The organism is Saccharothrix sp. NPDC042600 (assembly GCF_040647305.1).
In the GTDB taxonomy this organism is placed as follows: Bacteria; Actinomycetota; Actinomycetes; order Mycobacteriales; family Pseudonocardiaceae; genus Actinosynnema; species Actinosynnema mutabilis.
On the sequence record NZ_JBEZBW010000017.1, the window covers coordinates 56,512 to 101,701 of the forward strand.

The following is a 45,190-nucleotide window of genomic DNA, read 5'->3' on the forward strand; positions in this document are numbered from 1 at the left end:
AGGGCGAACAGCATGAGCGGCACGAAGCTCGGGATCGGCGCCGGACCGGACAGACCGATCCACGTCACGCCCCAACCCCACGTGAACACCGCCGTGAGGACCCCGTAGGCCGCGCCGATGGAGATCAGGTCCATCACGGCCGCTTTGAGGGCGAGCAAAGGTGCCTTGAAAGCCGGTAGCAGGATGGCGATGGACAGCAGCAGGACCACCCCGATGACCAGCGGCAGCTTGTCGGTGACGCGGTCGGCGAGGTCCACCCTGGCGGCGGTGGGGCCGCCGACGTGCACGGTCATGCCCGGCACGGACAGCTCCCTCAGGCGGTGGACGAGGTCCGCCGTCGCCGGGTCGCCGCCCGAGGTCTCGGCGGTCAGCGGGAACGTGACGACCCGCCCGTCCCCGGAGGGCGTCACCGGTCCGACGGCGGCCACCCCGGGACGGGTGCGTGCCGTCTCCACCAGCGTGGTCACCCGCGGGTCGCCGGTGCCGGTGACCGGGGTGTCGAGCCGGCCGAGCACGGTCAGCGCCGAGCCCTTCCCCGGGCCGAACGCCGCCGCGACGACGTCGTGCGCCTGGCGGGCGGCGGTGGACTCGGGGGAGTGCCCGGCGTCGAGTTGGCCGAACCGCAGGTCCACCGCCGGTGCGGCGAGCAGCGCCAGCACCACGAGCGCGGCTGCGCCGGCGGGCCACGGCCGGCGGGTGACCCGGTCGGCCTGGCGCGCCCAGGAACCGCCCGCGCCGCGGTTCAACCGGTTGTGCAGGGCCCCGCCGCGGGCGAGCCGTTTCCCGGCGAACGAGGTCAGCGCGGGCAGCAGGGTGAGCGCGGCGAGGACGGCGAACAGCACCGCGAGCCCGCACGTCCAGGCCAGCGTTCGCAGCAGCGGCACCTCGGTCAGGCCGAGACCCGCGAGCGCGACCGCGACGGTCGCCCCGGCGAACACGACCGCGGTGCCGGAGTCGGCGGTCGCGCGGTCGATGGCGTCGGGCACCGACAGCCCCGACCGCGCGAGCGTGCGGAACCGGTTGAGCAGGAACAACGCGTAGTCGATGCCCACGCCGAGCCCGACCATGAGGGCCAGGGTCGTGGCCTGGGACGGGATGGCGGTGAGGTTCCCGGCGAGCCCCACGACCTGGAGCGTCACGACGACCGCGAGCGCCGAGGCCACCAGCGGCAGCACCGCGCCCAGGAGACCGCCGAGCGCGAGGAAGAGGACGACGGCGGCCAGGGCCAGCCCGAAGTACTCGCCGCCGGTGCTGCCGGAGCCGTCGAGGACCTGGGCGAGCGCGCCGCCGGGCAGCACCCGCAGGCCGGCGTCGGCGGCGGGCCGGGCGGCGTCGGTGACGGCGCGTGCGACGGGTCCGGTCAGGTCGGCCCGACGCATGTCCAGGCCCACGGTGAACAACCCGGTGGTCCCGTCCTCCGACAGCGTCCCTTCCCGCGTCGAGGGCGGTTTCACGGCCGTGACGTGGTCGGCGGCTCGGAGGGAGGTGAGCGTCGCCGTCAGCACGCCGGAGCGGGTCTCGTCGTCCAGGCGTCCGTCGCGGGTCACCAGGATGATGGTCGCGGAGGTGAGCGGGGTTTCGGGTGACGCGGTGAGGTCCCGGACGAGTTGGGCGTCGGTGCCCGGCAGGCTCACGTCGTTGTCCGTCGGCGTGCCGATCACGCGTGCCGCGGTCACCAGGGCCAGGACCAGCAGGACCCAGGTGGCGATCACGAGGGACCGGTGGCGCACGGACGCCCTGGCCAACGCCGAGACGGCCCGTGCCGCCCGGCCGTCCGGTAACGCAGCAGTCATCGGCACTCCAGCACTGTCGGGTCCCCACCGCGGCGCGGACGGCCGCTCGTCCGGGGACATCCTCGCCGACACCTGCCGAGCACCCGCCGGTGGCCCGGCTCTCCAGTGCCACAGGGTTCGCGGGTGCGGACACCGACAGGGCGTCACCAGTGCCGCAGGCGTTCCGCCATGCGCGCGTGTGTCTCGACGTCGATCGAGCCCTCGGCAAGGCGCATGTCCAGCGCCCGGCGAGTGGCCGTCACCGGCCGGCGCAGCGACAGCACGGCCACCGACAGCGCGGCCCCGATCACCACCAGTCCCATCAGGACCAGCAGGGTCGTCGGGTCGAAGCCGGGTTCGAGGTACCGGTGCACGTCACGTCCTTCCGTCGCCGTCCATTACGCCATCCGGCCCCGCGCCGCCGCCCCGGCCGAAGGTCCCCGATCCGGCGGGCCCGACGTCCCGGGACACCTCCGCACGGGCCGACGACACCGACGGCTCAGCGGCCCGACCGCGCGGAGCGGATCACCCGGCGGTCCACGCCGCCGCGCCGCGGGCGGTCGCCTCGTACACCGCGTTGGCCAGCCTCGCGCCCCACCGGGAACGCGGCCCGCCGTACCGCTCGCCACCGCCGGGCTCCGCGCAGACCACCACCGCGTCGCTGGGCGTGCCGGTCGCGTCGAACCCGGTGTCGCGCAACGCCTGCGCCTTCGCCTCGGTCGCCGTCACCACGGCGTTGACCAGAGCCGAGTCGTCGAGCGGCGCCGGAACCCAGCAGACGGTGTTGATCGTGCCGGCGGTGAACCGCGTCGGTTCTTCCGACAGCGGCACCGGCCGCGCCGCGTTCACCGGGTGCGTCAGCCCGACGGTCGTCACGCACTCCACCCCGTCGTCGGCACCGGTGGTGTACCGCAGGACGCGCGCCGCGGTCAGCAACCCGACCCCGGGACCCTCCAGCCGCCGCTCACCGGCCAGCGAGTTCAGGTGCTCGACCGGATCACGGTGGTACTCGTCGTGCACCTCGACGTTGAGCACCCACCGACACCCGCCCAGTCCACCCCCGACCACGGCGGTGGACACCGCACGCACCTCCACCGGGAACCGCCACACCAACGCCGGACGACCCACGCCCGGCTGGGCCCACACCTCGGGCTCAAGCACCAACACGAGCCGCAACGCTACCGCCCGCGCCGGTGCGCGCTCGTCGCCCCGGGCGACCGGGACAGCCTCGGCCCGGTGTGCGTCCGTCGCGACGACCGATGAGGAAGGTGGCCGGGGCTGGTGACCTTGTGCCCTGCCGGATCGGTGGTCCGCCGGGGCAGTGTCGGCTTCGGGCGCTTCGCCGGGCCGGTGGGGCGACCCGCGTTCACCGCCATTGGAAACGGAAGCGAGACAACAATGTCCGCCATTCGGAACGGCATCGCCGTCACCTCGCTCGTCACGCTGCTCACCGCGACCCCCGCGGTCGCGGAACCCGACCATCGACCCGTCACGCTCGTGGAGCTGCTGCCGTTACCCGGTGACGCGTCGACATCCGCGCGGGACATCGCCGAGGACGGCACGGTGGTCGGGTCCTCGACCCCGCGCGGTTCCCTGTCGCCCCGGCGGGCCGTGCGCTGGGACACCTCCGGGGCACCCACCGACCTGGGCACGTTGGGTGGTGCCACCAGCACCGCGGACGCGGTGAACCGGCACGGTGTGGCCGTGGGCCACGCCCAGCGCGCGGACGGCCGCACGCACGCCGTGAGCTGGGACCGTGACGGCCGCATCCGCGACCTCGGCACCCTGCCCGGCGGCCAGAGCAGCCAGGCCTCCGGCATCGGCCCGGACGGGACGGTCGTGGGCACGTCCTCCACCGCCGACGGGTCGCGGCACGCCGTCCGCTGGGACCCGGAGGGCCGCATCACCGATCTGGGCCTGCCCGCCGGCACTGAGGGCAGTTGGGCCAACCAGGTCAACGCGGCCGGTGACGTCCTGGGCGGCGCGTCGGTCCACACGGGCGGCATCAAGGCCGTGCTGTGGGACCGCGAGGGGAGGATGACGGTTTTGGAAGGGCTCGGCGGGTCCGGCGCCTACGCCTGGGACCTCGGGGAGGACGGCACGGCCGTCGGCCAGGCCGAGACCACCGCCGCCTCCCACCCGGTCCGCTGGGACCATGCCGGACGGGTGACCAGGTTGTCCGACCTCTCCGGCTCCGCCAACGCCGTCGGCCGTGACGGCACGGTCGTCGGGCGGGCCGGTGGCCAGGCGTTGCGGTGGGACCGGCGAGGTGTGCCGACCACGCTGGACCCCGGTGCCGGCGGCGAGTCCGCGTCGGCGGCCGACATCGACCGCCGAGGTCGGGTGGTGGGCGCGGTCCAGCGGACCGACATCGCGGCGACCCGGGCGGTCCGCTGGGACCGGCGCGGCCACGTCACCGAGCTGCCCACCCCGGCGGGCGCCGTGAACGGGGGTGCGGCGAAGAGCAACCGGCGCGGGCAGGCGATCGGTGGTTTCTCGTTCGCCGGCGGGGGTTTCCGCGGCGTGTTGTGGCTGTGACGACGGACCGCGCCGACCCCGGCTGGCCCGAGCTGTCGAGGGACGCTGCCCTTGAGGCCGTCCGTCCGCGCGAGACGCCGTGAGCCCGGCTGTGGCAGCGTGACGCCATGTTCGCCTCGGCCACGCGGGAAACCACAGCGACGAGCGGACATGTGCCGCGCCCAGCCGCACCGATGCCCACCAACGCGGGGTTGCTCGCCTTGCAGCGTACGGCGGGCAACCGCGCGGTCGGCGGTGCGGTGGCCGCTCGGACCGTGGACCACGGTCGCCGCATCCTCGCCGACATCGACCGCGTTCGTGGTGTCCTGGCGGGCCTGCCGCCCCGGTGGCGTGCGGCGCTCGCGCCGGCGGCGGACATCATCGAGGCGCGCCGCCCGGCGCTGGGGCCCGCCGACGCCGCGGCGCTCGTCGCCGCGTTCGACCGCCGCCGCCTCGCCCCGGCGGCCCGGGCGGTCGAGCAGGGACTCCGACGACGGGGACCCGGGACGCCGGTGCAGCGGCTGGCCCTTCCCGCCGCGCCGCCGACGACGGTGCCGTGGGTGGCGCGGCTGGTGCAGGCCGCTGTCGCGGCTGTCGGGGCCGAGGGGTTGGTGGTGCTCGCCATCGCGGTGCTCGTGGTGCTGATCATCATCATGCTGTTCGACCTGGGGCCGGGGTACCGGCCGGACTGGCTGCCTCCGCTCGGTCCTCCCGCCGGGGAGCCCGCGCAGGAGCCCGAACGACCTCGCCCCGCCGAGCCGCCGACGGCAACCGGTCCCGGCCCGGGTCCGGGACCGACGCCGGGTCCCACGCCGGGTCCGACGTCTGTTCCGACGCCTGGTCCCGGACCGGCTCCGGCTCCTGGGCCGGCTCCTGGGCCGGGGCCGACCATCGGTCCCTCGCCGGCGCCGTTGCCCGCGCCCGGACCCTCGCCAGCGCCCGCACCTGCGCCCGCACCCGCACCTGCGCCCGGACCCGCACCGGCGCCAGGTCCGCCGAAACCGCCGCCCGGAGACCACATCAACCTCGTCCTGCCGCCCCCCAAGAGCAGCCCCGACCAGATCACCCGCTACCGCGGCATGCTGGGCAGGCTGGAGGACGACCCGGCGTACGCCCGACCCGCGACCGCGCAGGAACGGGTGTGGGACCAGGGCGTGCGGCCCGGCGGGTCCGGCGACCTCGGCCAGTCCGGGATGTCCCCGCGGACGTTCCGGCGCGGTCTCGCCGTGCTCGGTCTCACGGCCGAGTCGGAGCGCAGGCTCGTCAGCCTGCTGTTCCGGCCGAACTGGGACCGCAACGGCACCCGCCACCCACGCCGGTTCCAGGTGGACCACATCGTCGAACTCCAGGTCGTGCGGCCCGCCGATCGCGCGGTCATGGACTCGTTCTCCAACTACGAACTGCTCGACAGCACGTCGAACGGCTCGTCCGGCTCCCGCCTCGCGGCCAACATCACCGCCGAACGCGCCCGACTGGCCGCGCTCTACGGCCCGATGTGGCTGACGGCGGTCCTCCGGTTCACGCAGATCGTCCCGACGCCACCGCCGTCCGGGCAGCGGTGGACCTCGGCCGAGATCGAGGCGGGTGTGCACATCGACGTGCGCGAGCGCATGGGCCGTTGACGCGCGGCGCGTCAGTCCACCGTGGCCGCCGAGTCCCGTGGTCGTCGCTGTGCGGCCGGTGTCGTCGGCTGGACGTCGCTCCGGGCCGTTCTCGTCACGACCAAGACCCGAGGTGCTCGGCCTGGACGAGTGGCACACGCCGTTGCGCGCTCACGATCGACCCGTCCATCATCGGGTGACCGGGCCGAGTGGTCAGGGTGCGGGTGCGCGGTCGCGGCGCAGGTGTTCGCGTAGGACTTGCAGCGCTCGGTGCTGTGCCACGCGTACCGAGCCCGCGCTCATGCCCAACGCCCGCGCGGTGTCCTCCGCCGACAACCCGACGGCCACGCGCAACACCAGCAGCTCCCGCTTGGCCTCGGGCAGCAGCCGCAACAGTTCCGCCACCCTCTCGGCCTGCTCGCGCCGCAACAGGTGCTGTTCGGGTGTCGGATCGGGATCGACGACCTCGGGCGGCTCGGCGGTGAGGTCGGCGCGGTCCCGGACGGATCTGCGGATCGCGTCCACCACCTTGCGCGCCGCGACGCCGTAGACCAGGCGCACGAACGAGTTCTCGCCCCGTGCCCGGAACGAGGGCAGCACCTGGAAGACCCCGAGCAACGCCTCCTGGACCACGTCCTCCACCGACGCGGCGTCCAGCCACGGCAACCGGCCTCGGCAGTACCTCGACACCAAGGGCCGTGCCGCCGCCAACACCTGCTCCACCGCACCTCGATCCCCCGCCACCGCACGCGACACAGCGCACTCTTCGACGTCCACCAGCCCCTCCCGGCTGTGGTCGGGCAGCCCGGTGCGCCTGCACCGGGCTGCCCGCTCGGCGTCCTACTGGTTGTGGTGGACTTCGATGTCGATGGAGCCGTAGCCGGTGTTGCCGGCCTTGTCGGTCGCGCGGTAGGTGACGGTGTAGATGCGCCCGCCGCCGGTGCCGCTGCGTTCGGCCCTGACGTAGATGCGGCCGTCCTCGGTGATCTCGATGTCGTCGGCGGTGGTGCCGTCGCCTTGGCCGTCGTCGGGTTCGGTGCTGGTGACGCCGACCAGTTCGACGGTGGGGGAGGGGTCGGTGTCGTCGGTCGCGGTGACCTTGGTGTCGATGTGGACCATGCGGTGGTTGGGCGGCCAGATGCTCGTCGGTGTCGCGGTCACGGTGACGGTGGGCGCGACGACGTCGCCCGGGGCCACGGCCTCTTCGAAGATCTTGCGCAGGATCTCGGCGTAGTCGGCGGCCGACCCGTTCGGGCGGAAGAAGAACAGTCCACCGGTCTCGCGGGCGAGTTGTTCGAACACGACGCGGGCCGAGGGCGTGGCCGCCGCCGTGCCGAGGCCCGCGGTGGCCGCGACGCAGTCGCCGGAGAGCATCACGTGGACGGGAACGCCCAGGCCGCGCGCCCGCGCGATGGCGGGGCCGATGTCGCCGCTGTGCGGTGAGGCGTCGGTGACCAGGACGATCTCGCCGGCGCTGTCCTCGTCGGCGGTCAGCCGGTCCAGGGCCATGTTCAGCGCGCCGAGGGAGTCCTCGGGGCAGTCGCCGCCCCCGCCGGCGGACAGGCCGTTGACCGCGGCGATCGCGGCGGCGGTGTCCTCGGTGTTGGCCAGGCGCAGGGACGGGCTGTCCTTGAAGCTGATCAGCTCGTAGGAGACACCGCGTTGCACCTGGTCGTAGTCGGTGTTGCGGGAGCCGATGAAGCCGGCCAGCGCGCTCTTCACGCCGGCGAGCTCGTTGCCCATCGAGCCGGTGTCGTCCACGGCCAGTTCCACCCGCAGCGGCGGCCAGGTGGCGACGACGTTCTGCACCTTGACCTCGCCGCCGCACGAACCGGTGTGCGTGGTCTCCATCGCGGTGCGGTTGATCGGGTTGCGGGCGCCGCCCGCGGCTTTGAGGATCCGGAAGTCCACCTGGGCGCCGGTGGTCAGGAAGTCGTCGGCGAAGATGAACCCGTTGCGGATGCCGCCGACGGGGTCCCGGGAGACCGTGGAGGCCATGAACCCGCTGACCGCGGCGGTCTGCGCGCCGAACGGGCAGGTCACGACGGTCTTGCCCTGGCCGACGATGTCCCCGCCCGCCGCCCGGATCGTGGAGACCACGCTGCCCAGCCCGAAGAAGACGCCCGCGGCGCCGACCTCGCCGCGCGGGTCCTCGACGGTGATCTGCTTGGTGGCGCGGTCGATGCCGTAGACCTTCGCGGGGTCGAGCTGGTTGAGGTGCTGGAGGCCGAGCCCGTGCAGCAGTTCCCCGAGCAACGGCTCCTGCGCCACCGCGGCCCGGCTGTACTCCGCCGACAGCTCGGCGAACCCGGCGATCGGTGTGGTCGGATCGGTCTCGGCGGCCGCGTGCGGCGCCCAGGAACACATCCCCAGGACCAACGCGGCGACCGGTAAGAGTCTTCGTGCTGTCATGTTCCCTCTTTCGATCGGGTGATGCGTACTCCCGACGTGTCGCGGCCCCTGCACGCGCCGTTATCCCCACGGCCGGACATCACCCGTCCGGCCCCTGCCGGCCGATGCAGCAGTTGCGGAGGTCTTGGGCGGACCGGTGCTGCGGTATAGCTGGTTCGTCGGTGGTGATCGGTCCGGGATGACCTGGGGGACGGCATGTCCGATGTTCGGGGCCGGGGCGCGGTGGTGCTGCCAGTCGTGGGGCTGGCGTGGGTGGCGCTGGCCGCCGTGGGCGCTTCGGCGGGGTTGTTCGAACGTTCGGTGGGGTCGCCCCCGATCCGGGTGGCGCTGGCCGCCGGCGTGCCCGTGCTCGTGGCGGGGTTGGCGTTGGCGTTCTCGGGCCGCTTCCGGGCTTGGGCGCGGTCGCTGGACCTGACGTTGCTGGTGACGATGCAGGGCTGGCGGGTCGCGGGGTTTGTGTTCTTGGCGTACTACGCCGTGGGCCTGTTGCCGGGCGGGTTCGCGCTGCCGGCGGGCCTCGGGGACCTGGTGGTCGGCCTCACCGCGCCTTTCGTGGCCAGGCGGCTGGACCGGGGTCGCGGGTGGTTCCTGGCATGGACGGTGTTCGGGGTGCTGGACTTCGTGGTGGCGGTGACCCTGGGGGCGATGCACGACGTGGGCGCGACCGGGGTCCTGGCGGACGGCACGGTCTTGACGGCTCCCATGGCCCACTTGCCGTTGGTCCTGATCCCGACCGCGGCGGTGCCGTTCCTGACGATCGTTCACATGCTGTCGCTGGTTCGGGCACAGCACCGCTCAGCTCTCGCAACGTCCGTGAGTTCGCGGTGGTAAGCGGTCCCTGGGCTGGTGGACGATCGCGTCAGTGCCCGGACAGACGGGGAGGGTCGCACGTCGTGCGACCCTCCCCGGTCGGATGTGCAGCATGCGACGTCGCCAACTTGGCTGTGAGTCGCTGCGTGCGATCAAGTTTGTGCACAGTCGAACCCGCCTACGGTGAGGGATGTTCGACGGCATCACGAGTCGAACGGTGTTCGTTGAATGCCACCGGGCCGAGCGAGCTCGCCCTTGTCGTGCCGTTCCACGCCTCTCTCCACCCGGTCCTCCTTCTTCACCATCAGCCGCAGACTGAGGACCACTCCGACGGCTATCAGGAGCGGTGGCGCCAAGGCTTGAGCGATGATCCAGTTCCCGGTTCCCGCGGTGAACACCATGACCGTGTACGCCATGACCACCGTCGTGACTCCTGCCATTCGACGCAGGTCCCACAGGTTGAGGTGCGCATCGGCTCCCGCTGTCGGCCATCGGGGTCCGTGTTTCGCGACGACGCGTCGACACCGTCGGGACTTGGTCGCGTGGTTGGCCAATCGGAGCTCCTTGCCGGTGAGCACCCTGGGTACGGCCGTGCCGGCGGGCTGCGCCGGCGAGTCGAACCAGACGATCTGCGACTCGCTCGCCGCGCCCTCCGAGCACATCGCCGCCCAGTAGGCCTCGAAGACGCGTGAAGCCCTCGGTGCGACCAACGACACCGCGCAGCCCCGGAGGTCGGGCCGATAGCCCTCCTCTTGACCGGTGAGCAGGAACTCGTCCGGATTCGGCAGAGCACCGGACGCGAACAGGCTCGACGGCGTTCCGGGGCACAACGACGCCGCGTCGCTGACCACGATGACCTGCTTCGGCGCCCAGGCGCGCACCGCGAACCGCATCGCCCAGGCCAGTCCCTCCAGCCGGTGGAGCAGCTCCTCCTCCGACGACCTGCGCCGAGCGCGGACCGCGGTGACCACCCGACCTCGACCCGACCTCGGTCCGGCCACGCCGAGGTACCGTTCGAGCATCGTGTCGCTTTCATCCGACAGGCGAGCGGGGTGCACGACGTTCAACTCCAGTGGATCGGTCTGCTTGCCGTCCACCGTCACGAAGACCACCGTCAGGCGCTCGGAGTGCGGGTAGCCGGCGGTGAGTTGTCGCAGGAGGAGCTCGCGGACGCGGGTGAAGGCCGACAAGCGGTCGTCGGGGCGGTGGACCTCGTCGAGGATGACCATCAACGGCGGTCGCCACCCGGTGTCCGGGACGCGCGGCTCGAAGGCCGGTGGGTTGCCGGGTCCGTCGACGACCTCCTGCGGCCGCGCTGTCGGCGTCGCGACGAGGTTCGCGCTGCCCACGACCACCGGCTCGCCGGTCAGGATGGTCTTCCAGGTGCCGGTACCCCGGTGCGAGAACAACGCGTGTGCGCACCTCCTGGCCAGCGCCAACGCGTCTTCCGCTTGTTGCAGTGCTCCCTGTGCGTGCGGCGGGCGGTCCTCGGCCGGCTCCACCGCGAGCGAGATGTCGATCTGCTCGCGCAGGGCGGAGGACTCCGCTATGAGGAACGCCCCGACCGCACCCAGGATCTCGTCGATCGAACGCTCCTCCTCGTGCGTCGTCGGTGGTGGCGCGTTGGCCACGCTTTCGTGGGTGTCGTCGTCGGGCATCGCGCCGAAGAGCCATGACTCCAGTGCGTGCCAACGGTCGGCGGGGGTTCGGGCCCGCACGGGATTGATCACCCCGTCGGGTCGCAGGCTCAGGCGAAGGTGAACGTTGTCCAGGGCGATGACACCTTCGCTCGCCTTGATCAGGATCGCCCTCCGGAGTGCCCCGGCGACGTTCTTGCCGAGCGGACCGAAGCGCGTCGGGCTCTGGTCAAACATGAAATCCAGAATGACACGGGCCGGTTCGGCGGCACCAGGACAATCATGAATGCGGGCGGTGCGTGCGCGAATTCATGAACGGTATATTGCCGGCCGACGAGTTGACCTAGCCTCCGACGCATGACAGACGCCGAGGTTCCGCCGCCGGGAATCGAGGGAAGCGCCCGGGCGCCGGACCGGTCCGGTCCCGAGGTGGTGGCGGTGGCCGGCGGCGCCGCCGGCGCTCGACCGTCACGACCCGAAGACCTCTACCGCGACGCCTACGCCTTGGTCGTCCGCGGCCCGGGTCTCCCGAGCGAGCGGTTGGTGCAGGAAGTCGTGTCGCAGTGCGAGGCGCACGGCGTCGACGTGGTCGTCCAGCCGGTCGCGGATGTCCGGCTGGGCACGCTGGGCCGCTACGACATGGTGTTCCTCGTGCTGGAGGTTCCGCACACCGGACGCGACGCGAAGATCATCCACGTCTCGGTCGAGTTGCTCAAGGAGTACCGCCGCCGCCGGCCCGAAAAGCTGGGCGCGATCCTGCAGGCCGGGCGTCGGATCCCGGGGGCCGGTGCCGTGCGGCTGGTCCTGTGGGCCCCGGGGCGCGACGCCGATGGTCCCGACCCGACGGTCGGGTGGCCCCACTGCACCAGGAAGGTCGTCGCGGACCACCGGGACTTGGGCGACCTGTTCGAGGTGTACCGGGGAGGTCCGGACGACGATCCCTCGGAAGCCCTGATCCTGCACGGCCGCAGGTGTTGGGCCCTCCTGCGGTCATGGGGGGTGCGGTCGTCGGAGGAGGTCTCGGAAATCCTGCGCATCATCCTCGACTGCGTCAGCCACTACGACGACGAGAGGTTCTCGACGACGCGCAGGCCGCTGCGCGGGGTGTCCGACCACAACCGCCTCAAGTTGGTGCTGGAGGAGCCCCAGTTGAAGCCGAGGTCCCAGGACTTCCCGCGCATCGACGGGAAGACCTACGAACGGAAGAAGACCAACTTCAAGGAGTCCGGGGCGAAGGTCGTCCGCTACACCAGGGAGAAGATCAACGACGTGTACCCGTGGGTGTCGCGTCCGAACGGGCGCGACAAGACCAAGGGCAGCGTCGCGGAGTTCCACGAGTTCTACCAGGCGCTGACTTACGTGAGCAACCTGCCGGCGGAATTCCGACAACGCCTGAACGAGCCATGATCGACTCGCCCGGACCGCTCATGAATGGTTCATGAATCCAGTGCCGCCGGAATCATGAAAACATGCGGGAATCACGCATCTCGCCCGCCGAAATGCGGTGTGCGCCTGCGACAACTGTGGTGTGAACATCGATCAGCGGCGCATGTGCGCGAAGACCCAGCCCCACCCCCGGCCGACGCCCTCCGCGACGTGCGTCGGCCCGCGGACCGCGTTCGGGGCCTCCGGCGGAGAGCAGACCTCGGGAGGGCGGCCGGCGCGGAACTCGGCCGGCGGCGCGCGCGGGGGTCAGCGAACCCCGGCGACGGCCTCACCGCCCGCCAACCGCTCCAGGCTCCGTCGCACCCGGGTCGCGTCCGAGGCGCGTCCGTGCTCCTCGAACCGGTCCAACGCCGCCCGCCACGCCGTGCGTGCCCGGTCCGGCCGCCCGGCGGCGGCATGGGCATGGCCGAGGCTGTCCAGTGTGTTGGCGGACGCGGCGGTGTCGCCCAAGGTGTCGAAAAGTCTCAGCGCCTGTTGGTACAGGTCTACGGCGCGATCGGGCGAGCCGGTCCGGAGGTCGATGTAGCCCAGGCTGTCCAGGGTCGCCGCCTCGCCGTCGGTGTTGCCCTGGCGACGGTTGAGGGCGAGCGCGGCTCGGCAGGCCTCTCGTGCGGTGTCGTAGTCGCCCAGACGGGCGGCCAGCCAGCCGACCTGGTTGAGCGCGTTCGCTTCCCACGCCTGTTGGTCCAACGTGCGGTAGAGGTGCAGTGCCCGGCGGGCGTGCCGGAGTGCCCGGCGGTCGTCGCCTTGCCGTGCGCGGGACCAAGCGAGCATGTGGTGCGCGTGCGCCTGCTCGGTCACGTCCTCGAACCGCACGGCCAACGTCAGCGCTTCGCGCAGGTGGTCGGTGGCGTCGTCGTGGCGGTCCAGGCGCGCGTAGGCGCGACCGAGGAGTCGGTGAGCGCGGCTCCGCGCGGGATGGGGCAGGTGGCGGGCGGCCTCCAAGGCCGCCCGCCACACGACGACGGCGTCCGCGCGGTGGCCTCGGCGGCCGTGGAACGCGGTCAACGCCCACGCCAGCTTCCACACGACCTCGGGTCGGCGCTGGGCGGTCGCGATCCGGCGGCACGCGAGCAGGTGCGGGTACTCGGTGTCCAACCAGGACAGCGCGGCCGGGTCGTCGGGAAGCGGGTGGTGCTGGGTGCCCGCTGCCGCCTCGGCCGGTTCCAGTGGTTGGGCGTGGGGTTCGAGCAGACGATCGGCCGCGCACGCGGTGTGCAGGTAGAAGTCGACGACCCGCTCCAGGGCCGCGCGGCGCACCGGTTCGGCCAGGCGTTGGGCGAGCGCGGCGGCGTAGCCGCGGATCAGGTCGTGCATGGTGAACCTGCCCCGCGCGCGCCGGTCGATCAGGGAGGCGTCCTCCAACACGCGCAGCACTTTGCGCGCGGCCGGCACGGGCAGGCCGATCAGCGACGCGGCGGCGGGCAGGCCGGTGTCGGGTCCCGGGGCGACACCCAGCAGTGCGAACGCCTGCCGCTGGGTGGCGGTGAGGCCGCTCAACGACCACGACAGCACGGTGGGCAGGCTCGCCGCGGGATCGGTGTCGTGCTCCAGCATCTCCAGCCCGAGTTCGCGCAGCTCGGCTGTGAACTCCTGCAACGGCACGGTGGGCCGGGTGTGCGCGTGACGGGCCATGATCGACAACGCCAGCGGGTAGTGCCCGCACAACTTCACGAGGTCGTCGGCGGTGGCCGGCTCCGCGGTCACCCGCGTCCGACCCAACCGTCCCGCCATCAGCGCGTGGGCCTCGTCGCCGGACAGCACGTCCAGCTGGAGGTGCCGCGCGCCGTACCGGTCGATCAGCGATGCGAGCTTGGTGCGGCAGGTGATCAGGACCGCGCAGGTGGGGCTGCCCGGCAGGAGCGGCTCGACCTGGTCCGCGGACGCCGCGTTGTCCAACACGACCAGCATCCGCCTGCCCGCGACCAGGCTGCGGAACATCGCGGCCTGCGCACCGAGCTGGGCCGGCACCCGGCCGGGTTCCACACCCAGGGCGTCGAGGAAGCCGCGCACGGCGACATCCGGTTCCACCGGCCTGCCGGTGGGGCTGAACCCCTGGAGGTCGACGAACAACTGGCCGTCCGGGAACAGCTCCAGCCTCCGGTTCGCCCAGTGCAGCGCCAACCAGGTCTTGCCGATGCCGCCCGCACCACCGACGGTCGAGATCGCGGTCACCGCCGCCCGACCCGTCGGCCCGCGTGGCAGCGGGACCGCGCTGGGGTCCAAGGCCAGGTCCAGCGCGGCCAGGGCGTGCGCCCGTCCCGCGAACATCGGCGGTGGCGCGGGGAGCTGGCGCGGCACGAACGGGCCCGCCGGTGTCGGCGGGTGGTGGACGTGCAGCCCGCCGTGCACCACCCCGGCCTGCACCAGGTCGCCCGTGACAGTGGCGCCCACCGATGTCACGCGGTCGGCACTGTGGTCGGGCACCACCATCGGCGACACCCCTCCCCGTCGCATCTCCTCGGCGGTGTTCAGCCGATCCAGGATGCCGCCGGGGCTCCAGGCGCTCCCCGAAAAAGTACGGGCTCGCCACGGCAGGACTTCAACGCCGGTCGTCAGCCGGTGTGGGCCGGTTCCATGAGGAGGTCGGTCACCGGGCGGCGGGGGGTTGGGGGGACCGGGGAGCCGAAGCCGATGCGTAGCACCGTTTGCGGGAAGATCGTTCCGCCGAGGTTGCGGCGTAGTTCCTCGCGCACCGACGGCACTTCGATGGCCTGCGACATGAACGACGCGGACAGGCCGAGGTCGGTGGCGGTGAGCAGGACGCGTTGGAGTGCTTGTCCCGCTTGGAGTTCGGCGAACTCGCCGGCCATGAACGAGCAGAGCACCGTGACCAGCGGGTCGGATTCGTAGTCCTTGCCCGGGACTCGTTCCGCCGCCTGGAAGTCGCGCATCGCCCACTCGTCCTGCAGCTCGGGGCGGATGCCCGCGGAGGTGGGCGGGACGCCGTCCACGGACCGGGGACCGGTCCACTCGCCGAGTTCGGCGCGCACGGCCGGGTTCTCGTTCTGCATGCGGTGCGCCTTGGCCACCAGGCCTTGCAGCCGGCCGCGTTCGACGTGGTCGGGCAGCACGTGCAGCCAGCAACGCTCCCGTTCGGCCGCGCGGGCCAGGGCGTGGCGGTGGGCCACGGGCACCGGGACGTCGCGGAAGGGTTTGCGGTTGGTCCGCCGGATCGGCACCGCCGCGATCAGGCGGCGCACCTCGTCGTCGAGGAGGTGGTGACCGCCGGCGCGGACGGTGGCCAGCGCTCCCGGCGCGTCGGCGCCGGGCAGGAGGGTGACCAGGGGGCGGATGCCGTGGGCGCGCAGTCCGAGGCGCAGGTTGAACAACGCCGCGCCGCACGCCAGGCGCAGCTCGCGGTCCTGCGGGTCGGTGGCGGGCAGCCGACGGGTCGGGTCGGCGTGCAATTCGATCCGGTCGGGTCGGACCCGGAACCGCCACGGCTGGGTGTTGTGGACCGACGGGGCCAACGCCGCCATCGCGAGGACCTCGCCCACCTGGTCGCCGTCCAACCCCAACGCGCCGCTCAATCCGTGCATCGTGCCACCCCGCAGACATCAGCCGTTCCCATTGCTGCCTCCACCTTCGCCCCGCCCACCGCACCGGGCACACGGGCGAAGGTCCCTTCCGGACAGGGTCGGATCGCGAGACCCGGACGGCACAACGGTTCGGCCGAGCGCGGCCCGAGAGGCGACGAGGACCCGGTCGTGCGCGAACCGGACGGCAGCCGGTGTCCCGTCGCCGGCGGGGTGGTGCGTGGTCACGGTCCGAAGGTGAGGTCGGCGCGGGTGAGGTCGAGTTGGGCGTAGGTGAACGGCCCGTCCGGGAGGTGCCAGACGGCGGTGGCCCGGCGCGGGCGGATGCGGTCGGCGACCAGGCACCAGCCGTCGACGGGGGTGGACCAGCGCGCCCGGACCAGTCCGGTGGGCAGCGCGGCCCAGCGGTCCTCGGTGCTGAACTCGACCGGGGCGCCGCGCTCGTCCACGGTCACTTGGGCGGTGACGGTGGTGCGGTGGTCGGTGAGGGCGAGTTCGAAGGTGCGTTCGTCTACCGGGGTCCAGTGCACGGGCATCCGCAGCAGCATGGACGGGGCGAGCAGCACGGCGTCGTTGAGCAGCGTGACGAGTTCGCCGGCGTCGAACTCGGGTCCCTGCCCGTCGGCGAGGGTGAACATGCCCAGGGCGGTGGCGCGCATGCGGCCGTGCCCGTGGGCGTAGACGTCGGTGGCCTGGACCGGGATGAGGTGCGCGAGCATGAGCCGCATCCGGAAGTCGCGGCTGAGGGTCGTGGCGTCGTTGTGCTGCCACGTCGTGCAGGCCAGCCAGTTCTGACCGGGCCGGAGGCGGAAGTGGCCGCGCACGGTGGCGTCGAACGACCCGTCGGCCGGGCGTCCGAGCACGCGGGTGAACCCGAGGTAGCGCCGCGCCGGCCCGGGCAGGTGTTCGATGTCCTCCTCGGTGACCGCGGCAGGGTTGGTGGCAACGTTCGTCATGGTGCACCTCCACCACCCAGGCTGCACGGCGGTCGGGCCCGCGGTCAGGGTCGAAGGCAACGACCGACCCGGGACTTCCGTCCGGTGGGCGGCTGCCGGCGGTTCCTCACTACTCGCCCTCGGAGTTGCCCGGCGTGGCCGCCTGGTTCCTGGCCGGCGTTGCGACTAGGACAGACTTGCTCCGCAAGAGGTCGGCTGTTCGAGCGAGAGGGGCGGAGCGGTGCGGTACGGGCGGTCTGACGACGAGTGGCTGCGGTTGGTCGAGGCGGGGAAGGCGTTCCTCGTCGAGCAGGCGGCGTTGAGGCGCACCACCACCTACACCGAACTGAACGCGGTGTTGGTCAGGCGCACAGGAGTACGGGCGTTCGACTTCCAGCACGTCTCCGAACGGGCCGCGCTCGGTGAGCTGCTCGGCCAGATCGTCGAGAACACCTTCGTGGAGACCGGTGGTCTGCTCCTCAGCGCCCTGGTCCAGTACCTCGACGCGAACGACGCCGGATCCGGCTTCTACGCCTTGGCCAGGGCCAAAGGTTTGCCCGTGCCCGCAGGCGCGGCCGATCGGCAGCTCTTCTGGGCCGGTCACGTGCAGAAGCTGCACCAGCGCTACGCGCGGCCCTCCCGGGGTGGTGGACGGGACTGATCTGTCGGCGCAGGGCTTCTCCAGGGGTGATCGTGATCAGCCGGCACATGTGGGGCGGTCGAACTCGCGCCCCGCCTGGGCGGACGTGCGACGCTCGCCGAGGCGCGCCCGCAACCACGACACGGAACCGCACGAACATGCGGATGACCGACCGGAACTCCCACCGGGTGAATCCACGACGAGTGGCGGAGGACGCGGTCGGTCGACACGACAGCCGACGTGCCCGAGCCGGTCGGACCGCTGGCGGACCTCGCGGAGCGGGTCGTGTCGTCGGTCGCGCTCCAACGCTGCTGGGCGGCGGGTGGCGCTGTTCCCGGCGGACCCGTTGTCGGTGGTGGCTTGCCGTACCGGAACGGAGTCCGCAGGACTGCGGCGTCCGGCGGAGTGTTTGCCACCGGAGGGTTGGGTTGCTAGAAATCCGGGTTTGCGGCACCGGCGCGCCGGAGGGGTCGGGATGGTGGAGACGGGTCGGCACGCGGTTCATCGGGCGATGGTTCTGGTTGACGTCGAAGGGTTCGGGGCGGCTGCTCGGACGTTGCCGCACCAGTTGCGGACGCGGACGGTGTTGTACGACGTCGTTCGGGAGGCGTTGGCGGCGGCCGGTGTGTCGTGGGACGGGTGTTATCACGAGGATCGTGGCGACAGCGTGTTCGTGTTGGTTCCGCCCCAGTACCCGAAGGGGCCGCTGGTGGAGGTGCTGCCCGGCGCGTTGGCGCGGGCAGTGGGGCGGCACAACGAACGTGGACCTGAGGCCGCGCGGGTGCGGTTGCGGGTCGCGGTGCACGCTGGGGAGGTCGCCTTCGACGAGCACGGTGCCACCTCGACGTCGCTCACCACCGCCTTCCGCCTCCTCGACGCCGGGCCGCTGAAGGTCGCCCTCGCCGGGTCGTCCGGTGTGGTGGCGATGATCGTGTCCGAGTCGATCTTCCAGGAGGTCGTGCGGCAGTCGGCGGCCATCGACGCGGCGACGTTCCGGCCGGTCGAGGTGGCGGTGAAGGAGGTTCGTGAACGGGCTTGGGTTTCGTTGCCCGATCGCCCGTATCCGGCGGTTGCCGGTGGGACCGACCTGGACGAGGAGTTGCGGGCCTACCTCAGCGCCGCGCACCGGGTCGCCGAGGAGCACACCTACGACCCGGAGGACGCGCCCGCGCTCCCGGAGATCTACGTGCGGCAGCGCAGCCGGCAGTCCGCCGGCGAGAACGCCACGGGTGTCGAGCCGTTCGAGGCGGTGATCGGCCGGGCGGAACGGGTGTGCGTGGTCGTCGCCGGTCCGGGTGGCGGGAAGTCCACGGCGCTGCGGATGCGGTTGCGGGACGCGGCGGCCGGACTGCTGGACGGCGCGAGCGGCGCGGATCGGGTGGTTCCGGTGTGGGTCAGTGCGCGGGCCTTGGTGGACGACGGGACGCCGATCGCCGAGGCGCTGGCCGAAGCGACCGTCAGGCTGAGCAGGAACGCGCCCGACCCCGGACTGCCGGCGGAACGCTTCCGGCGGAGTCCGTGGCCGGGAGCGCGGTGGCAGGTCCTCGTGGACGACCTGGACGAGGTGGCCGACGCCAAGCAACGTCGTGCCGTGCTGGAGAAGGTGGCCAACGCCGCCGCCCACGCGCCCCAGCTGTACCAGTTCGTCGTCGCGACACGTCCGCTGCACGAGCAGGAACTGGCGGTCCTCGGCAAGCGGACGCCGCACCACGAGTTGCTGCCGTTCACCACCGACGACCTGCGCACCTACGCCGAGAAGTACTTCGCCGCCCGGTGGGAGGCGACCGAGGCCGCCCGCCACGCCGAGTTGTTCGCGCACGCCGTGGAGGCGGCTTCGCTGGAGGAGCCGGCCGGAACGCCCCTGATGGCGTTCATGCTCTGCCGCCTGTACCTCGCGGCACCGGACCGGCGGCTGCCCGTGGGCCGCACCGCGCTGTACGGGGCGTTCACCGACCTGGTCTACGACAACAACCACCACAAGCGGGTCGCCGACAGCCACGAGGAGTTGGTCGCGCGACTCGTGGACCGCGTCCAGAGCCCGAAGGAGCGCGCGGACACCGCGACCGCCGCGCGGCGGGCCCACGAGGCGGTGTCCGAGCTGGTCGACCTGCTCGCGCACCACTGGCGCGGCGACCCGGCCAGTCCGCTGGTCGAGGTGGTGGGCGGGCACCGGTCGGTCCGAAGACCCCGCAAGATCCGCCCGGAGTGGTGGGAGGCGTTCCTGGAGGACCTGCTCCGGCTCACCGGGCTGCTCGTGCGCGGCCCGGGTGGCCTGCGCTTCGCCCACCAGACGTTCCTGGAGTACCACGCCGCGCTGCACGCCACCCGCGACCCGGCTCGGCGCGCACGCATGATCAAGGCGTTGATGCCGTCCCTTCGAGGGGACATGGAATCGGCGCGCTACCCCTCCCCGGAGGCGTCCTACCTCGGGTTCGTCCTGGACCAACTGCTCCTCAACGGGGATTCCGCCGGTGAGGCCGAGCGGCGACTGGCGGCCGTGGCGGAGCACGGCAGCATCCGGACGATCCACTTCCTGGTCATCCAGGCGACGCACCTGCGGACCGCGATACCGGTGGACCCGCTGATCCGGCGACTGCGTCACCTGATCGAGCACCGCTCGGTGTACGACCCGATCGACACCGTGGTGTACGCGGCGGCGTGGCTGTCGTTGTTCGAGGGCCACCGGGACGACGGCGCGGCCGTGCTGGCCCGGTTCGTGGAAGACGACGGCGAGCGGATCTGGGACCGCATCCAAGCCGCGACCTACCTGGGCGCGTTGGAGGAGCACGAGGAGGAAGCCGCGCGGTGGTTGCACCGCTTCATCGCCGCCCCGCTGCTCGAACCCGACGAGCGCACGAAGGCCGCCCAAGCGTTGGCGCGGATCGAGAGCCACCGGCACCGCGCCGTCACGTGGCTCAACCGGTTCGCCGGTGAGGAGCGCTGGAAGCCCGGGGACCGAATCGCCGCGGCGCGGGCGTTGGCGACGATACCGAGCGAGGTGCCGGCCGCGGCGGCGTTGCTCACCGCCTTCGCCGACGGGTTCCCGACCGACGACGACCGCGTGGCGGCGGCGTGGTACCTCGCGACGATCGAGCCGTGCGAAGCCGAGGGGGCCGTGTTGCTGGTCCGGTTCCTGGAGGACCCGGCGGTCGACGACACGGCGCGCACGTGGGCGGCGTGGGGGTTGGCCCAGCTCGACGGGTTCGAGGAGATGGCGGTCGAGTGGTTGGTGCGGTTCGTCGGACAGCGGGACGTGCGCGGCGAGGCGCTGCAACGGATGGCCCAGGTCGCGCCGGACGCGTGCGTGGCGGCGCTGGAGCGCATCGCCGAGGACGCGGCGGAGCCGCCGGCCACCCGGGAACGGGCGGCCAGGATCGCCGGGTCACGCGACCGGCCGTTGATCGACATGGTGCGCGAGCTGGGCTGATCCGCGGGGGCGGACCAGGAGGGACGCCCACAGCAGCGGGCCGTCGCCGAACGTCGGCAGGCTGCCGCACGCCACCGTGAGCCGCCGCACGCGGGCGAGGTCCGGGTCGGTCGTGGCCCGGCGTGGCGGGCCGCCCCGGTGCCGGGTGGCCAGGGTGAGGCGGCTGGGGAAGAGTTCGGCGGTCACCACCAGCGTCACGCCGGCCGCTCGCGGCATCGTCCGAGCGAGGTGACCGGCGACCGGCACGGCGTGCGGTGCCACGTCGGGCAACCGCCAGGCGGCGCACGTGCGGCGCGTGAAGTCCTGCGCCAAGGGCGGGGCGTCGGCGTCGGCGGTGAGCCGTGCCTCGTCGCGGCGGCGTTCCGGGAGCGCGTCCGTGGCGTCCAGCGCGGCGTCCAAGCGGTCGTAGCAGGGCAGGAAGCGGCTCAGGCCGGTGCGGATGACCAGGCGGCGCTGCCCCCCGGTGGTGGCGACCAGGATCAGCGGCGTGCCCGACCACGGGTTGGTGCGCAGCCACACGGTGGCGAACACGCTCGTCAACGGGTCGCTGACCACGTCGAGGTCGGGTCCCAGGACGACGATCACCGCCGAGGGTCCTTCGGCGACGTGCTTGAGCAGCTCCTCCCGGAGCGCGGTGTAGGTGGACGGGTCGAGTCGTCCGTGGGGCGACACCACGATCGCGTCGCCGTGCGGCGTGGCCTTGAGCCTGGAACCGGTCATGGCCGTCCTCGGGGCAGTGGGTGTCTGCCATTGGTAGCGCGGATGGGAGCGGGCGACCGCGCTGGTCCGGCGGTATCGCCCGAATGGCCTGCCCCCACGCCGAAGTTCACCGCCGCGCCGCGACCCGATGCTCCTAATGTGGACGGTGGTGCCGATGAACGCCCAACGGGACTCGGGCGGCCGGGTCCGTCCGGGAGGAGGAGGAGCCGTGTGCGCGAGTCCTCTCCACGTGGAACTGGCCGGCGAGGGCGGGGTCTGCGTCGTGAGCTTCTCCGGCGGGATGGAATCGCGCGACCACGTCCTGGTGCGCGACGCCGTGCTGCGGACGGCCGTCACCCGCCCTTCCGCGGTGGTGGTGGACCTGACCGCCTTCGCGGCCGTGCCGCCGACCGCTGCCGCGGCGGCGCTGGCGGTCCGGGCGCAGGTCGCCGACTGGCCGGGCACCCCGATCCTGCTCGCCGGGGCGGAGGACGCCCACCGGTGGGGCCTGCCGCGCCACGTGAGCGTCGCCGCGGCGGTGGCCGCCGTGGACGGGGCCCGGCCGCCCCCGATGGCGTTGCTGGCCGTTCCGCGGTCGTATGCGGCCGGGTTCGCGTGCGAGGCCGCCGAGAAGGCGTGCTGGGCGCGGGGGAGGGGCGACGTGGCCGCGATGGCGGGGCGGGTGGCGTGGCGGATGGTGGCGTTGCTGCACGACGCCGTGCGGCCCACGATCGCGTTCGACTGGCGTCCCGGGCTGCTCGTGGTCGTGGTGGGCGACGACGAGCCCGTGCCGTGCGGCCTGGCCGACGTGGGCCGCATCGCGGCGGCCGGCCCGGTGGTGCGCTGCGGGTGGTCGGGGACGTGGTCGGGCGGGTCCGTCATCTGGGCGGCGGTGCACCTGAACGGACCTGCTCAGTCGTGAGACCGTGGATGGGTCATGGCACAGGACGAATCGCATTCGGCCGACGAGTGGAAAGCGGGTCTGTGGAGCCGCATCCACGACCTCGCGGTGCAGGACGGCGTGGGGATCGCCCAACGGCACGTGTGCGCGGTGGCCGGGAAGGTCCTCGACGCCGAGGACGTCGTCGTCTACCACCTCACCACCGACGGCCGCTGTGAACCGGCGGCGCTGACCGGTCCCGGCGCCGACCGGCTCAGCGAAGCCGAGATCACCCTGGGCGAAGGGCCGGCGCTGGAGGCGCTGGACACCGAGTGCCCCGTGCTGGCCCAGGACCTGACCGCGCACGACGGCTTGGTGCGCTGGCCGGTGTTCGCGCCGTTCGGGGTGTCCTGCGGGGCGGGCACGGTTTCGGCGTTCCCGGTGGTGATGGGCGCGGTCGTGGTGGGGTGCCTGGAGGTGTTCCACCGCGGTCCTGTCGAGGCCGGTTCGGAACTGGTGGTGGACGGGCTGTTGCTGGCGGACGCGGCGTTGCGGGTGTTCGTCGGCGCCGGGCCGACGGTGCCCGGGGTGGACCCGGCGGTGGACGCGATGGAGGCGCGGTGGGTGGCGGTGCACCAGGCGACCGGCGTGGTGGCGGCGCAGTTGGGCACGAGCCTGTCGACGGCTTTCGTGCGGATGCGGGCGCACGCCTACCTGACCGGCACGCGGTTGGCCGATGTGGCGGCGGATGTGTTGGCGCGGAAGCTGGTGTTCAGCTTCGGGGCGGACCCGGACGGCCGGCCGGGGTGACTCGGGCTCGGAGCACAGCTGGGGGCTGCGAGGGTGGTGAGGCGGTGGAGTTCCTGGGTGATGCCGGTGGCCAGGACGTCCAGGTCCGGGGTGGTGGTTCGGTCGCCGGTGATGCCCATGGTCAGGTTGTCCTGGTAGGTCAGGGCGGCGATGCCGGTGCGTAGGTCCAGGGCCAGTGGGACGTAGGGGAGGATCTCCGTGACGGCGCGTCCGGCCAGGGTCAGCGCGTGGCGTGGGCCTGGCACGTTCGTGGTCACCGTCGTGATGCTTCGCTGGGGGAGATGCGCGCCCAGTCGCACGCCGGACGACAGCAGGCGTGGGCAGGCGTGTCGTGCCAAGGCCAGGAACGCTTGTCCGGCATCGGACTCGCCGGTTCCCCGGCGGTGGCGCATGGCCCGGTGCACCTTGCCCAGCGCTTCCAGCGGGTCGGTGATGTGGATGGGCAGGAACGGCAGTCGCACGGAGACCGCGTTGCCGCCCGAGCCTGTCCGCTCGTCCCGGACCGACACCGGCACCAGCGCGCGCACCGCTCGGGGGCAGGGCGGTTCGCCGCGGGCGACGAGGAGGTCGCGCAAGCCGGCGCTCACGGCGGTGAGCACCACGTCGTTCACGGTGGCACCGAAGGCGCGCCCGACGGCGGCCACCTCCGGCAGGGACGTCCGGACCACCCGGTAGCGGCGGCGCGAGCCGATCGGGCCGATGAGCGACGAGGTCGCCACCGGCACGGCCGCGCCGATCAGTTCCGCCGCACCGCGCACGACCCGCCGGGCGGCACGAAGCGGCGGTCGCGGGACGGGCCGCACGACCGTCGTGGTGCTGAACCGGTTGGTGCACAACGCGGTGAGCAGGTCCACGCCGCCGACACCGTCGACCAGGCAGTGGTGGACCTTGAACACCACCGCCCACCGGCCGCCCGCGAGCCCTTCGACCACCCAGCACTCCCACAGCGGGTGCTCCCGGTCCAGGCGCTGTTCCATGATCGAGGCGACGAGGTCGTGCAGCGCCGCGTCGTCGCCGGGTGCGGTGACCGCGACCCGCCGGACGTGGTGGTCGAGGCTGAAGCGGCGGCTCTCGACGAGTTCCGGCGCGCCGAGCGGCCCGCGTCGGACGGTCGCCGTCGCGTCGGGCAGGGACAGCAGGCGCGGGCCGACCCGGGCGGTGAACTCGTCGCGGTCGGGTGGCGGTCCGTCCAGCACCAGCACCGAGCCGATGGCCAGGGACACGTGCGGGTCGGCGTCCTCGACGTCGAGGAACGCGGTGTCCAGCACGCCCAGGTGCCGGGTGGTCGCGGTCATGGGGATCGCCTTCGCCGAAAGGTCGCTACCCACACCGTGTCACCGCGCGTCGGCGGGCAGCAGGTGCGAAGGTCACCGCTTGGCACGGACCATCGGCCGGCCGTGGCCGCGGGAGGCGCACCACCGGGCCGGGCGAGTGCGGTCATCGGGTGAGCGAGCGGCGCAGCAGCCACGAGCCGGCGGCGAACAGGATGGCGGCGTAGCCGGTGAGCACGCCCAACGGGAGCAGGACCTCGGGCACGCCGCCGCCCCGGGACAGCGCCGTGAGCGCCTGTCCGGCCCACGCGTGCGGCGTGAACAGGGCCACCGTGCGCATGGTGTCGCCGAACAGCTCCAGCGGCACCATCACCCCGCCCAACGCGGCGAAACCCAAGCCCGTCAGGACACCCACGCCACCCACTTGCTGCTCGCTGCGCAACACGGAACCGATCAGCATCCCCGCCGCCCCCGCGACCAGCGCGAACGCCGCCACCACCAGGGCCACCGCCACCGGGTCGCCCCACCGAACACCGAACAGCAGCCACGTGCCGGCGACGATGGCCACGCCCTGCACGGCCGCGACGGCCACCCGCCCCAACCCCTCGCCCAGCACGACGGTGCCCGCGGTGGTCGGCGTGGCGATCATCCGCCGCGACACGCCGAGCCGCCGCGTCTCCACCAGGGCCGCCGAACTGGTCAGCGCGGTCAGGAACACGAACAGCAGCAACTGGTTCGCCGCCCCCGCGTCGAACAGCCCCGTGGTCCGCGCCCCGCCGGAGGACGTCACGGTGACCGGCTCGACCGCGACCGACTCCACGACGGTCGCCGCGGTCGCGGTGTCCGCGCCGGTCTGCTCCGCGACGAACGCCACGACCTCGCGCCGCTGGGCGTCCCAAGCGAGAACCCGCTGGATCGCCAGGCGCACCTGTTGCCCGTACGCGTCCGGCCGGGCCAGGAACCGCGGCCCGGACAGCACCAGCCCCGCGCTCACCTCGCCGCGTTCGACCGCCGTGCGCAGCTCCGCCTCCGACGCGAACGGCACGACCCGCACGCCGGGCTCGCCGCGCAACTCCTCGACCACGGCGCCCCCGCCCACGACCCCGAGCTTGGGCACGATCGAGCCGCCGAACGTCGCGCCGAGCACCAGCACCAGCAGGAACGGCAGCACGAACAGGAAGAACAGCCCCACGCGGTCGCGCAGCACGCGCCGCAGCTCCGTGCCCGCGATCACCAGGACCTTCACGGCCGCACCGCCTTCCGCGTCATCGACAACGCCAACCCCAGGCCGACCGCGGCGAACGCGCACAACGCGCCGGCCGCCGGCAGCACCGCGACCACCTCGCCGGAGGCCAGTTCGGACAGCCCGTGCAGGAACCACCGGTGCGGCGAGACGTACGACGCCGCCGCCAACACGCCCCCGACCTGCGCGACGGGGAAGAACGTCCCGCCCAGCGCGCCGAGGGTCACCGCCACGGCCGCCTGCCGGCCACCGGCCTGGTCGGCGGTCCGGGCCGACACCGCGACCACCGCCACCACCCCGGTCGCCGCGAGCACCCCCGCGACGACCAGCAGCGCCACCCCCAGCGGGTGGCCCCACCGCGCGCCGATGCCCAGGGTCGTGGCCACGACGAGCACCGCCATGCTCACGACCCCGATCACGGCGCTGGTCAACAGCTTCGCCAGCAGCACCGACGCCGGGCGCAGCGGGGCGGCCAGCAGCCGCGGCAGCGTGCCCTCACGCCGTTCGTCCAGCAGGCTCGTCACGCCGAACTGCACGGTGAAGAACAGGAAGAACACGGCCATGCCCGCCGCGTAGTAGGTCGTCGTGTCCAGCCGGCGCCGCCCGACCTCGTCCTCGACGACCGGCGGCGGCACGGGCAGTCGCGTCGCCTGCCGGGCGAGTTCGGCCGGGTCCAGCGCCGACCCGCCGTGCACGGACGCGGCCACCGCGACCCGCACCGAGGTCAGCCGGTCGGTGAACGACCGCGCGAGCGACCGGGCGACCTGCGTGCCCAGCGGCGCGTCCGCGCCGCCGACCACCTCGACGGCGGCGGCGCGCCCGGACACCACCGCGTCGGAGAACCCGGCGGGCACCAGGAACGCCGCCGCCACCTCCCCGTCGGCGACCAGCCGCCGGGCCTCCTCCGCCGTCGCGACGACCCGGAAGTCCACCACCTCGCCGGCGGCCGGCAGCACGTCGTCCACAAAGGACGCGGCGACCGGGCCGCGGTCGTCGTCCACCACGGCGTAGTGGAACGGCGTGCTCGCGCCAACCCCGCCCACCAGGAAGTCCATCAGGAACGTCAGCCCCAGCGGCAGCAGCAGGGCGAACAGGAACAGCGAGCGGTCCCGGGCGCGTTGGCGCAGGTCCTTTGCGGCGATGAGCAGCACGTGGCGCACGACCTCACCCCCGCAGCGCTTTGCCGGTCAGGTGCAGGAACACCGCTTCCAGGTCCGGTTCGGCGACCTCCACCGACCGCACCACGACCCCGTCGCGCCCGACGCTCGCGAGCACGGCGGGCAGGCACGCGCGCGGGTCGTCCACCACGAGGTCGAGCCGGTCGTCGTGCGTGGCGACCGACCGCACCTCGGGCAACCCCTCCGCGAGCCGGCGGGCCGCCTCCGGGTCGCCCTGCACCACCAGCGAGATGCGGCTGCGCTCGCCGACCCGGGCGACCAGGTCGCGCCGCGTGCCCTCGGCGACCAGTCGACCCGCGTCGATCACGCCCACCCGGTCGCACAGCCGTTCCGCTTCCTCCATGTAGTGCGTGGTGTAGAGGATCGCCATGCCGGTGGCGGCCAGTTCGCGGACGTTGTCCATGATGGCGTTGCGGCTCTGCGGGTCCACGCCGGCGGTCGGCTCGTCCAGGACGAGCAGCAGCGGCTCGTGCAGCAGGCCGATGCCCGCGTTGAGCCTGCGTCTCATGCCGCCGGAGTACTCGCGGGCCAGGTCGCCCGCCCGGTCGGCCAGACCGACCACGTCGAGCACGTGGTCCACCCGCTTGGCCGCCGCGCGGCCGGACAGCCCGTAGAGGCGGGCGAAGAACCGGAGGTTCTCCCGGCCGGTCAGGTCGGGGTAGAGGGCCAGTTCCTGCGGCACGTACCCGATGCGCCGCTTGGCCGCCGCCGTCGCGGGCGACGCGCCGTCGACCAGGACGGTGCCGGCGTCGGGCGCCAGGATGCCCACGACCATCGAGATGGTGGTGGTCTTCCCGGCGCCGTTGGGGCCCAGCAGGCCGTAGGTCTCGCCCGCGGTGATCTCGAACGAGACGTCCTCCACGGCCCGGACGTCACCGAAACTCCTGCGCAGTCCCCGACACGCGAGCACCGTCCGCGAGCCCATCCCCACCTCCCCCGGCCGGCACGACGACGACGGGGCAGGCGGCGTGCCGCAGGCAGTGGGAGGTGACCGGGCTGATCACCGTCACCCCTTCCCTGCGGTAACCGTGGCCGCCCAGGACCAGGTTGTGCGCGCCGGCGGACAGTTCCACCAGCACGGGGCCAGCGCTGCCGCTGGGCACGGACTCGGTGACCTCGACGCCGGTGGTGTCCACCTGGTCGAGGGCGGTGCGCAGTTCTCGTTGGTGCAGGGCCAGGAACGCGTCCGGTCCGTCCGCGCCGGGCGAAGGCGGCCGGACCCGGCACACGGACACGGCGTGCACGCGGGCCCCGGTGGCGCGCGCGTGGCGCACCGCCCAGGCCAGCGCCGCCGTGCTCGCGGGCGACCCGTCGACACCCACGACGATCGTCGGCGTGGTCATCGCTCACCGCAGCCAGGCGTTGTCGCGGACCTGCGGGATGGCGGCCCACCGGCGGCCCAGGCCCCAGGTGTCGCCGGCGCTCGTCCAGGCGACGGCGATCAGCGCGAGGGCGTAGACGATGTGGTAGTCCACGACCGGGTTGGTGGACATGGTCGGTTCGCCCGCCGAGTTCACCTGCGCGAGCGGCCACTCCGCGGCCCACATCAGCAGCATCATGAGCGTGCCGGACACGGCGGCGACGCGCAGCCCGACGCCGAGCACGACGGCGACGCCGATGCCGAACAACCCGGCCATGAACAGCAGGTCCGCCCAGAACGCGCCCGCCCAGTCGTGGAACACCGACTCGAACGGCCCGACGTTCACGCGGCTGAGGAACCCCTTGGTCGGCGAGCCGCCGGAGAACCAGCCGGTCTTGGTGGCGTAGCCCAGGCCGAAGGCCTTGTCGAGGAACGCCCACAGGAAGACGAAACCGGTGGCGATCCGGAGCGCGGCCAGCGCCTTGGCTCCGGTGCCGGTGTCGGTGTGGGCGGGTGCTTTGGCGATCGCGGTCATCTCTCGCTCCCAGGGGATCCGGTCTGTTGCGGTCGAGGTGAACACTCCTCGCGTGGCGGGTCGGGCAGGAGAGACCGAGGACCCGCCGCGGGGGCACGAAAGTCCCTGCCCGGTCGGGACCCCGGGTCAGTGGCGGGCGCGTCGGCGGGCCAGGTGCAGGAGCGTGCCGCCGGCGGCGAGGACGAGCAGGCCGCCGGTGGCGAGCCAGGTGATCGCCACGCCCGTGTCGGCCAGTTCGGGTTGTCCGTGCGGGGGAGCGGGGTTGCCGTCGGTCGGCGGGGTCGGTGTGGGTTGGCCGGTGGGGTCCGGGTCGGGTTGATCGGGGCCCGGCATGACGACGTAGGTGTGCCCGGTCGGCCCGTTCTCGCCGTCGCGGACGATGAACTGGCCCGGGGGAGCGGGGTACGGCGTCCAGACGACCTTCCACGGGCCGACGACCCCGAAGTCGTAGAGCCCGGCGGGCACGTCGAGGAACGTGAAGACACCGTTCGCGTCGGTCACCGCTCGGGTGACCACGGCACCGGTCACCTGGTCGCGCAGGTAGACCTTCACGTCCGGCAGGGGCTCGTTCACCGGTGGGCCGCCCTGCGCCTGCGGGCGCGGCGTCGCCCGGCCCAGGTAGCCCACCACCTTCGGCGCGAGCCCGCCGGTGACCCGGGCGACGGCGGCGAGGGGCACGTCACCGTTGGCCCTGGGCGGTGCGCCGAGGTAGCAGGTCAACCGGGAGTGGCCCTCGGCGTGTGCCAGGGCCGAGATCCGGTGCGACAGGGAGATGGTCTTGACGGTCCCGGGAGCCAGTGCCACGCCCGTCCCCAACTCGCCGGGGTCGATCAGCCCGCCGCCGGTGGACCAGCACTCGGCTTTGACGCCGACGAGGGTCGTTGAGCCCTCGTTGGTCAACGTGACGTCGAGCCGGGCGAGGTCGTCCACCCGGTACGCCGGTGCGGTGAACGCGGCCGTGGCGGTCAGCTCCTCCGACTTGATCTTCGGGATGCCGAGGAGCGCGACATCCGGGTCGTCGGTCCCGTCGACCTCGACCTGAGGACCCGGGACGTACCACTCGCCGGCGTTGACCCAGGTGGAGTAGGTGCCGCCGGGCAGGTCGGTGAACAGGAACCGGCCGTCGGCGTCGGTGACGGTCTTGTGGTCGCCGAACGGGATGCCGCCGGAGGTGGAGATCTCGACGCCGGGCAGCGCTTCGCCCGGGTCGGCGGTGCCGTCGTTGTCGCGGTCGCCGTGGACGGTGCCGCGGTACGTGCCGCGCACGAAGGTCACCGGGACGGTGGCGGTGACGGTGTTGTCGTCGGGGTTCGCTTCCCCTTCACCGCCGCTCGCGGCGACCGTGACCGTCATCCGCAGGTTTTCGTGGGGGTTGACCTTGACGCGGGCCGTGAAATTGACGCTGTGGCCCGGTTCGACGCCGTTGTAGAGCGGTGTCCAGAAGTGGGGGGACACGTTGCCGGTCGAGGAGACCATGGCTCGGGCGACGGCCGCGGTGCCGGCGTTGGTGACGCGGGCTGTCACGGTGATGGTCTCGTGCCCGAGGTAGGCGGGTTTGTCGAAGGACACGGCCAGTTTGAGGTCGGGCGTTCCCTGCGCGGCGGCCGGGTCTTCGGGCGGTGTTGCGGTTGTTGTCGGTGCGGCCGTTGGTTCCGCGGTGGTCGGTTCGGTGCTCGTGGGCTCGGTGCTCGTGGGTTCGGTGGATCGGGTGGTCGGTTGGGCGGTCGGGGGTGGGTCGGTCGCGAGTGCGGGGCCGGGTGAGGTGGCGAGAGCGAAGATCGCCGACAGGGCGACCGCCGCGGCGGATCTGAGTAATCGGGTCATGGTTCACCTCTGTGTGGGGTCAGCGTCGGGTGCGGCGGCCGGTCAGGTGGATCAGGGCGGTGCCGGCGGCGAGGACGAGCAGGCCGCTGGTGGCGAGCCAGGTGATCTCCACGCCGGTGTCGGCCAGTTGTGGTTGTCGGTGTGGGGGAGCGGGGTTGCCGTCGTCCGGCGGGTTCGGGGCGGGCGGCTCGGTGCCGAGTGGGTCGGTGCCTGGTGGGTCTGTGTCGGGTGGGTCTGTGTCGGGTGGATCGGGGTCGGGGTGGTCGGGCCCGGGTGCGACGACGTACCAGTGCCGCAGGAGGCCCGGGCGGTCCTCGCCGTCGCGGACGACGAATTGCGCCCCGGCCGTGGACTGCGGACTGGACCAGACGATTCGCCACGGGCCGACGACGTGGAAGTCGTAGATCCCGGCGGGGACGTTGAAGAACGTGAAGCCACCGTTCGCGTCGCTCACCGCACGCGCGGCCACGGCACCGGACATTTGGTCGCCCAAGTAGACCTTCACCCCCGGCAGCGGGTTGTTGGGCATCACGCCTTGCGCCTGCACGTCGTGGATGACGGACCGGCCCAGGTAGCCGACGACCTTCGGGGCCATCCCGCCGGGCACCCTGGCGACGACGGTGAGCGGCACCGACCCGTTGACCATCGGCGGGGAGCCGAGGGTGCAGGAGACCTGGAGGTGTCCCACCTCGGCGGCCTTCGACGTGATCGCGCTGCTCAGGGTGAACGTCCGCGGCGCAGAGGGGGACAGCGTGACCCCCGTTCCCAGCTCACCCGTGTCGACCAGGCCCGAAGTGGAGTCGTAGCACTGGGCGATGACACCGCTGAAGGTCGCCGGGCCGGTGTTGGTCAGCGTCACCGCGAACCGCGCCACGTCGCCCACCCGGTACGACGGCGCGGTGGGCGTCGCCGCGACGGTCAGCACCGCGGACCGGATCGCCGGGATGCCGACGATGGCCACGTCCGGGTCGTCCGTGCCGTCTACCTCGACGTCGGGCGCCCGGAAGCGCCATTCCTCGGTCTCGAACCAGGTCGAATAGGTGCCGTCGTGCAGGTCGGTGAACAGGAACCGGCCGCCGGCGTCGGTGACGGTGTCGTAGCGAAGTCCTGCGCTGTAGGTGAACACCTTGATGCCGACGAGTGCTTCACCCGGGTCGGCGGCCCCGTTGCCGTTGAGGTCGCCGTAGACGGTGCCGCGGTAGGTGCCGCGCACGAAGATCACGGGGACGGTGGCCTCGACGGTGTTGTCGTCGGGGTTCGCCTCGCCCTCGTCGCCGTACGTCGCGACGATCACGGTGAGCCGCAGGTCCTCCTGCGTGGTGACATTGCCCTGGACGGTGAAGTCGGCGCTCTGCCCCGGCTCGACCCGGGCTTCGGGCGGGCTCCACCCGTGGTCGGACAGGTTGCCGGTCGAGAACACGCCGGCTCGGGCGACGGCGACGGTGCCGACGTTGGTGACGCGCGCGTGCGCGGTGATGACCTCGTACTCGCCGTAGGAGGGCTTGTCGAACCACACGGTCAGTTGGAGGTCGGGGAGTTCCTGTCCGGTCGTCGACGTTTCAGGCGTGCCGGTGGTCGGGGGCGGGTCGGTCGCGAGTGCGGGGCCGGTCGAGGTGGCGAGGGCGAGGATCGCCGACAGCGCGACCGCCGCGGCGGATCTGAGTAATCGGGACACGGTGTTCCCTTCCTGAAGTGGTCCTTCGTGGACTCAGTGGCGGGTGCGGCGGCCGGTCAGGTGGAGGAGGGTGGCGCCGGCGGCGAGGGTGAGGAGGCCGCTGGTGGCCAACCAGGTGATGCCCGTGCCGGTGGCGGCCAGCGGTGGTCGGTGGTGTGGGGGAGCGGGGGTGGCGGTGGGCGGTGGGTCCGGGTCGGGTTGGTCGGGGCCCGGGACGACGTAGTACCAGTGCCGCAGGAAGGCCGGCCCGTCCTCGCCGTCGCGGACGATGAACCGCGGGTCGGAGTGGACCAGTCGCCACGGGCCGACCACGCCGAAGTCGTAGAGCCCGGCCGGGACGTCGAGGAACGTGAAGGAACCGTTCGCTTCGGTCACCGCGCGGGTGACCACGGTGCCCGTCACCTGGTCGCGCAGGTACACCTTCACGCCCGGCAGCGGCTCGCTGTTCGGGGGACCGAGCAGGGGCTTGCTCCGGAACAGGCCCAGGTAACCGACCACCCGCGGCGCCAGCCCGCCGGGGACCCTCGCCACCGCGGTGAAGGCCACGTGCCCGTTGGAGCCCGGCGGTGCACCGAGGGCGCAATCCAGCCGCAGGTGTCCCTCGGTGGCGGCCTCGGGTGTGATCCGGACCGTCATGGCGTAGGTCCCGGTGGCACCGGGAGCCAGCGTGACGCCCGTCCCCAGTTCGCCCCGGTCGACCTCGCCGGAACCGGAGGCCCGGCAGTCCGCGGCGACGTCCGTCAGCACGGTCGAACCGGTGTTGGCCGGCGTCACGTCCAGCCGCGCCACGTCGTCCACCCGGTAGGAGGGTTGGGTGAACGCAGCCGTGACGGTCAGCACCTCGGGTCGGATCGCCGGGACCGCCAGGATGGCCACGTCGGGGTCGTCCGTCCCGTCGACTTCGACGTTGAAGGGCCGGGCGTACCACTCCTGGGTGTCCAGGGTGGTCGAGTAGGTGCCGCCGGGCAGGTCGGTGAAGACGAAGCGGCCCTCGGTGTCGGTGACGGCGTCGTAGGAGGTGTACGGGTTGCCGCCGGTGGCGGTGACCTGGAGACCGGCGAGCGCTTCGCCCGGATCCGCGGTCTTGTCGCCGTCGCGGTCGCCGTGGACGGTGCCGCGGTAGGTGCCACGCACGAAGGTCACGGGAACGGTCGCGGTCACCGTGTTGTCGGCCGGGTTGGCGTCGGGTTCGCCGTCGCGTCCGGCGACGGTCACGGTGATGCTCAGGTCCTCTCGCGTCGTGACGATGCCCCGGTTGGTGAATTCGGCGCTGTGCCCGGGTTCGACCACGGTGTCCTGCGGGTCCCACATCCGGCTGGACAGGTTGCCGGTGGAGGACACGGCGGCTCGGGCGGCGGCGGTGCCGGCGTTGGTGACGCGGGCGTGCACGGTGACGAATTCGTGCCCGAGGTAGGAGGGCTTGTCGAACCACACGGCCAGTTGGAGGTCCGGCACCTCTTGCGCGACCGAGGGGACTTCGGGCGTGCCGGCGGTCGTCGGTGTGATCGAGGTGGTCGAAGGGGTGGTCGCGTGCGCGGGTGCGGTCGGTGTGGCGAGGGCCAGAAGGGTCGCGATCGCGGCGGCGTATCGGAGTAATCGGGTCATGATCGACTCCAAACATCCCGAGTGGACGGTGAGGTGGCGGCGCGTGCCAGTTCCACCGCGCGGTCGACGTCGTCGGTTGTGATCAGGCCCAGCACGTGGCCGTCCTGCAGGACCACCACGACGTCGCGTGCCCGGGTTGGCGAGACGCGGGTCAGGACCTCGGCCAGCGGCTCGTCGGGGCCGGCGGTGGCGGTCAGCGGGCGGCAGGTGTCGGCTATTCGGGTGGTCAGGCGTTGTTGTTCCGGTAGTTCGGTCAGTTCGGCCAGGCTGGTCACGCCCACCGCGACGCCGTCGAACGACACGACCGGGAAGACGCGTTGCCGCACGACCGGCGCGCCGCTCCAGGAACCCCTGGACGGTCCACCACCCGGGGGCGACCGCCGGGTCCGGTCGCATCGCGTCGCGGACCGGCAGCCCGCCCAGCGCCTCGCGCACCACGGCGTGCCGGCGTTCCGCCCCGGCGGCGGCGACCACGAACGCGCCCATCAGCAGCCACCACACGCCGGCCGCGGCACCGGTCACCACCAGCGCCAGCCCGGCTACGAGCAGCACGAAACCGAAGCCGCGCCCCGCGTCCGTCGCTGCCCGCTCACCCCGCGCCCGCGACCCGGTCCGCCACCACACCGCCGCCCGCAGCACCCGTCCGCCGTCCAACGGCGCGGCGGGCACCAGGTTGAACACCGCGAGGACCGCGTTGGTGAACGCCAGCCACAGCACGGCCGTCGTCGCGAGCAGCCCGCCGCCGACGGCGTCCACGAGCACCGCCACGCCGGTCGCGCCGACCGCGACCGCCGCGCTCGTCGCCGGCCCGGCCACCGAGATCAGGAAGTCCGCGCGCGGGGTCGGCGGCCGGGACGTCAGCTGCGACACGCCGCCCAGCAGCCACAGGTCGATCCGCCGCACCCCGACGCCGTGGCGGCGGGCGACGACCGTGTGCGCCAACTCGTGCGCCGCCAACGACGCGAAGAACGCCACGGCCACCACCACGCCGACCACCCAGTACACCGCCGCGGACCGCCCCGGCGCGGCGGCCGGCAGCACGGACGCCGCCACGGCCTGCGCCACCAGCGCCACCGCGAGCAGCGCCGACCAGTGCGCGCCGACCGGCACGCCGGCCCACCGGCCCAGCGGGATGCGGCCCTTCACGGTGCACCTCCGGGGTTGGGCGACAGGCTCAGAAGTGGACCTGCGCGGGTTTGTGGGTGAGCGCCTCGATGTCGTCGGCGGTCGCGTTGAGCAGCGCGTGGGCCAGGTCGGCCAGTGCGCGGGCCGCCGCGAGTTCGTCGCCGATCTCGGGCACGTCGGCGTCGGTCGGGTTCAGCCGCGCCAGGCCGATGCCGGTCAGGTGGGCGCCGTCGCGGGTCTCCAGCCTCGCCTTGGCCCGGGTGCGGCCCTCGTGCTCGTCGAGGTGGATCTCGACGTACCAGGTCTTCATCACGTCCACGGTGTCCTCCTACTTGGGTTCGTTGCGGACTTCGACGCCGCCGAAGACGGCCGTCGCGTTGACCCGCAGCAGCGGGGCGTCGGGGTCGGGGTGCTGGACGGTGTTGTCGTCGTAGCCGCCGAAGACGGGCAGGCCGCCGAGCGCCACCCGCCAGCCCTCGGGCACGAGCACCTGGACGCCGCCGAACAGCGCCAGCGCGTCCACGTCGGCCTCGCGGTCGATGTGCGCGCCGCGCAGGTCCAGCGTCGCCCCGCCGAACACCGCCGACACGTCGGCGTGGGTCAGGTGCTCGGACCGGTTGCGCACCTTGGTGCCGCCGAACAGCACCACCGGGGTCGTGCTCTCGTCGCGGTGGTCGGTGCTGCGGTGGCGCAGCAGGCCGGTCAGGATCGCGCCGCCCACCAGCACCAGCACGACCGGCCACCACAGGCCGCCCGACGCCCAGTCCCGCGTGTCGGCCAGCAGCACCAGCCCGATCGCGGCCACCACGACCGGGCCCAGGGACACGTGGCGCTGCGCGAGCATGGTCACCACGCCCAGCCCCACCACGGCCAGCGGCCACCAGCCGAGCACGTCGCCCGCGTCCAGCACGTCCAGCGCGTCCAGGACGCCGAACAGGCCCAAGGCCACCAACACCAGTCCGATCCACAACCGCACGGGTTTCACGGCACACACTCCCTTTCGGACAAACTTCTGTCGCTTGTGGACGGTCAGCGGAGCGCAGCCCGCTCGGCGTCCCGCTTGACCGCGCGCAGCACCACCCGTTCCACCAACCCCAGGAACGGCCCCGCGACCCGCCAGTACCGGCGGAACCGCACCCACGACCCCGGGTCGTCCAGGGCCACGCGCAGCTCGTAGGTCAGCACGCTGCGCCGCCCGCCGTACGGGCTGACCGCGAGGGAGCAGACCACCTTGCCGTAACCGGGCTCGGCGAAGTCGGCGAAGTCCCGCCCCTCCACCTCCCGCAGCTCCACGACCGGCCGCCAGAACCGGCCGACCGCGCCGAACACGACCTCGGTGTCGGGCCGTTCGCCGAGCAGCACCCAGTCCGTGCCCGCGGTGAGGTCGGCGATGGTGCGCCGGCTCGGCCGGCGGTGCTCGCGCCCCCGCAGCCGGGCGGGCAGGCGGCGCAGGGCTTTCGCCGCGTCCAGCACCGGGTGGCGCAGCCGCGCGAGGTCCAACGCGCGCACCGCCCGGAACACCGTCGCCGGCGGCGCGTCGACCAGCACGTGCGCGGTGCGCGTGAAGTCCGACGGCGCGGCGAACCGGTCGACCAGCAGCGGCACCGGGGCGGTGGACGTCATGGTGATCACCTCCGTTGAGGGCTCACCCCGACACTCGCGCGGACGGCGGACGTCCGACAGGGTCGGCGGTGCCGGCACCACGGGGTCCTTGGTCCCGGGACCACCCAAGGACCCTCCGGACAGGGGACCAACGACCGGCGAAGCGCCCCGACGGGCCGCCTACCGTCGCCGGTACGAGCGGAAAACGGGTGAGGTGCGCGATGAAGGCGGACGTGGGCGACTGGATCGTGGTGGAGGGCGCGGCGCTGGGTGTGCCGACCCGGCGCGGGCAGGTGGTGGAGCTGCGGCACCCCGACGGCACGCCGCCCTACGTGGTGCACTGGCTGGACACCGGCGCGACGACCCTGGTCTTCCCCGGCCCGGACGCCCACGTCGTCACCGCCGCCGAGGAGGCGCGCAGGATCGCCGCGGCGTCCTGAGCACGGCGGCCGAGTCGATCTCCGCAACCCGACGCTGCCGGCACCGGCCGCCCGCTACGGTCGTCGGCGCGAGGGGGTGTTGACGATCAAGGGGTACTGGAAGAGCGCGCGGGTCGTCGCCGTGGTGGCGGTCGGGTCCGTCACCACGTTGGTGCTGTTGCCCATCGCGGTCAACGTGGGCACGGGCGGCACCGCGCCGGGCTTCCTGGCCCGGTTCCAGGGCTGGCTGTGGCCGGGGGTCGGGGTGCTGACCGCGCTCACCGTGGTCCTCGGCGCGTGGGAGCGGCTGCGGGACCGGGCCGTGCCGCACCTGCCGGTCAAGTGGAACCACCCCGCCAACCGGGCCGCCGCGCTGGCGCAGGTCGAGCGGTGGGCGCGGCAGCGGCGGGAGGGTTCGCTGGCGGTGCGGGTGCTGCTCGAACTCGACCTCACCGCCGAGCCGGGCATGGTCGTGCGGCCGGTGGACTGGGTGGACGACCCCGACGCCGCGCCGGGCGTCGGGTACAGCAGCGACGAGGTGGCCGCGCTGTTCGAGGACAAGCGGCACGAATTGCTGGTGCTGGGCGCGCCGGGCGCGGGCAAGAGCACGTTGCTGCTCGACCTGTGCCTCGCCCTGGCCGCCCGCGCCCGGGAGGACCCGGACCGGCCGATCCCGGTCGTGGTGGACCTGGCGTCGTGGTCCACCGCCGAGCGCCGGTTCGCGGGCCAGCTCACCCCGCCGCAGGACTTCACCACCTGGCTGGTCACCCAGCTGCACCGCCGCTACCGCGTCCCGCCCGACCTGGGCCGCGCGTGGCTGCGCGACCGCAAGCTGGCCCTGCTCCTCGACGGCCTGGACGAGGTCGCCGACGTGGACCGCGAGCGGTGCGTGGAGGAGGTCAACGCGATGCGCGCCACGCACGGCGTCCAGATCGCGGTCTCCTGCCGCGTCAAGGACTACGAGACGCTGAAGACGCGGCTCGAACTCTACGACGCCGTCCGGATCGACCCGCTGACCAAGGACCGCGTGGTCGACTACTTCGACCGCATGGGCGCGGCGATGGACGGCGTGCGGGCCGCGCTGGAGGACAGCCCCGGCCTGTGGGAGCTGCTCGACACGCCCCTGGTGCTCAACATCATGGCGTTGACCTACCGGCCGGGTCGCCCCGTCGCCGGCGGGGCGGGCGAGGGCACCCCGGCCGAGCAGCACCGCCGCCTGTTCGACGCGTACGTGGTGGAGATGCTGGTGCGCAAGCGCCCGGCCGTCCCGCCGTTCGGGGACGAGCAGGTGATCCGCGCGCTGCGGTTCCTGGCCCGCCTCGCGTCCAGCCCGCTGTGGAACGACGTGGTGGCGCGCGGGCGGTTGACGCGGCGTCAGGCGTGGCTGCCGTTCGTGCGGCCGGACCTGCTGGTCGGGTTGGTGGCGTGGTTCGTGCCGGGCCTGCTGGCCGGCGTGGTGGGCGCGGCCACGGCGCTGGTGGGGGCGCGCTACGGCGTGGTCCCCGCGCTGGTGGTGGGTGTGGCCGCGCCGTTGCTGCTGGTGGCGCTGCACCTGCGGGGGTGGTGGGACCTGCCGACGGGTCCCGCGCCGCGACGCGGGTGGGCGTTCCTGGCGGCCGGGGTGGTGGCCGGCGCGTTGTCGGCGGGACCGGCGCTGGTGGTGGTGGGCATGGCCGAGCGGGTCGCGGTGGCGTGGCCGGCGTGGAGCGTCTTCGCGTTGGTGTTGCTGGGGACTTCCGTGGTCGCGTACGCCTTGCACTGGGCGATGGGCAGGGACCCGGAAGGGCTGCTCGGGGTGGCCGCGGCGCTCGTGCCGCTGGCGGTCATGATCCGCACCGGGCCGTCGCCGGAACTGGTGGGAGGCATCGCCGCCGGGGTGTTCTTCGGCGCCGTTCTCGCGGTCGTGGGCAGCACGTGCGTGGCGCTGTGGTCGCCCGGGTACGACGCGTACGACAGCCGCGGGTGGGTGGTCCGGGCGTCGGCGGTGGTGGCGGGCGGGAGCGCGGCGGGGCTGCTCGTCGCGTGGCTGGTCGGTCCGCCGGTGGGCGCCGCGGTCCTGGGTCCGGTCACGGGCCTGGTCATCGGGCTCGCCACGATGCCGCCGTGGACGGTGGACGAGTTCCCGTTCGACGCCACCGCGGACGGGCTCGCCGAGGTGCTGGCACGTCCGTTGACGACGTCGGAACTGCCGTGGCGGCGCGCGGCCGTGCTGCGGTACGCGACCGAGCGGATCCTGCTGGTGCGGGTGGGGTCGGAGCACCGGTTCGTGCACCGGTTGGTCCGCGACCACCTCGCCCGGTGCGATCCCGCCGCGCTGGCCCGGTCGGTGCGGGAGCGCCTCGCCGGCGGCTAGCGGGCCAGGTGGTCGCGCAGGCGGGCGTGGCGGAACTCGTAGGTGGGGCCGGTGCGGCGCAGGACGCCCCGGCGGTGGGCGTCGGCGAGGAAGGTCATGAGGCGCAACGGGGTCCGGCCGCGGGCGGCCAGCCAGAGGCGGGCGAGGGCGAAGCGGGTCCACGCGGTGCCGGTCAGCCAGACGACGCCGTAGAACAGCCAAAAAGCGGAGAACGCCACCGGCGCTTTCCACGGCGAAACCGCGAACGCGACGAGCGTGGCCAGCAGCGCGGGGATCGGCAGGCTGCCCAGCACGGTCACGGCGAGGTCGGCGCGCAGCACCGACAGCGGGCCGGCGGTGCGCGGCGGTGCGCTGTCGTGGATGCGTCCGACCGCGCCCCACAGCACTCCGGAGACCGTCCCGACGGCCACGGCGGCGATCGGGCTCACCGCCCAGCCGAGCAGGAACCCGAACCCGAACCCGCCCAACGCGCTCCACGCGTGCAACCGCAGGCCGGAGTGCAGCCCCTGCACGTCCGGGTAAGGCCGCCAGAAGCCCAGCATCGCCACCACGAACGCGTTGGACAACGCGATCAGGAGGGCCAGCCCGGTGTCCCCCGGCAACCACAACACCAGCCCGGCGTACACGACCGGCCCCACTACCAGCGCGGACACCAACGCTATGGCGGTGCGCGGCACGGTCCGCACCAGCCGCCACCACGCGATGTCCTCCTGCCGCGCCAGGAACCGCAGCCACCGCTCCACCCGCCCGGCCCGCCACCGCCGCCGGCCGTCCGGTGGGGGCGTGTCGGGGTAGGCGGCGCCGACGAACCGGTCCAACAACCGCCGCTCGACCTCCGCCTCCGGCAGCCCGGCCAGTTCCGCCGGTTCCGTGCCGGAGGCCATCGCCAACCACAGCAACAGGGGCGAGGAAACTCCTTCCCACCCCTCAACGCGCGGCGGCCCGAGCTCCACCACCTCGGCACCCGTCAGCACGACCCGGTCCCGACTGGTCAGGACCAACGGATCGAGCCCGGTCGGATCGTGCACCCGTTCCAACGCGCGCAACGCCGCCACCGGGTCGGACACCTCGTCCAACCCGTCGAGCACGGGCACGATCTGCCGCGCCCGCACCAGTTCCAACGCCACGGCGGGCGAGATCCCGTAGTCCCGGGCCAGCTCCGCGGCCATCCACCGGTGCGGGTGGTCCTTGAAGGGGTTCCAGGAGTGCAAGGAGAACAACACCGCGACCGGTCCACCGGGCCCACGCCGGGCCAGCGAGTCCCGCACCACCCGAATGGCCGCGACGGTCTTCCCGGCTCCGGCCGGCCCGACGATCACCAACCGCCGGTGCTCCGGCACCACCACGTCCGTCCACGCGGTGGCGATCCCCCGAACCTCGACCTCGTCCCGCCACTGCGCCGCCACCACCTCGGCCAGCCGGTCCAGGCGCTGAGCGGTGGACACCGGCCCGCGCCGGCGCAGTGCGATGACGAGCCCGATGGCGGCCACCACGAACCCGGCCACACTCGCGACCTGGTCCGCCGTCTCCAGCACCGTTCCATCATGGCGGACGACGACCGGGGAGAAGCGCCTGTTGGTGCTACTGGGATCGGTGTTTCCGTGCGCGCAGGAGGTGGGCGTCCAGCGGGAGCGGGTGGGTCTCGACCAGGTCGAAGCCGGCTTCGGCCAGGAGCGCGCGGTACTGGGACTCGGTGCGTTCGCGGCCTCCGGTGTTGCACAGCATGTGGATGTCCCACGGCACGGCCAGGTCTTCGGTCTGCGACTCGGGCAGGAGGCGTTCGAGGACGACCAGTTCGGCGTGGTCGGGCATGTCGCGCGCGCAGGTGGACAGGATCGCCCGGCACCGCTGGTCGTCCCAGTCGTGCAGGACGCGCGAGAGCAGGTAGACGTCCCCGGTGGTCGGCACGGACTCGGTGAAGTCGCCGGGGACCAGCGCGCAGCGGTCGGCGACCGGGGCCACGGTCGGCTCGGCGGCGGCCAGGGCGTGCGGGCGGTCCATCAGGACGCCGTGCAGGTGCGGGTGCGCGGTCAGCACCCGGGACAGCAGTTCGCCGTTGCCGCCGGCCACGTCGACCACGACCCGCGCGGCGGACAGGTCCAGGACGCGGGCGGCCTCGGTGAACATCGCGCCGCTGGCCGCCATGGACTCGTGGAACAGCTCCGCCAGCCCGGGCTCGGCGGCCATGTGGGCGAAGTGGTGGGCCCCGAAGACCTTGGCGTAGGACTCCTCACCGGTCCGCACGGCCTCGGTGAGCCCGGCGAAGGACCGGTAGAACGGGCCGCCGTACATCAGGGCCAGCGCCCGCATCGACCCCTCGACGTCCGAGCGCAGCAGGGTCCCGAGGTCGGTCAGTTCGTGGCCCGACCCCGACGGGCGGACGACGCCCAGGGCCGTCAGGTAGCGCAGCAGGCGCGCCAGGCTGTCCGGGTCGGCTCCGGTGGCGGCGGCCAGACCGGGCAGGCCGGGCGTGGTGGCGAGGTGGTCGGGCAGGCGCAGCTCGGCGGCGGTCGCGACCGCCCGGGTGGCCCACGCTCCGGTCAGCAGGCGCAGCAGGGCGGTGGCGGGCGCGGACTCGCGGCGGTGGGCGGCCAGCAGGTCGGGGTGGTGGCCCGCGCAGATCAGCTCCAGCCGGTGGCGGTCGGCGGCGGACGGGCGCGGGTCGCGGAAGTAGAGGACGGTGGCGTCCTCGTGGCCGTTGTAGCCGCCGCCGTCCGGGGACAGGTGGGCGCGCAGCGCCGCCCGCGACCCGTGCGCCACGACCGGGTCGGCCGGCGCGACGGTCAGCGCGAGGTGGCTCTCCCGGTCGTGCCGCCGCTCGTCCTCGGCGACGTGCCGCAGGTCGGGCGGCGTGACCAGGGCGAAGATCTCGACCTCGCACCGCCGTCCGGCGCGGTTGGCCACGGGGGCGCGCAGGATGGCCACGTCCAGCCGCGCGGCGGGCACCGAGTACCGGCGGCTGAGCCGGTCGCGCACCACCACGCTCGGTCCCGGCGCGCCGACTTCGAGGCCGTGCCGGCTCAGCTGGGCCGCCAACCCGTCGAGCGTCTCGGGGAAGACGAGCACGGCGGCGTGCGCGAACGCGGTGTGCCGCACGAGTGCCGCGCGCTCGTCGTCGCGCAACCGCGGCACCGCCGAGGCCAGGACCGAGCCGGTGTCGAGCCGGCCGATGAGCCGCACCACCGAGAGCAGGCGGTCGAGGTCCTCGGCGTGGAGCGCAGGCGTGATCGTCGAAGTCATGTCCCGTTCCCGGTCGGTGGATCGCCGCCCCATGATCGACAAGCATCGCCCGACCGGTCGCTTGACACGCGGGGTGATCACTCCATCGTGTCCGGTCGCTCCTAGGATGGGCGCGCCCGCTCCGGGGCGGTCGAACCAGGGGAGCCCTCCGCGTGCCGTTCACCTTCGCCCACCCGGCCGCCGTGCTCCCGTTGCGCCGGCGCCTGTGGTTGCCCGGTCTGGTGGCGGGTTCGGTGGTGCCGGACCTCGCCTACTACCTGCCCGTGCCCGGCGGCGCGGAGCTCACCCACTCGGTGCTCGGGGTCGTCGGGGTGGACCTCCTGCTGGGCCTGGCCCTGCTGGCCCTGGCCCGTCCCGCGCTCGCCCCGCTGCTGGCGCTGTGCCCCGCCGGGTGGCGCGACCGGGTGGCCCCGCCGCGCGGCCGGACGCGGTGGCCGGTCGCGCTCGCCTCCCTGGCCGTGGGGGCCGCGACCCACGTCGTGTGGGACACCTTCACCCACACCGACGGCGTGGCGGTGCGGCAGTGGTCGTTGCTGCGCGAGAGCGTCGTGGGCCCGCACCGCGTCTACAACGTGATCGGTTACGCCTCCTCGCTCGGCGGCCTGCTGCTCCTCGGGTTCGTGGTCGCGCGCTGGTACCGCCGGAGCACCCGCGACCACGGGACGCGGTGGCCGGTCCTGCCCAGGACGACGCGCGCGTTGGTGCTGGGCGGGATCGGGCTCGCGGTGGTCGTCGGCGCGGTCATCGGGTTCGCCGACCCCGTGAGCCGGATCAGCGCCTACGACTGCGTGCGCAACGTGCTGGTCGGCGGTGTCCAGGGCGCGGGGCTCGCGGTCGCGCTGTACGTCCTCGGCTGGCACCTCTCCCCGACCACTCCGTGACTCCACCGCACGTTTACAGAGAACTTCCAGCGCCCCGACCGAACCTTTCGGCACCACAGCGAAACGCCGAAACCGGAAAGGGCCGTCATGGAACTCCACCGCCTGATCACCCCGTCCCTCGTCCTCGCGCTCACCGTCGCCGGCACCACCGTCGCCGGGGTCCTCGCCCCCGACACCGCCCAGGCAGTGTCCGCGTCCGGCGGCCAGGTCACCCGCTCCGAGGTGCTCGACCGCGCCCGCCAGTGGTACGCCCAGGACCCCGTCCGCTACGACGGCGGCGACACCGCCCAGTGGCTCGCCGACGTCGAGGGCGACCAGTCCTACCGCCGCGACTGCTCGGGGTTCGTGTCCATGGCGCTGCACCTGACCTCCAGCCCCAGCTCCTTCCACCTCGGCACCTCCGCCTACGGCACCGAGATCGCCCGGCAGGACCTCAGACCCGGCGACTACCTCACCGTGGACGACGGCGTGGTCGGCGACTGGCAGGACGGGCACGTGGTCCTGTTCGAGGGCTGGATCTCCGCCACCCGGTTCACCTACTACGGGTTCGGCGGCACCGACGGCCACCGCAACAGCCTCAAGCACCGCATCGGCGACTTCGGCGGCGCGGCGACGCCGTCGCTGGGCGGGGTCGCGCCGCAGACCGACGACGGCGGCAACAGCGCCGGCATGCTCGACGGCCACCCCACCAGCCGCTACCGGGCGTTCCGCTACAACAACGTCCTGGAGGACCGCACGCCCGGCGCGGCCACCGCCGGTTCCGCGACCGCGTTCACCATCGGCACCGACGGCGTTCTCCGGCAACGGTTCCACGACGCCGCTCGCGGCACGTGGGGTGAGCGGTCGCTGGGCGGTCCGGTGTTGACCGGCACCCCGTCCGCCGGTCCCGACGCCCAGGACGTCTACGCGACCAGCGTCAGCGGCCGGCTCCAGCACTGGTGGTTGTCCGGCGGCACGTGGCTGCACGAGGAACTCGGCCACACCACCCTCGCCGGTTCACCGCGCGTCACCTCCGTGGGCGGCCAGCACCACGTCTACGCCACCGGCAGCGACGGCCTGCTCAAGCACTGGTACTACCAGGACGGCTGGCACTTCCACTCCTTCGGCGGCCCGGCCGTCACCGGCACCCCGGTCCTCACCCCGGACGGCAACAACGTCTACGCGACCGGCATCAACGGCCGCCTCCAGCACTGGTGGTACGCCAACGGCGCCTGGCTGAACGAGGAGTTCGCCCACGCCACGATCGGCGGCGCGCCCAACGCGAGCATCGCGGGCGGCCAGACCCACGTCTACGCGGTCGGCGTGGACGGCTACCTCAAGCACTGGTACTACCAGGACGGCTGGCACTTCCACTCCTTCGGCGGCCCGACGATCGGCGGCACCCCGGCCATCTCGCCCGACGGCCTGGACCTCTACGCGACCGGCGCGAACAGCCGCCTGCAGCACTGGTGGTGGAACGGCCAGGCGTGGGCGTACGAGGAGCTCACCCACACCACCATCACCGGCTCCCCGAGCCTGACCACCACGGGCGTCAACGACCACCACGTGTTCGCCCGCACCTTCGGCGGGGCGCTGGCCCACTGGTCCTACACCACGGCCTGGCAGTACGAGGCGCTGTGACGCCAGGCCACCCCGCGGGGGGGGGGGGGGGGGCGGGCCGGGCCCCCGGGGGGCGCCCCCCCCCCCCGGGCCCCGCCCACCACCCCCCCCCCCCCCCCCCCCACCGCGGGCCCGCCGGGGGGGCCCCCCCGCCC

At 73.3% G+C, this 45,190-nt stretch carries 36 protein-coding genes (1 of these 36 cut by a window edge); 12 read left to right on the top strand and 24 right to left on the bottom strand.

Annotated features, from left to right (window positions below):
• From AB0A74_RS14485 to AB0A74_RS14495, 3 genes are all read right to left on the bottom strand, one after another.
• Window positions 1-1,793, bottom strand: partial view of an MMPL family transporter gene (locus tag AB0A74_RS14485; protein ID WP_358249471.1) — the 5' portion only. It extends 382 nt beyond the left edge of the window; only the first 1,793 of its 2,175 coding nucleotides appear in the window; the start codon lies at window positions 1,791-1,793; its stop codon lies off the left edge, out of view.
• Between the two features lie 143 nt (window positions 1,794-1,936).
• Entirely contained in the window at window positions 1,937-2,146 is a 210-nt protein-coding gene (locus AB0A74_RS14490) for a hypothetical protein (RefSeq protein ID WP_358249472.1), read from the bottom strand.
• A 151-nt stretch (window positions 2,147-2,297) separates the two neighbouring features.
• Window positions 2,298-2,939, bottom strand: a complete 642-nt coding sequence (locus tag AB0A74_RS14495; RefSeq protein WP_358249473.1) for an adenosylcobinamide amidohydrolase — start codon at window positions 2,937-2,939, stop codon at window positions 2,298-2,300.
• A 231-nt stretch (window positions 2,940-3,170) separates the two neighbouring features.
• Between AB0A74_RS14495 and AB0A74_RS14500 the strand changes: the two genes are divergently transcribed.
• Both AB0A74_RS14500 and AB0A74_RS14505 read left to right on the top strand, forming a co-directional pair.
• The gene (locus tag AB0A74_RS14500) at window positions 3,171-4,310 is read left to right on the top strand and encodes a hypothetical protein (RefSeq protein ID WP_358249474.1); all 1,140 of its coding nucleotides are present in this window, start codon (window positions 3,171-3,173) and stop codon (window positions 4,308-4,310) included.
• A gap of 173 nt (window positions 4,311-4,483) precedes the next feature.
• The gene (locus AB0A74_RS14505) at window positions 4,484-5,911 is read left to right on the top strand and encodes a hypothetical protein (protein WP_358249476.1); all 1,428 of its coding nucleotides are present in this window, start codon (window positions 4,484-4,486) and stop codon (window positions 5,909-5,911) included.
• A 192-nt stretch (window positions 5,912-6,103) separates the two neighbouring features.
• Here the strand turns inward: AB0A74_RS14505 and AB0A74_RS14510 are convergent, their stop codons facing one another.
• Window positions 6,104-6,613 carry a sigma-70 family RNA polymerase sigma factor gene (locus AB0A74_RS14510; RefSeq protein WP_358249478.1) on the bottom strand — a complete coding sequence of 170 codons (510 nt, stop codon included), beginning with the start codon at window positions 6,611-6,613 and terminating at the stop codon, window positions 6,104-6,106.
• Between the two features lie 117 nt (window positions 6,614-6,730).
• Window positions 6,731-8,302 (bottom strand): VWA domain-containing protein, encoded by a 1,572-nt coding sequence (locus AB0A74_RS14515; RefSeq protein ID WP_358249479.1) that lies wholly within the window; start codon window positions 8,300-8,302, stop codon window positions 6,731-6,733.
• A gap of 195 nt (window positions 8,303-8,497) precedes the next feature.
• On the opposite strand from AB0A74_RS14515, the gene AB0A74_RS14520 reads away from it, so the two are divergent.
• The gene (locus AB0A74_RS14520) at window positions 8,498-9,133 is read left to right on the top strand and encodes a hypothetical protein (protein ID WP_358249481.1); all 636 of its coding nucleotides are present in this window, start codon (window positions 8,498-8,500) and stop codon (window positions 9,131-9,133) included.
• A gap of 182 nt (window positions 9,134-9,315) precedes the next feature.
• On the opposite strand, the gene AB0A74_RS14525 is transcribed toward AB0A74_RS14520, so the two are convergent.
• A complete protein-coding gene (locus tag AB0A74_RS14525; RefSeq protein WP_358249483.1) occupies window positions 9,316-10,986 on the bottom strand; it encodes a hypothetical protein in 1,671 nt (556 codons plus the stop codon).
• A gap of 120 nt (window positions 10,987-11,106) precedes the next feature.
• Here AB0A74_RS14525 and AB0A74_RS14530 point away from each other — a divergent pair, with 120 nt between their 5' ends.
• Window positions 11,107-12,156 (top strand): hypothetical protein, encoded by a 1,050-nt coding sequence (locus AB0A74_RS14530; protein WP_358249485.1) that lies wholly within the window; start codon window positions 11,107-11,109, stop codon window positions 12,154-12,156.
• 285 nt (window positions 12,157-12,441) lie between these two features.
• Here the strand turns inward: AB0A74_RS14530 and AB0A74_RS14535 are convergent, their stop codons facing one another.
• The 3 genes from AB0A74_RS14535 to AB0A74_RS14545 all read right to left on the bottom strand — a co-directional run bounded on the left by AB0A74_RS14535 (window position 12,442) and on the right by AB0A74_RS14545 (window position 16,690).
• Window positions 12,442-14,628 (bottom strand): tetratricopeptide repeat protein, encoded by a 2,187-nt coding sequence (locus tag AB0A74_RS14535; protein ID WP_358249486.1) that lies wholly within the window; start codon window positions 14,626-14,628, stop codon window positions 12,442-12,444.
• 122 nt (window positions 14,629-14,750) lie between these two features.
• Window positions 14,751-15,737, bottom strand: coding sequence for a nitroreductase (locus AB0A74_RS14540; RefSeq protein WP_358249488.1), 987 nt, complete (start codon window positions 15,735-15,737; stop codon window positions 14,751-14,753).
• A 221-nt stretch (window positions 15,738-15,958) separates the two neighbouring features.
• The gene (locus tag AB0A74_RS14545) at window positions 15,959-16,690 is read right to left on the bottom strand and encodes a DUF6544 family protein (RefSeq protein ID WP_358249490.1); all 732 of its coding nucleotides are present in this window, start codon (window positions 16,688-16,690) and stop codon (window positions 15,959-15,961) included.
• A gap of 220 nt (window positions 16,691-16,910) precedes the next feature.
• Between AB0A74_RS14545 and AB0A74_RS14550 the strand changes: the two genes are divergently transcribed.
• Together AB0A74_RS14550 and AB0A74_RS14555 are read left to right on the top strand one after the other, a co-directional pair.
• Window positions 16,911-17,330 (top strand): hypothetical protein, encoded by a 420-nt coding sequence (locus tag AB0A74_RS14550; RefSeq protein WP_358249492.1) that lies wholly within the window; start codon window positions 16,911-16,913, stop codon window positions 17,328-17,330.
• 490 nt (window positions 17,331-17,820) lie between these two features.
• Window positions 17,821-20,736: a hypothetical protein gene (locus AB0A74_RS14555; protein ID WP_358249493.1), complete on the top strand. Its 2,916-nt coding sequence runs from the start codon at window positions 17,821-17,823 to the stop codon at window positions 20,734-20,736.
• Here AB0A74_RS14555 and AB0A74_RS14560 read toward each other — a convergent pair.
• Window positions 20,692-21,456: an STAS domain-containing protein gene (locus tag AB0A74_RS14560; RefSeq protein ID WP_358249495.1), complete on the bottom strand. Its 765-nt coding sequence runs from the start codon at window positions 21,454-21,456 to the stop codon at window positions 20,692-20,694. The two genes, AB0A74_RS14555 and AB0A74_RS14560, sit on opposite strands and share 45 nt — an antisense overlap.
• 208 nt (window positions 21,457-21,664) lie before the next feature.
• Between AB0A74_RS14560 and AB0A74_RS14565 the strand changes: the two genes are divergently transcribed.
• On the top strand, window positions 21,665-22,357 hold the full coding sequence (locus tag AB0A74_RS14565) for a hypothetical protein (RefSeq protein WP_358249497.1): 693 nt from the start codon (window positions 21,665-21,667) through the stop codon (window positions 22,355-22,357).
• Between the two features lie 15 nt (window positions 22,358-22,372).
• Window positions 22,373-23,125: a GAF and ANTAR domain-containing protein gene (locus tag AB0A74_RS14570; protein ID WP_358249499.1), complete on the top strand. Its 753-nt coding sequence runs from the start codon at window positions 22,373-22,375 to the stop codon at window positions 23,123-23,125.
• On the opposite strand, the gene AB0A74_RS14575 is transcribed toward AB0A74_RS14570, so the two are convergent.
• The 12 genes from AB0A74_RS14575 to AB0A74_RS14630 form a co-directional block, all read right to left on the bottom strand.
• Entirely contained in the window at window positions 23,026-24,420 is a 1,395-nt protein-coding gene (locus AB0A74_RS14575; RefSeq protein WP_358249501.1) for a wax ester/triacylglycerol synthase domain-containing protein, read from the bottom strand. The two genes, AB0A74_RS14570 and AB0A74_RS14575, sit on opposite strands and share 100 nt — an antisense overlap.
• A 142-nt stretch (window positions 24,421-24,562) precedes the next feature.
• Complete coding sequence (locus AB0A74_RS14580) at window positions 24,563-25,642, bottom strand: ABC transporter permease (protein ID WP_358249503.1); 1,080 nt, start codon at window positions 25,640-25,642, stop codon at window positions 24,563-24,565.
• On the bottom strand, window positions 25,639-26,799 hold the full coding sequence (locus tag AB0A74_RS14585) for an ABC transporter permease (RefSeq protein ID WP_358249504.1): 1,161 nt from the start codon (window positions 26,797-26,799) through the stop codon (window positions 25,639-25,641). The genes AB0A74_RS14580 and AB0A74_RS14585 overlap by 4 nt, the downstream gene beginning before the upstream one ends.
• A gap of 4 nt (window positions 26,800-26,803) precedes the next feature.
• A complete protein-coding gene (locus AB0A74_RS14590; RefSeq protein WP_358249506.1) occupies window positions 26,804-27,742 on the bottom strand; it encodes an ABC transporter ATP-binding protein in 939 nt (312 codons plus the stop codon).
• Window positions 27,690-28,160 carry a universal stress protein gene (locus tag AB0A74_RS14595; protein ID WP_358249508.1) on the bottom strand — a complete coding sequence of 157 codons (471 nt, stop codon included), beginning with the start codon at window positions 28,158-28,160 and terminating at the stop codon, window positions 27,690-27,692. The genes AB0A74_RS14590 and AB0A74_RS14595 overlap by 53 nt, the downstream gene beginning before the upstream one ends.
• A gap of 3 nt (window positions 28,161-28,163) precedes the next feature.
• Window positions 28,164-28,712: a hypothetical protein gene (locus tag AB0A74_RS14600; RefSeq protein WP_358249510.1), complete on the bottom strand. Its 549-nt coding sequence runs from the start codon at window positions 28,710-28,712 to the stop codon at window positions 28,164-28,166.
• 126 nt (window positions 28,713-28,838) lie between these two features.
• Window positions 28,839-30,536, bottom strand: a complete 1,698-nt coding sequence (locus tag AB0A74_RS14605) for a hypothetical protein (RefSeq protein ID WP_358249512.1) — start codon at window positions 30,534-30,536, stop codon at window positions 28,839-28,841.
• A 19-nt stretch (window positions 30,537-30,555) separates the two neighbouring features.
• Window positions 30,556-32,211 (bottom strand): SdrD B-like domain-containing protein, encoded by a 1,656-nt coding sequence (locus tag AB0A74_RS14610; RefSeq protein WP_358249514.1) that lies wholly within the window; start codon window positions 32,209-32,211, stop codon window positions 30,556-30,558.
• Between the two features lie 33 nt (window positions 32,212-32,244).
• Window positions 32,245-34,962 (bottom strand): site-2 protease family protein, encoded by a 2,718-nt coding sequence (locus tag AB0A74_RS14615; RefSeq protein WP_358249516.1) that lies wholly within the window; start codon window positions 34,960-34,962, stop codon window positions 32,245-32,247.
• 28 nt (window positions 34,963-34,990) lie between these two features.
• Window positions 34,991-35,251 carry a dsRBD fold-containing protein gene (locus tag AB0A74_RS14620; RefSeq protein ID WP_358249533.1) on the bottom strand — a complete coding sequence of 87 codons (261 nt, stop codon included), beginning with the start codon at window positions 35,249-35,251 and terminating at the stop codon, window positions 34,991-34,993.
• 18 nt (window positions 35,252-35,269) lie between these two features.
• Window positions 35,270-35,926, bottom strand: coding sequence for a hypothetical protein (locus tag AB0A74_RS14625; protein WP_358249518.1), 657 nt, complete (start codon window positions 35,924-35,926; stop codon window positions 35,270-35,272).
• A gap of 44 nt (window positions 35,927-35,970) precedes the next feature.
• Window positions 35,971-36,564 carry a hypothetical protein gene (locus tag AB0A74_RS14630; protein ID WP_358249520.1) on the bottom strand — a complete coding sequence of 198 codons (594 nt, stop codon included), beginning with the start codon at window positions 36,562-36,564 and terminating at the stop codon, window positions 35,971-35,973.
• 200 nt (window positions 36,565-36,764) lie between these two features.
• Here AB0A74_RS14630 and AB0A74_RS14635 point away from each other — a divergent pair, with 200 nt between their 5' ends.
• The gene (locus AB0A74_RS14635; protein WP_358249522.1) at window positions 36,765-36,983 is read left to right on the top strand and encodes a DUF1918 domain-containing protein; all 219 of its coding nucleotides are present in this window, start codon (window positions 36,765-36,767) and stop codon (window positions 36,981-36,983) included.
• Between the two features lie 79 nt (window positions 36,984-37,062).
• The gene (locus tag AB0A74_RS14640; RefSeq protein ID WP_358249524.1) at window positions 37,063-39,315 is read left to right on the top strand and encodes an NACHT domain-containing protein; all 2,253 of its coding nucleotides are present in this window, start codon (window positions 37,063-37,065) and stop codon (window positions 39,313-39,315) included.
• Here AB0A74_RS14640 and AB0A74_RS14645 read toward each other — a convergent pair.
• On the bottom strand, window positions 39,312-40,850 hold the full coding sequence (locus AB0A74_RS14645; RefSeq protein ID WP_358249525.1) for a hypothetical protein: 1,539 nt from the start codon (window positions 40,848-40,850) through the stop codon (window positions 39,312-39,314). The two genes, AB0A74_RS14640 and AB0A74_RS14645, sit on opposite strands and share 4 nt — an antisense overlap.
• A 46-nt stretch (window positions 40,851-40,896) precedes the next feature.
• Window positions 40,897-42,555 (bottom strand): methyltransferase, encoded by a 1,659-nt coding sequence (locus tag AB0A74_RS14650; RefSeq protein WP_358249527.1) that lies wholly within the window; start codon window positions 42,553-42,555, stop codon window positions 40,897-40,899.
• Between the two features lie 152 nt (window positions 42,556-42,707).
• Here AB0A74_RS14650 and AB0A74_RS14655 point away from each other — a divergent pair, with 152 nt between their 5' ends.
• Both AB0A74_RS14655 and AB0A74_RS14660 read left to right on the top strand, forming a co-directional pair.
• Window positions 42,708-43,436 carry a DUF4184 family protein gene (locus AB0A74_RS14655; RefSeq protein ID WP_358249528.1) on the top strand — a complete coding sequence of 243 codons (729 nt, stop codon included), beginning with the start codon at window positions 42,708-42,710 and terminating at the stop codon, window positions 43,434-43,436.
• Between the two features lie 87 nt (window positions 43,437-43,523).
• A complete protein-coding gene (locus AB0A74_RS14660) occupies window positions 43,524-45,056 on the top strand; it encodes a hypothetical protein (RefSeq protein ID WP_358249530.1) in 1,533 nt (510 codons plus the stop codon).
• Window positions 45,057-45,190: the final 134 nt, after the last annotated feature.

Excerpts from the sequence above, each read along its gene's own strand:
- AB0A74_RS14650 (WP_358249527.1), bottom strand. The coding sequence starts at position 42,555 with ATGACTTCGACGATCACGCCTGCGCTCCACGCCGAGGACCTCGACCGC.
- AB0A74_RS14520 (WP_358249481.1), top strand. The coding sequence starts at position 8,498 with ATGTCCGATGTTCGGGGCCGGGGCGCGGTGGTGCTGCCAGTCGTGGGG.
- AB0A74_RS14575 (WP_358249501.1), bottom strand. The coding sequence starts at position 24,420 with ATGACCGCGACCACCCGGCACCTGGGCGTGCTGGACACCGCGTTCCTC.
- AB0A74_RS14590 (WP_358249506.1), bottom strand. The coding sequence starts at position 27,742 with ATGGGCTCGCGGACGGTGCTCGCGTGTCGGGGACTGCGCAGGAGTTTC.
- AB0A74_RS14525 (WP_358249483.1), bottom strand. The coding sequence starts at position 10,986 with ATGTTTGACCAGAGCCCGACGCGCTTCGGTCCGCTCGGCAAGAACGTC.
- AB0A74_RS14620 (WP_358249533.1), bottom strand. The coding sequence starts at position 35,251 with ATGAAGACCTGGTACGTCGAGATCCACCTCGACGAGCACGAGGGCCGC.
- AB0A74_RS14555 (WP_358249493.1), top strand. The coding sequence starts at position 17,821 with ATGGTTCTGGTTGACGTCGAAGGGTTCGGGGCGGCTGCTCGGACGTTG.
- AB0A74_RS14660 (WP_358249530.1), top strand. The coding sequence starts at position 43,524 with ATGGAACTCCACCGCCTGATCACCCCGTCCCTCGTCCTCGCGCTCACC.
- AB0A74_RS14560 (WP_358249495.1), bottom strand. The coding sequence starts at position 21,456 with ATGACCGGTTCCAGGCTCAAGGCCACGCCGCACGGCGACGCGATCGTG.
- AB0A74_RS14630 (WP_358249520.1), bottom strand. The coding sequence starts at position 36,564 with ATGACGTCCACCGCCCCGGTGCCGCTGCTGGTCGACCGGTTCGCCGCG.
- AB0A74_RS14530 (WP_358249485.1), top strand. The coding sequence starts at position 11,107 with ATGACAGACGCCGAGGTTCCGCCGCCGGGAATCGAGGGAAGCGCCCGG.
- AB0A74_RS14600 (WP_358249510.1), bottom strand. The coding sequence starts at position 28,712 with ATGACCGCGATCGCCAAAGCACCCGCCCACACCGACACCGGCACCGGA.
- AB0A74_RS14605 (WP_358249512.1), bottom strand. The coding sequence starts at position 30,536 with ATGACCCGATTACTCAGATCCGCCGCGGCGGTCGCCCTGTCGGCGATC.
- AB0A74_RS14545 (WP_358249490.1), bottom strand. The coding sequence starts at position 16,690 with ATGACGAACGTTGCCACCAACCCTGCCGCGGTCACCGAGGAGGACATC.
- AB0A74_RS14515 (WP_358249479.1), bottom strand. The coding sequence starts at position 8,302 with ATGACAGCACGAAGACTCTTACCGGTCGCCGCGTTGGTCCTGGGGATG.
- AB0A74_RS14570 (WP_358249499.1), top strand. The coding sequence starts at position 22,373 with ATGGCACAGGACGAATCGCATTCGGCCGACGAGTGGAAAGCGGGTCTG.
- AB0A74_RS14635 (WP_358249522.1), top strand. The coding sequence starts at position 36,765 with ATGAAGGCGGACGTGGGCGACTGGATCGTGGTGGAGGGCGCGGCGCTG.
- AB0A74_RS14595 (WP_358249508.1), bottom strand. The coding sequence starts at position 28,160 with ATGACCACGCCGACGATCGTCGTGGGTGTCGACGGGTCGCCCGCGAGC.
- AB0A74_RS14535 (WP_358249486.1), bottom strand. The coding sequence starts at position 14,628 with ATGGTGGTGCCCGACCACAGTGCCGACCGCGTGACATCGGTGGGCGCC.
- AB0A74_RS14500 (WP_358249474.1), top strand. The coding sequence starts at position 3,171 with ATGTCCGCCATTCGGAACGGCATCGCCGTCACCTCGCTCGTCACGCTG.
- AB0A74_RS14505 (WP_358249476.1), top strand. The coding sequence starts at position 4,484 with ATGCCCACCAACGCGGGGTTGCTCGCCTTGCAGCGTACGGCGGGCAAC.
- AB0A74_RS14540 (WP_358249488.1), bottom strand. The coding sequence starts at position 15,737 with ATGCACGGATTGAGCGGCGCGTTGGGGTTGGACGGCGACCAGGTGGGC.